The organism is Kitasatospora sp. NPDC050543 (genome assembly GCF_044457565.1).
In the GTDB taxonomy this organism is placed as follows: Bacteria; Actinomycetota; Actinomycetes; order Streptomycetales; family Streptomycetaceae; genus Kitasatospora.
Genome location: NZ_JBITGZ010000015.1, coordinates 114,308 through 170,796 on the forward strand (window position 1 = coordinate 114,308; position 56,489 = coordinate 170,796).

Sequence of the window (56,489 nt, forward strand, 5' to 3'; positions counted from 1 at the left end):
CCACCAGCACGGCCCCCGCCTCGGCCTCGCGGGCCCGGCGCAGCGCCTCGCCCAACGGGGTGTCGGCGGTGACCTCGACGGCCCGGCGGGCCAGGTCGCGCACCCGCAGCTGCGGCAGCGCCTCCTTGAGCCGGGCGTTGCGGATGCTGCCGCCGGCCCCGTTCCAGATGATCGCGGCCAGCACCGCCGCAAGCACGGCGTCGATCATGGTCTCGGTCGTGGAGCGGTCCGGGCCGCCGCGGGAGGCACTGTAGAGCGGCAGGCCGATCAGGACCGCGATGGCCAGGGCCCGCCCGACCCAGGCGGCGGCGACGGTGCCGGCCATCGGGCGGCCGGTGATCCCCCAGACGACGGCACGCAGCATCCGCCCGCCGTCCAGCGGCAGGCCGGGCAGCAGGTTGAAGGCGGCCACCACCAGGTTGCTCACCATCAGCCCGGTGAGCAGCACCCCGGGGACGGTCGCCAGCTCCACCAGCCGTACGGCCAGGAAGAACACCCCGCCGAGCACCAGCGACAGCAGCGGGCCGACGAAGGCCAGCCAGAACTCCCGGCCCGGACTCTCGGCCTCCTTCTCGATCTCCGAGACACCACCGAAGAACTGGAGCTGGATGCGGCGCACACCCAGCCGGTAGTGCAGCGCGACCACCGTGTGCGCCAGCTCGTGCACCAGCACGGAGGCGTAGAAGGCGATCGCGAAGGAGAGCGAGACCAGGTAGCGGGTGCCGCCCAGCTCGGGCAGCACCCGGTCCAGCTGCCCGCCGAAGATCCAGGTGATCAGGGCGGCGATGACGAACCAGGACGGGGTGACGTAGACCGGCACGCCGAAGGGGCGGCCCATCAGGATGCCGGAGCGCTGCTCGGGGCCGCCGGGCGTGCGCTTGCCCGGTGGGGCCGCCCCGCCGGACGGCGGCTGCTCGGAGGTCTGCTGCCCCCTGGTGTCGCTCACCGTGATCCCTTCAGGTCGCCGTGCCCGTCGTCTCCTTGCGCCCACTCGCGTCCGGGGCGCTCGCGCCGGGTGCCGACGCTCCTCGCTCCGGTGCTCCCAGGGACGCTCGGTGCGTCTGGTGCGCCTGGTGCGCCCACGCTACGTGATCTCCGTGGAATTGCGCCGCGCGCCCCTCTCACAGCCCTTCATACCCGTTCCGCGCCGTCGCGAGCGGTACCGGTGTCAGTACGTTGGCAGCGGGATGACAGTTCGGGGCAATAGGGTCGGGGTATGCACCAGACCGACAGCGGCCCCGCCGCCGACGCGCCGGCCCGCAGACCCGCGCCGCCGACCGGGCTGTCCCCGTCGCGTGCGGGGGACTTCCTGACCTGTCCGCTGCTCTACCGGCTGCGGGTGATCGACAAGCTGCCCGAGCCGCCGAGCCCCGCCGCCACCCGGGGCACGGTGGTGCACGCCGTCCTGGAGCGGCTCTTCGACAGCCCGGCCGCCGAGCGCACCCACGAGCGGGCGCTGGGCCTGCTGCGCCCGCAGTGGGAGCGGCTGCTCGGCGAACGCCCCGAGCTAGCCGGCCTCTTCCCCGACGATCCGGACGGTGCGGCGCTGACGGGCTGGCTGGCGGACGCCGAGAAGCTGATCGGCCAGTGGTTCCGGCTGGAGGACCCGACCCGGCTGCACCCCGTGGAGCGCGAGCTGTACGTGGAGACGGCGCTGGAGTCCGGACTGCTGCTGCGCGGCTACATCGACCGGGTGGACGTCGCGCCCAGCGGTGAGGTCCGGCTGGTGGACTACAAGACCGGCCGGGCGCCCTCGCGGGACTTCGAGGGCAAGGCGATGTTCCAGATGAAGTTCTACGCGCTGGTGGTGTGGCGCTGGAAGGGCGTGATCCCCAAGCGGCTCCAGCTGGTCTACCTCGGCGGTGGTGGGGACGTGGTCACCTACGACCCGGACGAGGCCGACCTGCGGGCGGTGGAGCGCAAGCTGCTGGCGCTCTGGGAGCGGATCTCCCACGCGGTCGCCACCGGCGACTTCCCGGCGACCAGGAACCGGCTCTGCGGCTGGTGCGACCACCAGCGCAGCTGCCCGGAGTTCGGCGGCACGACCCCGCCGTACCCGCTGCCGCTGGCGGTACCACCGGCCCGAACTCCCGAACCCGATCCCCTGGCGGATCAGATGAACAATCAGATGAGCGAGGAGTCCTAGGTGACGATCCGAGTGCTGCTGGTCGATGACCAGCCGCTGCTGCGCACCGGCTTCCGGATGATCCTGGAGGCCGAGTCCGACCTGGTGGTGGTCGGCGAGGCCGGCGACGGGCAGCAGGCGCTGGACCAGGTCCGGGCGCTGCAGCCCGACGTGGTGCTGATGGACATCCGGATGCCCAGAATGGACGGCGTGGAGGCGACCAGAAGGATCGCCGGCCCCGGACGTGACGGCCCGGCCAAGGTCCTGGTGCTGACCACCTTCGACCTGGACGAGTACGTGGTGGAGGCGCTGCGTGCCGGCGCCAGCGGCTTCCTGCTGAAGGACGTGCCGGCCGAGGAGCTGGTCCAGGCGATCCGGGTGGTCGCGGACGGCGCCGCGATGCTCGCCCCGAGCATCACCCGCCGGCTGCTGGACATGTACGCCACTAAGCTGCCGTCCGGGGACGAGGCGCCGCCGCAGGCGCTCACCGCGCTCACCGAGCGTGAGCTGGAGGTGCTGCGGCTGGTGGCGCGCGGCCTGTCCAACGCCGAGATCGCGGCCGAGCTGTTCGTCAGCGAGACGACGGTCAAGACGCACGTCGGCCACGTGCTGACCAAGCTCCAGCTGCGCGACCGGGTACAGGCCGCGGTGTACGCCTACGAGAGCGGGCTGGTGCGCCCCGGGACGCTGTAGTCCCCCCGGCCCGGCGGTGGTCCGGCCCGGTGATGGTCCGGCCGGCCGGCCGGACAGCCCGGTGGCCCGTCCGATCCCCCTGCACCCTCGGGGATCGGACGGGCCACCGGGCTGTTCGGGCCTACTTGTTGCGCCCGATCACGCCGAAGCGGAAGACGCCGGTGGTGTCCACCGTCGACTGCACCCCGGTGATGTACGGGCGCGAGGCGTAGAACGACTTGGTCTGGAAGATCGGGATCAGCGGCACGGCCTCGGCGGCGATGTTCTGCATCTGCGCGAAGACGGACGCGGCCGCGGCGCGGTCGGCCAGCTTCAGGCTGTCCGGCAGCAGCTTCCCGCTGATCCGGGCGTCGTCCCAGCCGGTGTGGTACGCGCCGCCGTCGACGATCAGCGGGGCGACGAAGTTGTCCGGGTCCGGGTAGTCGGCCGTCCAGCCGATCGTGTAGGCCTGGTAGGCGCCGTCCCGCCAGCCCTTCTTGAACTTGTCCCAGTCCGCCTCCTGCTGGACGTTCACCTGGAACAGGCCGCTGGCCTCCAGCTCCTTCTTGATCTCGGCGCCCTCGGTGCCCTCGGCCCGGGTCCGCGACCAGGTGAGGTTCATCTTCACCGGCAGCGGCACCTTGGCGGCCGTCAGCAGCTGCTTGGCCTTGGCCACGTCCGGGTCGCCGTACTTGTCGTAGAAGGCGGTGTTGTGGCCCAGCACGCCGGTCGGGACCAGCGAGTACAGCGGCTGCACGGTGCGGGCGTACACGTCGCGGGCGAGCACCTTGCGGTCCAGCAGCTGGGCCACGGCCTGGCGGACGGCCGGGTTGCCGGTCAGCGGGTCCTTGGTGTTGAAGGCGATGTAGCGGGTCTCGGCGCTGTCACCCTCGGCGATCTGGATGTCGGTCTTGCCGCCCTGCTGGTCGGTCCGCAGCTGCGAGGCGTCACCCGGGTCGAGGCTGTTGTCCGTCAGGTCGATGTCGCCCCGGTCCAGGGCCGCCTTGAGGTCCGCGCCGGTGTTGAAGTAGCGGACGGTGAACTTCTTGTTCTTGACCTGCTCGGTGCCGTTGTACTGGTCGTTCGCGGAGAGCTCGACGGTGCCGGGCTTCTTGTTGTCGCTGCCGAGCGGCGCGATCGAGTCGATCTTGTACGGGCCCGAGCCGACCAGCTTGTCGTTGGCCAGCAGCTTGTCGGCCGGGAAGACCTGGTGGTCGACGATGGCGCCGGCGGCGCTGGCCAGCTTGGCCGGGAGCACCGCGTCCGGCTGGGAGAGGTGGAAGGTCACCTCGGTGTCGCCCTTGGCCTCGACCGTCTTGATCGAGTCGAGCAGCGCGGCCGGGCCGCCCTCGTCGGCGATCTTCTTCATCCGCTCGACGGAGAAGACCACGTCCTGCGCGGTCAGCGAGTGGCCGTTGGAGAACTTCAGGCCGGTGCGCAGCGTGCAGTGGTACGTGGTGGCGTCGTTGCCGGTGAACTCGCAGGACTGCGCGGCGTCGGGGCTGGGCGTGGCGCTGGCCGCGGGGAAGCTCAGCAGCGACTGGAAGGTGTTGTGCAGCAGCAGCCACGAGCCGTTGTCGTAGGCGCCGGCCGGGTCCAGCACGCTGGTGACGCTGGTCGTCCCCATGGCGATCGTCTTGCCGGAGCCCCCGCCGGAGACGGCCTCGGTGACGGAGCCGCAGCCCGCAACCGTGGAGGCGACCAGGGCGGCGCAGCCGAGCGCTGCCAGTCGTGAGGTGGAGGTCATGGGGTTGCGTCCTTCTCCGTGCGGGCCGGCCGGGTGGCCGGTGGCTCGCGCGGCGCGGGCTCCGGGATGGGGAGCCAACGTGCGGGGCCGGGCGACGCACGACCGTGACGACGACGGGTCTGCCCGTCGTCAATGGAGGTGCGCCAGGGGGTCATCGGGCGGTCGCGGCCTGCCTGCCCGGCTTGGGCACGGTCAAGCGGAGCCGCGGTGTGGGGTTCGATCGGATGTAGCGTGCCACATCGGTTCCGCGCCGGAGCGCCCCGTACCGGCCGTGCATCGCGCGCCCGCGAGGGGGTCAGAACGGGACACTCGACAAGTTGTCAGACAATGCCCGATTTCTCCCCGGATGAGGGGGCGCACCCCGCCACCACCACCGCCTTACCGGCCGGTAGCACCACTAGATAGTGAGACGATAATCACACTCGCGTAGCCACGAGCGACCTCAGCAGCTCAAGATCAACCTGCTCCAGCGAGGACAGCACCAGCCGCCCGGGGGCCGGCTCGATCACCGCGACCGACGGCACCGCGATCACCGGGCAGCCGGCCGCCTCCGCCGAGCGCACCCCGGTCGGAGCGTCCTCCACCACCACGCAGCGGGCCGGGTCCGCACCCAGGCGCCGCACGGCCTCCAGGTACGGGTCGGGGTGCGGCTTGGTGCGCGGCACCTCGTCACCGGCGACCGAGAAGGCGAAGTGGTGCGCCCCCAGGGAGCCCAGCACGATGTCGATGATGTGCCGGTGCGAGGCGGACACCAGGGCGGCCGGGATCCCGTGCGCGGCAAGGGTGTTGAGCAGCCGCTCGGCACCCGGCATGAGCGGCACGCCGCCCGCGAGCAGGTCCACGAAGCGCTGGTTGATCAGCGTGGTCAGGTCGCCCGGCGACAGGTCCACGCCGGTGCTGGACAGCAGGTACTCGATCACCCGGCTCATCGGGCCGCCCACCACGTGCGCCCGGTCCCCCTCGTCGAGGGCGTAGCCCAGCTCGGCGAAGAGCGAGGCCTCCGCCTGCCACCAGAAGTCCTCGGTGTCGACCAGGGTCCCGTCCATGTCCAGCAGCACCGCCTGCAGGCCCTGCCCGTCGCCGTGGTCGAGGGCGCGGGCGGCGGTGGAGATGGTCGTCATGGCAGGGCGTCCTTCCGGTCGTGCACCCCCGGACCTGTGCCCGGGGATGGCACAGGCCAGCCCGCTGGTGAGCGGACCGGCCCGTTCAGGATGATCCAGGATACGCCCGCACACCCGAAATGGGGCGAACGCGGCGCAGCCTACGGGTTACCTGGCGTTGAAGTACTTCGCCTCGGGGTGGTGGATGACGATCGCGTCGGTGGACTGCTCGGGGTGCAGCTGGAACTCCTCGGAGAGGACCACCCCGATCCGCTCCGGCTTCAGCAGGTCGGCGATCTTGGCGCGGTCCTCCAGCTCCGGGCAGGCCCCGTAACCGAGCGAGAACCGGGCACCGCGGTACTTCAGCGCGAACATGTCCTTGACGTCCTGCGGGTCCTCGTCCGAGAAGCCCAGCTCGTAGCGGACCCGGGCGTGCCAGAACTCGGCGAGCGCCTCGGCCAGCTGGACGGACAGGCCGTGCAGCTCCAGGTAGTCGCGGTAGGCGTTGGCCTGGAACAGCTCGTTGGCCGCCTCCGAGATCCGGTTGCCCATGGTGACCACCTGGAGGCCCACCACGTCCTTCACCCCGGACTCCTCCGGGCGGAAGAAGTCCGCCAGGCAGAGCCGGCGCCCGCGCCGCTGGCGCGGGAAGGTGAAGCGGGTGCGCTCGCTGCCGTCCTCGTTGAAGACGATCAGGTCGTCACCCTTGGAGTTGGCCGGGTAGTAGCCGTAGACCACGGCGGCCTCCAGCCAGCCCTCGGTCTGCAGCCGGTCCAGCCACATCCGCAGCCGCGGGCGGCCCTCCGTCTCCACCAGCTCCTCGTACGAGGGCCCCTCGCCGGAGCGGGCGGCCTTCAGGCCCCACTGGCCCTTGAACAGCGCGTCCTCGTCCAGCCAGGAGGAGTAGTCCGCGAACGGGACACCCTTGACGATCCGGTCACCCCAGAACGGCGGGGTGGGCACCCGGTTGTCGATCGCCACGTCCGAGCGGACCTGGCCGAGGTTCTCCTCCGGCTCCTGCTCGATCTCCACCCGGGCGTGCCGGCGCTGCTTCAGCTCGGGCAGTGCCGCGCCGGGCACCCCGCGCTTGACCGCGATCAGCGCGTCCATCAGCCGCAGGCCCTCGAAGGCGTCCCGGGCGTAGCGGACCTCGCCCTCGTAGATCTCGTGCAGGTCCTGCTCGACGTAGGCGCGGGTGAGCGCGGCGCCGCCCAGGATGACCGGGTAGTCGGCGGAGAGCCCGCGCTGGTTGAGCTCCTGGAGGTTCTCCTTCATGATCACGGTCGACTTCACCAGCAGGCCGGACATCCCGATGACGTCCGCCTGGTGCTCCTGGGCCGCGTCCAGGATCGCCGAGACGGGCTGCTTGATGCCCAGGTTGACGACCGTGTAGCCGTTGTTGGAGAGGATGATGTCGACCAGGTTCTTGCCGATGTCGTGGACGTCGCCCTTGACGGTGGCGAGCACGATGGTGCCCTTGCCCTCGTCCTCGGACTTCTCCATGTGCGGCTCCAGGTGCGCGACGGCGGTCTTCATGACCTCGGCCGACTGGAGCACGAACGGCAGCTGCATCTGACCCGAGCCGAACAGCTCGCCGACCACCTTCATGCCCGCCAGCAGGGTGGTGTTGACGATGTCCAGCGCCGCGCGGCCGGCCAGTGCCTCGTCGAGATCCGCCTCCAGGCCCTTGCGCTCACCGTCGATGATCCGGCGCTGGAGGCGCTCCTCCAGCGGCAGCGCCGCCAGCTCCTGCGCCTTGGACTCGGCGCTGGAGGCCGCGCTGACGCCCTCGAACAGCTCCAGCAGCCGCTGGAGCGGGTCGTAGCCCTCGCTGCGGCGGTCGTAGACCAGGTCGAGCGCGACCTCGCGCTGCTCGTCGGGGATCCGCGCCATCGGCAGGATCTTCGAGGCGTGCACGATCGCGGAGTCCAGGCCGGCCTCCACGCACTCGTGCAGGAAGACCGAGTTGATCACCTGGCGGGCCGCCGGGCTGAGACCGAAGGAGATGTTCGACAGGCCCAGCGTGGTCTGCACGGCCGGGTGCCGGCGCTTGAGCTCGCGGATCGCCTCGATGGTCTCGATGCCGTCCCGGCGGGACTCCTCCTGGCCGGTGCCCAGTGTGAAGGCCAGGCAGTCGACCAGGATGTCGTGCTCGGCGATGCCGTACTCGCGGCCCAGCTGCTCGATCAGGCGCTCGGCGATCGCGACCTTCTTCTCGGCCGTACGGGCCTGGCCCTCCTCGTCGATGGTCAGCGCGATCAGCGCCGCGCCGTGCTCGGCGGCCAGCGCCGCGACCGTCCCGAAGCGGGTGTCCGGGCCGTCGCCGTCCTCGTAGTTCACCGAGTTCAGCACCGCGCGCCCGCCGAGCATCTCCAGGCCCGCGCGCAGCACCGGCGTCTCGGTGGAGTCCAGCACGATCGGCAGGGTGGAGGCGGTGGCCAGCCGGCCGGCGATCTCCTTCATGTCGGCGACGCCGTCGCGCCCGACGTAGTCGACGCAGAGGTCCAGCAGGTGGGAACCGTCGCGGATCTGCTCGCGGGCGATCTCGACACAGGCCTGCCAGTCCCCCGCCAGCATCGACTCACGGAACTTCTTGGAGCCGTTGGCGTTGGTCCGCTCGCCGATCGCCAGGTAGGAGGTGTCCTGCCGGAAGGGCACCGACTGGTAGAGCGAGGCGGCGGCCGGCTCCGGCTGCGGGTCGCGCGGGGCGACCTCGCGGCCGCGCACCCGCTCCACCACGGCGCGCAGGTGCTCCGGCGTGGTGCCGCAGCAGCCGCCGACCAGCGACAGGCCGTACTCGCGGGTGAAGGTGTCGTGCGCGTCCGCCAGCTCCAGTGGGCTCAGCGGGTAGTGCGCGCCGTCCTTGCCGAGGACGGGCAGACCGGCGTTCGGCATGCAGGAGAGGCCGATCCTGGCGTTCTTCGCCAGGTAGCGCAGGTGCTCGCTCATCTCGGCCGGGCCGGTGGCGCAGTTCAGGCCGATGTAGTCCACGCCCAGCGGCTCCAGCGCCGTCAGCGCCGCGCCGATCTCCGAGCCCAGCAGCATGGTGCCGGTGGTCTCCACCGTGACCTGCACGAACACCGGCAGGTCCAGGCCCGCCTCGGCGAGCGCCCGCTTGGAGCCCAGGATCGCCGCCTTGGTCTGGAGCAGGTCCTGGCTGGTCTCCACCAGCAGCGCGTCCGCACCGCCGGCGATCAGACCGGCGGCGTTCTGCCGGAAGCCCTCGCGCAGCGTCTCGTACGGTGCGTGGCCCAGGGTCGGCAGCTTGGTGCCGGGGCCGATCGAGCCGAGCACCCAGCGCGGACGGTCCGCGGTGGCGTACTCGTCCGCGACCTCGCGGGCGATCCGGGCACCGGCCTCGGCCAGCTCGAAGATCCGCTCGGGGATGTCGTACTCGCTCAGCGCCGCGAAGTTGGTGCCGAAGGTGTTGGTCTCCACGCAGTCGACGCCCACCGCGAAGTACGCGTCGTGGACGGAGCGCACGATGTCGGGGCGGGTGATGTTCAGGATCTCGTTGCAGCCCTCGAGGTCCTGGAAGTCCTCCATGGTCGGGTCCTGCGCCTGGAGCATCGTGCCCATCGCCCCGTCGGCCACCACGACTCGGGTGGCGAGGGCTTCGCGCAAGGCGTTCGCGCGGTCCTGCTGGACGGTGGACGGGGTGGCTGCGATGGCCATGGGGCTTCTCCCTGGGTGCGACGGCTGTCGGCTTTGCGCTCCCCGCTGTCGGGAAGGCACCTCGCCAGGGTATCCGGCCTGGTGCCGAGGCCGGCGGACCATTCCGTATCCTGAGCGTCCGACCGCGACGGGGGGAACAATCATGCGGACATTCGGGACACGGCTGGGCCGTGCGGCGACGACGTTCCGGGGCCGGCTGGGCCGGGCCGCGAGAGCCGGGCGGGCACGCCGGCGAGCCTGGTCCCGCCGGCGCAAAGCCCTGGTGGCGGCGCTGATCGCGCTCGTCGTGCTGCTGCTCCCGGTCGGCGTGGCGGCCGCCGCCCTGCGGCTGGAGTACGCCGGCGAGCCCTCGGCCGAGGCCAGGACGCGCGGGCGCGACGCCCTCTGGCTGGGTCATGCCTGGGTGGACGGCCGGAAGAGTGACGGCGACGTCGCCGCGCTCGCCGCGCAGCTCGCCGGGACGGGCATCCGCGACCTCTACGTCCACACCGGCCCCCTGGAGCACGACGGCAGCCTGCCGGCCACCGCCTACCCCCGGGCCGCCTGGTTCGTGGCGGCCGTCGGGCGCGCGATGCCCGGCGTACGGGTGCAGTCCTGGCTCGGCGACGTGGTGGAGCCCGAGAAGACCGGGCTCGACCTGGACGAACCCGCCGTCCGGGAGCGGATCGCCGCCTCCGCCCAGCAGGTGCTGGACGCCGGCTTCGCCGGGGTCCACTTCGACCTGGAGCCGGTCCGCTCGGGCTCGCCCGGCTGGCTGAGCCTGCTCGACCAGGTGCACGCGGGGACGGCCGCACGCGGGGCACCGCTGTCGGTGGCCGCCCCGCAGATCGACCCACTGCCGGGCCTGCACTCGGCCGGCATCGCGCTCGCCGACCACGGCAAGTGGTGGTCGCAGGCGTACTTCGCGGAGACGGCCCGCCGGGTCGAGCAGATCGCCGTGATGTCCTACGACACCTCGATGCCGCTGGAGTCGCTGTACGGCGGGTACGTCGCCCAGCAGACCACCCTGGCGCTGGAGGTGACCCCACCGGCCGTCGACCTGCTGATGGGGCTGCCCGCGTACTGGGACGACACCCCGGGCCACCGCGGCTCGGCCGAGACGGTCCGGGCCGCCGTCCGGGGCGCCCGGCTGGCACTCGGCCGCGAGGCGCCCGCCCGCCAGACCTTCGGGCTGGCGCTGTACGTGGACTTCACCGCCACGCCGGAGCACTGGTCGGCGTACCGGCGCGGCTGGTGCGCCTGAGTGACGCGGGCGTCCGTGCGGGGGCCGGTCGCGCGGGGCCGTTCGTGCGGGGCATGCCCCGCTCCGGCCGGGGTCGGCCGCTCTGCTCAGGCCACTGCCCGGTGCAGGGCGATCAGCAGCCGCCAGACCCCGGCCGCGACGGCGTCCGGGGTGGCGTCGATCCGCTCGTGCAGCCAGTCGGCGAGGACACCGGTGAAGGCGGCCGCCACCGCGGAGCCCACCAGGTCCGCGTGCGACGCCTTTGCCAACTCCCGTTCGGTGCGGCTTCGTTCGCGTAGCCGGTCGTGGAGCAGCTCACCCAGGGGGCCGCTGCCGCCCGGGCGCAGCAGACCCCGGTAGAGCGGGGCGTGGCCGGCGGTCTCGGTGAAGAAGGCGGTGAGGGCGGGCGGCGGGGCCGCCGGGTCCGGGATGCCGCGCCAGGCGTGCAGGGCGTCCACGGCGCGGTCGACGACCTCCGCGCAGGCATCCACCGCGAGGGCCTGGAGGTCCTCGTAGTGAAGGTAGAAGGTGGCGCGGCCGAGGGCCGCGCGGCGGACCACGGCCGAGACGGTGAGCTCGTCAAGCGGCCGGTCGGCGCACTCGGCGAGCAGGGCGTCGCGCAGCCTGGCCCGGGTGCGCTCGGCGCGCGGGTCGCCCGCCCGCCGGCCGCCGCCCTCGTCCGCCACACTCACCCGGCGACCAGGACCGCGGTGAGGGCCAGGGCGCCGGGCAGGGCCTGGGCGAAGAGGATGCGCCGGTTGGCGGTGGCCGCGCCGTACAGACCGGCGATCACCACGCAGCTGAGGAAGAACACCTGGACACGGTAGCCGGTGGGGTCGGCCGCGATCAGCCCCCAGACCAGGCCTGCCGCGAGGAAGCCGTTGTAGAGGCCCTGGTTGGCGGCGAGCGGGGCGCTGGCGCGGGCCATCTCCGCGTCGAAGCCGGAGAGTTCACGCCCCGGGCGGCGCTCCCAGAGGAACATCTCCAGCACCATGATGTACGCGTGCAGCGCGGCCACCAGGCCCACCAGCACGTTCGCGACGGTCTGCACGACCGCTCACCCGCTCTCTCGGCAACACTTCCTGGACAGGTGACCAGAGTTTATGGACACCTGTCCAGGAATGCCAAATCGCCAGGGCGCGGCGCATCGCGGCCGGCGTCGCCGGAACACCCAAGTAGCGCCGATTCCCCGGGTGCTGGCGGGACCAGCTCCCGCCCGCGCACCCCCTCAGCCGTTCCGACTACCGCCCAGGTGGGCCGCCAGCGCCCCGAGGTGGCGGTCGATGGTCGCCGCCTGCCCCCGCACATAGCGCGACACAAAGCGGTAGACCGGCCGGTAGATCTCCCCCCGCTCCGTCACCGTGACCGTGCATCCGCCCTCCGCCGGGTCGATGGCATAGGTCCAGGTGCCGCCGAACGGCAGGCCGCGATCGTCGGCGATGCGGGTGACCAGCCTGCTCGGCTCCACGCTCTCCACCACCTCGTACGTCATCGCGCCGTGCCGCTCGTACTCGCGCCACCGGATGCGCCCGCCCTCGACCGGCAGCCGCTCGATGTGCGTGAGGCCCGGGCGCCAGGCCGGGTAGAGGTCGATGTCAGACAGCACCTCCCACACCGCGTGCGGGGCCTGCGCCACCCGCAGCGACCGCTCCACCAGGTGCTCCACCGGGAGCCGGCGGCCGGCCTCGTACACGCCCACTCCGACGGCGGCCACCGCGGCCACCGCCGTACCCGCGCCGATCAGCAGCCCTCTGGTCATCCGCCCGGCTCCTCACACACCGCCCACACCGCCTGCCCCCGGCTTCCATCATCACGCCGGGCCGCCGGCGCGCGCGAGGCATCGGGAGGGCGGCGCAGCCGGGCGCGGGCACGCCGCCGCGCCGCCGCACCGCGGACCGACGATGAGTTACGGACTGGCTACTATGCGTGAGCAACGGGCCGCGATCTCCCTGCGCGGCCGCCGGACGACCTCGGAGAACCCCCGTGCCGCGTCACAGAGTCCTCACCGCCCTGGCCGCCCTCCCGCTCCTCGCCCTCGGGGCCGCGCCCGCCCACGCGGACACCACGCTGCGGTACGCCGCGCTCGGCGACTCGTACGCGGCCGGGGTCGCCGCCGGCGCCTACGACGGCGCCAGCGGCGAGTGCCACCGCAGCACCCGCGCGTACCCCGAGCTCTGGAGCGCCCAGCACGCTCCGGCCGAACTGCGGCACCTGGCCTGCAACGGGGCCACCGTCGCGGACGTGCTGCGCGACCAGGTCCCCGGCGTCAGCGCGGACACCTCTCTGGTCACCCTCACCGCCGGCGGCAACGACCTCGGCTTCTCCGACGCGGCGGTGGCCTGCCTCCAGCCGCTCACCACCGACGCCCGCTGCAACCAGACCCTGGACGAGTCGGAGCGGCGGCTGCGCGAGGACCTGCCCGCCCGGCTGGACACGCTCTACCGGGCTGTCGCCGCCGCGGCCGCGCCCACCGCCCGGGTGGTGGTGACGGGCTATCCGCATCTGCTGAGGACCGGCACCACCTGCCTGATCGGCACCGATCCGCGCCGGCAGCGCTTCAACCACGTCACCGACCTGCTGGACGAGGAGATCCGGCGTCAGGCGGCCGCGCACGGCTTCGCCTTCGCGGATGTCCGGACGGCTTTCGAGGGTCACGGGGTGTGCTCCGGGCCCGGCCAGGAGTGGATCACCGGGATCGTCATCCCCCGGCTGTGGGAGTCCTTCCACCCCACCGCGGACGGCCAGGCGCGCGGCTACCTGCCCGCCGTCGGCGACGCCGTCGCCGCTGCCGTCACCGCCGTGGCCGCCGGCCGCGCCTGAGGCCTGCGGCCTCCGGGGGCTCGGCTCTCCTACCGGCGCGCGCCCCGCCCGCCGGGGCGGCGGCGAAACCCGCTGGATCGAGCGGGCCGTGCTGGCGCAGACTGTCCCGATGCGCCCTGCCGTCCCCCGGCCACGGCGCGCATCAAAGCCCGTAGGCTGGGCAGGTAGGGACCATGGGGCGAGCGGCTCCATGGAGTGAGAGGTTCGAACAGTCGGCAGCCGGCATCGGCGTCCTTGCAGGCCCTGGAGGGCGGGGCGCGGCCGTCGGCCGACCGGAGGGAGACGCTGGGTGATCGAGCTGGAAGATGTTCCCGAGTTGATCGACCCGGTGATGGTCTGCGCCTTCGAGGGCTGGAACGACGCGGGCGACGCCGCCTCGGCCGCCGTGGCGCACCTCGACGAGACCTGGGGCGGCAAGGTGTTCGCCGCCCTGGACGCGGAGGACTACTACGACTTCCAGGTCAACCGGCCCACCGTCTGGCTGGACGGCGGGGTCCGCAGGATCACCTGGCCGACCACCCGGCTCTCGGTGATCCGGCTGACCGAGCCCAAGCCCAGGGACATCGTGCTGGTGCGCGGCATCGAGCCCAGCATGCGCTGGCGCTCGTACTGCAACGAACTGCTCGGCTTCGCCCACGAGCTGGGCGTGGAGCTGGTCGTCATCCTCGGCGCGCTGCTCGGCGACACCCCGCACAGCCGGCCGGTCCCGGTCAGCGGCGTCACCTCGGACGCCGAGCTGGCCCGCACCCTGGACCTGGAGGAGAGCCGGTACGAGGGCCCGACCGGCATCGTCGGGGTGCTCCAGGAGGCGTGCTCGCACGCCGGGGTGCCGGCCGTGACGCTGTGGGCGGCGGTGCCGCACTATGTGGCGCAGCCGCCGAACCCCAAGGCCACCCTCGCGCTGATCAACAAGCTGGAGGATCTGCTGGACCTGCGGATCCCGCCGGGCGAGCTCGGCGAGGACTCCCGCGCCTGGCAGCTCGGGGTGGACCAACTCGCCGCCGAGGACAGTGAGGTGGCCGAGTACGTCCAGCAGCTGGAGGAGGCGCAGGACACCGCGGAGCTCCCGGAGGCCTCCGGCGACGCCATCGCCCGCGAGTTCGAGCGCTACCTGCGCCGCCGGGAGAACCTCGGCCCGACGGGCGAGAAGCCGGTGGCGGGCCACGCCACCGCGGAGAAGGCCGGCGAGCCGGAGCCACCCGGCCCCAAGGACACCAAGACCGGCGAGGACGCCTCCGAGCCGGGGGACGGCGAGTAGCCGCAGCGCTGCCAACAGCACGAAGAAGGGGTGTCAGGAGGATTCCTGGCACCCCTTCTTCGTGCTGCGCGTGGCACGAGCCTCAGAGCACGAACCTCAGAGCGCGACACCCAGCAGGGCGTCCACCGTCCGCGAGACCAGCCCGGGTGCGCCGATGTCGTCGCCGCCGGCCTCGGCCTGCAGGGCGGCCCAGCGGTCCACGGCCGCCAGCGCCGCTGGCGCGTCCAGGTCGTTCGCCAGCGCCGCCCGGACCTCGCCGAGCAGGCCATCGGCCGACGGGCCGTCAGGACGGGAGACGGCCGCACGCCAGCGGGCGAGTCGCTCGACGGCCTCCTCCAGCGTGGCGTTCGTCCACTCCCAGTCGCTGCGGTAGTGGTGCGCCAGCAGCGCCAGGCGGATCGCCGCCGGGTCGACGCCCTCGCGGCGCACCGCCGAGACGAAGACCAGGTTGCCGCGGGACTTGGACATCTTGTGCCCGTCCAGGGCGACCATGCCGGCGTGCACGTACGCCTGGGCGTACGGGTGGGCGCCGGTGGCGACCTGGGCGTGGGCGGCACCCATCTCGTGGTGCGGGAAGGAGAGGTCGCTGCCACCGCCCTGGATGTCGAAGGACATCCCGAGGTACTTCAGGGCGATCGCGACGCACTCGATGTGCCAGCCGGGGCGGCCGTGGCCGAGCTCGGTGTCCCAGGCGGGCTCACCGGGGCGGGCCGAGAGCCAGAGCAGGGCGTCCAGCGGGTGCTTCTTGCCGGGGCGGTCGGGGTCGCCGCCGCGCTCGGCGAAGACCGGGCGCATCGCCTCGCGGCTGAGGCCGGAGACCTCGCCGAAGTGCGGGTCCGACTCGACGGAGAAGTAGACGTCGCCGTCGACGTCGTACGCGGCGCCGCTCGCGAGCAGCTTCTTGACCAGCGGGACGATCCACGGGATGGACTCGACGGCGCCGATGTAGTGCGCCGGGGGCAGCATCCGCAGGGCGGTCATGTCCTCGCGGAACAGGGCGGTCTCACGCTCCGCCAGTACCGTCCAGTCCTGGCCGGTCTCGACCGCGCGGGCCAGCAGCGGGTCGTCGACGTCGGTGACGTTCTGGACGTAGAGGACGTCGTGGCCGGCGTCCTTCCAGACCCGCTGCACCAGGTCGAAGGCGTTGTAGGTGGCGGCGTGGCCCATGTGGGTCGCGTCGTAGGGGGTGATGCCGCAGACGTAGAGCCGGGCGGTGGGGCCCTGCGGCACGACCTCGCGGACACAGCCCGCGGCGGTGTCGTGGATTCGCAGGGGGAGCCCCTGACCGGGCAGGGCGGGAACCTCGGAGGCGGGCCAGGCATGCATGGGAACCAATCTAACCTCGCGATCATTTGAAAGCCTAACCAGTACGCAAGATCGGCTTGATTCGATATGCATGCCGCCCTGGACCGGACCCGATCGTTTGCGATCGGATCGGCCTGCGATCCGGATCGGCTCGACGTTGGCTCCGCCCGGGACCGGCTCGGTTCGGGGCGGACTCGGGGCCGGCTCCGCCTCAGGTCAGATCGGCGGCCAGGGGATGGACGGCCAGTCCTGCGAGGGCAGCGGATGCACGCCGGTGCTCAGCAGCACGTCGATCCGCGCGCGGGTGGCCACAAGCTCGGCCCGGGTCAGGTGTTCGGCCAGGCGGGCACCGAGCCCGCCGTCCAGCTCCCGCGCGAGACCGCCGAGCACCGGGCCGGCCTCCTGCGGCAGCGGCCGCCCGGCCCAGCCCCAGAGCAGCGTGCGCAGCTTGCCGGGCACGGCGAAGGTCACCCCGTGGTCGATGCCGTAGATCCGGCCGTCGGCGGCGCGGATCAGATGGCCGCCCTTGCGGTCGGCGTTGTTGAGCACCGCGTCCAGCACGGCCAGGCGCCGCAGCTGTACGTCGTCGGTGTGCACCAGCAGCGCGGTACGGCCCTCGCCGACGTCGGCCCGCACGATCGGCAGCCAGCCCCTCTCGGGGCCGGCCGGGTCCTGGAGGGCGAGCAGCGGTCCGGCCTGCCGGTCCGGCTCCACCCAGAGCTGGACCATCCCCGGCCCGTGCGGCCCCTCGCGCAGCACCGTGGGCGGGATCAGCGCCCAGCCGGTGGCGGCGGACACCTCGTACGCGGCGGCCTCGCGCCCGGCCAGGGTGCCGTCGGGGAAGTCCCAGAGCGGGCGCTCACCGGCCACCGGCTTGTAGACGCACGGCGCCTGAAGACCCTCCAGGCTCGCGGTGCAGTAGAGCGCGGCGTTGGAGGCGTCGGTGAGCCGGCCGTGGACGGTGATCCGGCCCTCGCGCAGCAGCCGTAGCGCGGTGGGTACGTCGGCGGCCAGCACGGCGGCGGCCACCGGGTCGGCCTCGGGGACGGCCGCCGGGCGGGCGCCGGCGGGCCGGGGGGGCGTGTCCGCGTTCAGCGCCGGTAACCGTTCGCGCGCGGGCACAGATGGCCCTCGGGGTCGAGCGGGAGGTTGCAGAACGGGCAGGGCTTGCGGCCCGCCGCGACCAGGTCGAGGGCGCGCTTGGCGAAGACCCGGGCCATCGCGCCGCTGAGCCGCACCCGGAGCATGTCCGGGCCGTTCTCCTCATCCTCGAAGACCGCTTCGGCCTCCTCCTGCGCGCCCTCCTCGCCCTCGATCACGGCCTGGGCCTCGACGACCAGGCAGGAGTCGGTGCTGTCCCAGGCCAGCGCCATGGTGCCGACCCGGAACTCCTGCTCCAGCGGGAGGTCGAGCGGGGCGCTGTCGATCAGGTCGAGCGGCGCGGTGGCGGGGATGGCCGCGTCGCCGCCGCTGCGCCGCAGCGCCTCGTCGAGGACCTCCTCGATGCGCTCGGCGAGCGCCGCGACCTGGGTCTTCTCCAGCAGCACGCTGGTGATCCGGCCCCGGGCGCTGGCCTGCAGGTAGAACGCCCGGGCGCCGGGCTGGCCGACGGTACCGGCCACGAACCGTTCGGGCTGGTCGTAGAAGTGGACCTGACGGGGCACGCTCTCGCTCCGGATCGTTCTGGCGTGGTCAACGGCTTCTCGGTACCCGGGTGCTCGGCACCCGGGCGACGGTGTACGGGCGTTGGTGCACGGGCGCTCGCGTACACACGGGCTCACCTGTCACCCTACGGCCTGTCGGCCGGGCCGGGGACGGGAGGTGTCAGCCCGCCCCGGTGGCGCCGCCCACCACGGCGTCACCGGCCGGGGTGCCGTGGCCACCGGGGCCGGGCGCGAGCGAGGAGAGGTCGCCGGTGTCCCCCATCCGCAGGACGAACGGGCGCTGCGGGGTGTAGCGGATGGCGGTCACCGAGCATGGGTCGACGTTGATCCGCTGGAAGTGGTCGAGGTGCAGACCGAGCGCGTCGGCGACCACCGCCTTGATCACGTCGCCGTGCGAACAGGCGACCCAGACGGCGTCCTCGCCGTGCTCGACGGCGATCTTCTCGTCCCATTCGCGGACGGCCGTCACGGTGCGGTGGCTCAGCTCGCGCAGCGACTCCCCGGCGGGGAAGGCGGCGGCCGCCGCGTGGTCCTGGACGGTGCGCCACAGCGGCTCGCCGGCCAGCTCGGCGAGCGGACGGCCGGTCCAGTCGCCGTAGCGGCACTCCCCCAGCCGCTCGTCCAGCGCCGGGTCGCCGAGCTCGGGGCGGGTGGCGAGCAGCGGCTCCAGGGTCTGCCGGCAGCGTTCCAGCGGGCTGCTGACGGCCCTGGCCAACGGGATCGCGGCCAGGCGCCCGGCGAGGGCCGCGGCCTGGTCCCGCCCGGTGTCGTCGAGGTCGACACCCGGGGTCCAACCGGCCAGGATTCCGGCGGTGTTCGCGGTGGAACGGCCGTGTCGCACGAGCAGCAGGGTCGGCATGGGGCCCAGCGTACGTCCCGGCGCGGCGCGGCCGACGGGGGCACCCCCGGCCGAAGGCTCGGCGGACAGTGCGCGGGCGGTGTCCGGGCGGTGCGGACCGGGTGCCGCTTTCGGCCCTGGAGTGCGCTTTCAGCGGATTTGATGCCGGGAGCGCCGGGCAGGCAGCACAATGTCCCGCATGATCGTCGATTGCGCCATCTACCGCGACGGCCACCGCATCGAGGGGCCCGAGGACTACTCCGACGCCCTGGCGGCCGCCCGGGCGGCGGGTGACACCTTCCTCTGGATAGGGCTGGCCGAGCCGACGACGGCTGAGCTCGACCTGGTCAGCGAGGAGTTCGGCCTGCACCCGCTGGCCGTCGAGGACGCGGTGAACGCCCACCAGCGGCCCAAGCTGGAGTCGTACCCGGACTCGCTGTTCATGGTGCTCAAGACGCTCGGCTACCACTCCGAGGGCCATCTGGTGACCAGCGGCGAGGTGATGCTCTTCCTTGGCGACAGTTATGTGATGACGGTCCGCCACGGCAGCGACAGTCCGCTGGCGGCGCTGCGGGCACAGCTGGAGAAGCAGCCGGACCTCCTGCGGTACGGGCCGAGCGCCGTCCTGCACTCGGTCTGCGACACGATCGTGGACGGGTACCTGGAGGCCGCGGACGGCCTCCAGGCCGACCTTGACGAGGTGGAGGCGGACGTCTTCGCGCCGGGCCGGCCGGTGCGCGGCACGGCGGAACGGATCTACGGCTTCAAGCGGCAGCTGGTGGCGGCCCGGCGGGCCACCGGCCCGCTGCTGGAGCCGATGCTGCGGCTGGCCAGGGGCGGCGAGCCGTTCGTCGAAGCCGAGGCGCAGCCCTACCTGCGGGACGTGGCGGACCACCTGGCGCGGGCGAATGAGCAGGTCGAGGGCATGGACCGGCTGCTCACGGACATCCTCAGCGCCAATCTGGCGCAAGTGAGCGTGCAGCAGAACAACGACATGCGGCAGATCTCGGCCTGGGCGGCGCTCGCCGCGGTGCCGACGATGATCGCGGGCATCTACGGGATGAACTTCGACTTCATGCCCGAGCTGCGCCAGCCCTGGGGGTATCCGGCCGCGCTGCTGCTGATGACGGTGGTCTGCGTGGGGCTGCACCGGGTGTTCAAGCGCAGCGGCTGGCTGTAGCGCACGCCGAGGCCCTCGCCCCCCGCGCGGCGCGGGGGGCGAGGGGCGGGGGGCGAGGGCCTCGGCGAAGGCCTCGGCGGGGTGCGCTACTCGGCCAGGCCCGCGCGCTCCAGCGCCTCGACGCCGGTGCGCAGCGCCTGGAGCCGCTCGTCGAGGCTGAATCCGGCCGGGGCCAGGGTCAGGGTGGTGACACCGGCGTCGGCGTAGGCCTGCATCCGGTCGGCGATCCGGGCGGTGTCGCCGAGCAGCGAGGTGGCGTCGATCAGGTCGTGCGGGACGGCGGCGGCGGCACCGGCGTAGTCCTTGGCGAGATAGCGCTCCTGGATCTCGTCGGCGGCCTGCTCGTAGCCCATCCGGCGGGTGAGCTGGTTGTAGAAGTTCTTGTCCTTGCTGCCCATGCCGCCGATGTAGAGGGCGGCGTACGAGCGCTGGGCGTCGGCGGCGGCCTTGATGTCGTCGCTGACCGAGATGGTCACCGTCGGGCAGAGGTCGAAGCCCTCCAGGGTCTTGCCCGCCTTGGCCCGGCCGGCCGCGAGGGGGTCGATGGAGAGCGCGGCGTGCTCGGGGGCGAAGAAGATGCCGAGCCAGCCGTCGGCGATCTCGCCGGTCTGCTCCAGGTTCTTCGGGCCGATGGCGGCGATGTACAGCGGGATGTGCTCGCGGACGGGGTGGACGGTCAGCTTGATCGGCTTGCCGGGGCCGCCGGGCAGCGGCAGCGTCCAGTTGGCGCCCTCGTGGACCAGCCGCTCGCGGGACATCGCCTTGCGGATGATCTCGACGTACTCGCGGGTGCGGGCCAGCGGCTTGTCGAACTTCACGCCGTACCAGCCCTCGGAGACCTGCGGGCCCGAGACGCCCAGGCCGAGGCGGAAACGGCCGCCGGAGAGGGTGTCCAGGGTGGCGGCGGTCATCGCGGTCATGGCCGGGGTGCGGGCCGGGATCTGGAAGATCGCCGAGCCGACGTCGATCCGCTCGGTCTTGGCGGCGACGAAGCTGAGGACGGTCGCGGCGTCGGAGCCGTAGGCCTCGGCGGCCCAGCAGACCGAGTAGCCCAGGCGGTCGGCCTCCTGGGCGACCGCGATGTTGTCGGCGTCCATGCCGAGTCCCCAGTAGCCGAGGTTGATGCCGAGTCGCATGTGGGTGCCAAGCCTTCCAGTCGGTTTCCGCCGACACTAGCCGCGCGGCAGAGCCTCATGCTACTGGCCGGTAGCTGTGGGCTGTGTCACAACGGCAGGTTACGGCCCACTGATCGTTCTGCGGGTCTGCACATCTGCCCGGGCACCGGCCGCTACGCTCAGCCGACGTGGAGAAGCCTCACCCCACCTGCATGTTTACCAGTTAGCGGAGGGCCTGCCCGATGGAAATGCGTCACCTCGGCCGTACCGGGCTGCGGGTCTCCAGGCTCGGCCTCGGCACCATGACGTGGGGCCGCGACACCGACGAACACGAGGCCGGCGAGCAGCTCAAGGAGTTCGTGGACGCCGGCGGCAACCTGGTGGACACCGCCGACGTCTACGCCGACGGCGGCGCGGAGTACCTGCTCTCCCGCCTGACGGACAGTCTGATCCCGCGCTCGGAGCTGGTCATCGCCACCAAGGCCGGCAGCGTCCCCGACTCCGACCGCCGCTTCGACGCCTCGCGCGGACACCTGCTGACCGCCCTGGACGCCTCGCTGCGCCGGCTCGGCACCGACTACGTGGACCTCTGGCAGGTGCACGCCTTCGACCCGGGCACCCCCACCGAGGAGACCCTGCGCGCCCTCGACCTCGCCGTCTCCTCCGGCCGCGCCCGATACGTCGGCGTCTGCGACTTCAGCGGCTGGCAGCTCGCCAAGGCCGCCACCTGGCAGCACGCCGACCCGGCACGGACCCCGCTCGCCGGCAGCCAGACCGAGTACTCGCTGCTCCAGCGGGGCATCGAACGCGAGGTGCTGCCCGCCGCACTCGACGCCGGGATCGGCCTGCTCGCCTCCTCCCCGCTCGGCCGCGGCGTGCTCACGGGCAAGTACCGGCACGCCGTGCCCCAGGACTCGCGCGGCGCCTCCCCGTACCTCTCCGGCTTCGTCCAGCCCTACCTCGGCGAGCGCTCGCGGCGGATCGTCGACGCCGTCGCCACCGCCGCCGACGGCCTGGCCAGCAGCCCGCTCGCGGTGGCCCTCGCCTGGGTGCGGGACCGGCCCGGCGTGGCCAGTGCGCTGGTCGGGGCGCGGACGGCGGCGCAGCTGCAGTCCGCACTGTCGGTGGAGGCGCTTACGCTTCCGGGTGAGATCCGCGGTGCGCTCGACGACATCTCGGCGCCGGTCCACCGCTACCCCGACCACGAGTGGAACGAGCTGTAGGCCCGCGGGCCGGGCTCCTCCCCTCGCCGACTCTGTACGAGACGCGGCTTCGGCCGCACTGCCCGGCAGTGGCGTAATCCTTTGGAGCGAACAGCGAATGGTGAGCGACGCAGAGAACAGCGCTCCGGGCGGCCGGCCGGCCGGCCAGGCGGACGCGGTCGCGGCACTGGCGGAGGCGATCAGGCTGGTCGGGCAGCAGACCCCGCCCGGCTCCGCCCCGGACACCTCCACCCCGCAGGCGGGTACGCCCGCGCCGGCCGCAGCTCACCCGGACGAGCAGCGGGCACAGGCCCTGCGCGCCACGGCTCAGGTGCTGACCGCGGGCGGCGCCCCGGCGGACTTCGCAGCCGCGGCGCTGGCCGAGTTCGGTGAGGGCGCACCCGGGCTGCTCCGCGCCGACCCCTGGGCCGTCCTCGCGCTGCCCGGCGTACGCCCCGAACACGCGGACGGCTTCGCGCGCGGGCTGCTCGGGCCGGCCGCCGGGCCCGGTGATCCCCGCCGGGCGCGGGCGCTGGTGCCGTGGCTGCTGGAGCAGGCCGCGCTGCGCGGACACTCGGCGATGGAGATCGGCGAGGTCGCCGCGGGCCTGGAGCGCCTGGGCCTGCCGGATCCGGCCGCGGCCCTCCAGGAGGTCGTGGTGGACGGCCGGGTGATGGCCTTCCAGGAGGAGCTGACCGGCCCCGAGGCGCGCACGGCCGGGTCCGCCGACGAGGAGGACGAGCCGCCGACCCGGACGCTGCTCGCGCTGGAGCGGCTCGCCCTGGCGGAGGAGAGCCTCGCGGACGGTCTGGTCCGGGTGATCTCCACCTTCGTCCCGGCCGAGGACCACGACGAGGCCAAGGACCAGGGCCAGGACCTGGGCGGGGATCAGGCCGGGGATCAGGACGGCGACGGGCTCGGCAACGAGGCCGACGAGGCCGAGGCTCCCGAGGAGCCGGCGGCGGGCCGGGCCGAGGACGCGCCCGGTGCGGCCGCCGGCGGGGAGCGGGAGGCCGAGGCCGACCCGGAGGGTACGGAGGCCGCGGACCTGCCCACGGCCGGCACCGCCGACGCGGCCGAGCACCACGGCCCGGCCCAGCCGGGCCCGTTGGCCTGGGAGGCCGCGGCCACGGCGGCGCCCTCCTCCTCCGCGGCGGCGCTGATCAGGGCCGTGTCGGCTGCCGCACTGGTGACGCACACCGGCGGCGAGGCCTCCCGGGCGGAGCTGGCCGCCCTGCTGCACGCCGCGCGCGGGCTCGGCCTGCGCGCCTGGGCTGCCGCATGGACCGACCAGGCCCGGGACAGCTTCACCGGCCTGCTACCCCCCGGCGCCGCACCCGACGTGGCCGCCCTCGCGGACCTGCTGTCCGGCGCCGCCGGCCCCGGCCGTGCCCCGGACGGCTCGCTAGCCCTGGACGTCCTGATCGTGCTGGACGCGCCGCTGCTCGACGTCGAGCTGGCCGCCACCCTGCTCGAGTCCCTGGCCGACGGCACCCGGCTGGTGCTCAGCGGGGATCCGGGCCAGCTCTGGTCGGCCGGTCCTGGCCGGTTCTTCGCCGACCTGATCGCCGCCAAGGCCTGCCCGGCCGTCGCCTCCCGGACGCCCGACTTCGGGCCGATCGGCGAGCTGGTCTCCGGCATCGGGATCGGCGAGCTGCTGCCGGTGGACGCGCCGGACAAGGAGGTGGTCATCCTGACCGCCAAGGACGGCGCCGAGGCCGTCCACCGCGCCATCCAGCTGCTCGGCGACTCGATCCCGCGCGCCCTGGGCATCCCGGCCGAGCGGGTCGTGCTGCTCACCCCCGGCCACGGCGGTACCGCCGGCACCCGGGCCCTGAACGCCGCCGCCAAGGCCCGGCTCAACCCCGGCCCCGGCCGGTTCGCCGGGTTCGACCCGGGCGACCGGGTGGTGTACTCCCCCACCCCCGGGATCACCCACCCCGGCCGGGTGCTGGACGGCGACGCCACCGGCCTGCACCTTGAACTCACCGACGGCACGCGGCTGACCGTCGCCCCCGCCGAGGCCGGCCGGCTCCGGCACGGCTGGGCACTGACCGTGCACCAGGCGGTCGGCCGCCGCTGGCCCGGTGCGGTCGTCGTCCTGCCGGACGACGCGGTTGCCGGGCTGACCAGGCAGTGGGTCTACACCGCGTTCGGCCGGGCGGAGCGGCACCTGTCGGTCGTACACGCGGCCGGGCCGGCGCTGTCGCAGGCCGTCACCGAGCGGCCCGCCCAGCCGCGCACCACCCGGCTGCGCGCCATCCTGGCCGAGCACGCCGAGCAGTCGTACTGACGCCTGCCGACCGGCACCACGACGACGGGCGGTGCCGGAGCCCGCGCTCCGGCACCGCCCGCCCCCGGGTGCTCCCCGTGGTCCGACCCGGGCTCGTCAGTCCTCGGGTTCCTCGTCGTCATAGACCTCGCTGACATCGAACCGGCAGATCAGCAGCTGCGGGTCGGCGTTCTCGAACGGCTCCGGCAGCCACTCGCCGGGTTCGGTCGGCTCCGCGGCCGCGACCCAGAGCGTGGAGTCGCCCTCCTCCAGGCCGAACTCCTCGCTGCGGGCGGCGATCTCGTCGGGCTCGTACTCACCGAACACCACGCCGATCGCCGCGTTCACCCCGCCGCCCGGGCCACCGCCCGGGGTGAGCGAGCTGTCCAGCCGTTCGGCCTGGCCGCGCAGGCGCTTGGGATCGGTGATCAGGTAGTCGCGACGGATCAGCACGCTGATCGCCTCGGGCTGCTCGGGGCCGTGGTAGCCGCCCGCCCCCTCGTCCCCGGGGACCTCGAAGGGGGTCACCTCGTCGTAGGCCTCGTAGAGGAGCTGGTCGTAGGTGATGGCCGCCGCCGCGAGCTGCTCGTAGGCGGAGAACACGGCGGGATCGTCGGTGGTGGAGGGGCTGGACACCGCTTCGAGATGACGGTCGATGGCGGTCTTGACCGCCTCGGCGGCGGCGCGTACCTCGGCAATGGTGGGCTGCGCGGCATCAGACATGGTGCTGACGCTATCTCCCCCCGGTGCCAGGACGCACAGCGGTTGTCACCTACGCCCGCGATTTCACCGCAACTTCCCCCCTGATGTCCGATCCGGGTGGTTCTGTGACGCAGCTCGCAACCACCTCGCACCCACCTCTCGTACGCTCGGGCACGCTTGGGGGCATGCTCGCGGCGCGCCGGGCGGGCGGGCCAGGCGGGGCGCGGGTGGGGCCAAAGTCGCTTTCGGCATCCCGAGATCGGGGTATCCCGTTCGGCAGGAGAGGCGGAACTGATGCACTGCCAGCGGCCTGGGCGGCGGATCCTCCCGTCACGGCGGGCGACGGCGTGCGGTGCGGCCGAAAATGCCGGGCCCGGTTGTCGGAGGCAGGCCTTAGTCTTGCCTGAAGGTGTCCCCCAGGAGGAGCGTCTTGAGCCCACCGAAGCTGATCCGGCAGCCGGAGTACGAGTACCAGTCCCTGCGTATGCCGCGCGGCACGAGCCGCAACGCGGCACGGCAGCTGCTCACCGAGCACGCCGAGTACGGGCACTGGGAACTGGACAGGCTGCGGCTCTTCCCCGACGGCAGCCGCACCGTACTGCTGCGCCGACGGATCATCCGGCAGGTCAGGAGCTGGTGACACGAAGTACCTGGCCGGCGAGCGCCTGGCCGTAGCGCTCCCCGGACGGCGATCGCCCGCCCGGGCCTGAGCAGCGCAGCGGGCCCGCGTCCGCGGCCGGTGGATTCCGGCCGCGGACGCGGGCCCGACCGCCTTGCGGGCGGTCCCCGAGCAGATCGCGCTCAGACCTCAGCGCTCAACGCTCGGTACTCAGCGCGCCCCGGCCCGGGCCCGGCGGTAGAGCACGCCGCCGCCGAGGAGCGTGGCGAGCCCGGCCGCACCGAGCATCTCGACACCGCCGCTACCCGTCGAGGCGAGCTGGGTCGCGGTGGGCTGCTCGGCCGGGGCGCTCTTCACGACCGGGGCCGACCCGACCGGCTGGGGCGCGGCACTCGGCGCGGTCTGCGGCACCGAGGCCGGCACCGGCGCCGTGACGGGCACGGTCTCCGGCGGGATACCGGTACGGGGCACGCCGGGGGTGACGGGGTGCTCCTTCGCCGGCGGGGTCTGGGTCTCCGGCGGGCAGTCGTCCTTCGAGGGTGCCGGCGGCGTCACGACGGCGGGGCCCGCGTTGGCGCAGGAGTGCCCGAACGCGGGGTGTCCGCCGATGACGGCCGAGTTCCCGCAGGCGTTGACCGGGATGTGCACCGGAGCCTTGACGGAGTTGCCCGAGGCCGTACCGGGCGACCCCACGGTCTCACCGGAGGCCGTGGCCCCGCCCTGGCTGCGCGCCTCGTCCGAGCCCTGGGCAGGGTCACCGGAGCCGCCGCCGTCGGCGTTCGCACACGTGTTGCCGAAGGCCGGGTTGAGCGATCCGCCGATGTCGACGGTGTTGCCGCAGGCGTTGACCGGGATGTCCACGGGGACCTGCACGGAGTTCCCGGAGCCGGCCCCCGGCGAGTTGGCCGCGCCGCCATGGGCCTCGGCGCTCGCGTAGGCGTAGCCGGCGGTCGAGGCCAGCACGCTGCCGGTGGCCATGGCCGTGAGGAGCCCCTTCTTGGCTACATTCCTCATTGTTTCCCCTGACGTGTTGAGAAGACGAGCTGAAAGTCGGAATTACCGAAAGTCCGAATGCCAGACGAAACCCTCGGCTGCACAGGACTTAACGACGCACCACGGCAAAAGTTGAGCCGAACGGAGCCTCTTCACCCGATCGGGCGAAATGCTCCCGGACCGGGACAGAAAGACGTGCCCCCGGGCGGCTACTGGGCAGCCCGGGGGCACGTTGATCAAAGGACCGGCATCAGCTGCCGGGTATCGATATCGCTCAGACGTTCGCGCAGCTGTTGCCGAACGCCGGGCTGAGCGCACCGCTCAGGCTGACGGTGTTGCCGCAGAGGTTGAGCGGGATGTGCACCGGAGCCTGGACGGAGTTGCCCGAGGCCGTACCGGGCGACCCGGCGGTCACACCGTGGGCGCTGGCGCCACCGTGGGCAGCGGCGGCACCCGCACCGGCAAGGATCAGACCACCGGTGGCGGCGGCAACGGCAGCGATCTTCTTGACCTTCATCATTCCTCCTGTTTGCTGGTGCAGCCCGTTCGGCGGGCTGCATAGGAGTGAACGAGGGTGTGGCAAATGGGGTACGGCGCGGCGGCGCCATTCACCCGCAACGGTGACGCCTCGCACACATGCTCACTGCTGATTCCTTGAGCAGAATCGTTTCTGTTGATCTCTTTCGGACTGTCCCAAATCATTAGCTCGGACAATGGGCGCGGCCCGCCCCCGGACTTCCGGGAACGGGCCGCGTGCCGTGGATCTCGACCGGTCAGCAGGCGTCGAGGAAGCGGTCCAGCACCCGGACACCGAACTTCAGCCCGTCCACCGGGACCCGCTCGTCCACGCCGTGGAACATCCCCGCGAAGTCCAGGTCCGGCGGCAGCTGGAGCGGCGCGAAGCCGAAGCAGCGGATGCCGAGGTCCTGGAAGGACTTGGCATCCGTCCCGCCCGAGAGGCAGTACGGCACCGCCCGGGCGATCGGGTCCTCGGCCCTGAGCGCGGACTGCATGGCCTCCACCAGGGCCCCGTCGAAGGTGGTCTCGATCGCCTTGTCCGAATGCAGGCTCTCGCGCTTGACGCGCGGGCCGAGCACCCGGTCCAGGTCGGCCAGGAACTCCTCCTCGTAGCCGGGCAGGAAGCGCCCGTCCACGTGCGCCGTCGCCTGACCGGGGATCACGTTCACCTTGTAGCCGGCGCCGAGCATGGTCGGCTGGGCGGTGTTGCGCAGCGTGGTGCCGATCATCTTGGCGATGCCGCCGAGCACCCGCAGCGTCTCGTCCATGTTCTCCGGGTCGAGCTCGACGCCGAGCGCGTCGGAGAGCTCGTCAAGGAAGGCGCGCACGGTCTTGGTGATCCGCAGCGGGAACTTGTGCCGGCCGAGCCGGGCCACCGCCTCGCAGAGCTCGGTGATGGCGTTGTCGTCGTTCTCCATCGATCCGTGCCCGGCCCGGCCCTCGACCGTGAGCCGCATCCAGTGCATGCCCTTCTCGGCCGTCTCGACCAGGTACAGCCGGACCTGGTCGTTGACCGTGAAGGAGAAGCCGCCGACCTCGCCGATCGCCTCCGTCACACCCTCGAAGAGACCCGGGTGCCTGTCCACCAGGTATCGCGCGCCGTACGTGCCGCCCGCCTCCTCGTCGGCGACGAATGCCAGCACCAGGTCACGCGGGGGCTTGCGGCCGGTGCGCAGCCGGTCCCGGACGACCGCCAGGGTCATCGCGTCCATGTCCTTCATGTCCACCGCGCCGCGTCCCCAGACGCAGCCGTCGGCGATCTCCCCGGCGAAGGGGTCGTAGGTCCAGTCGGCGGCGTTGGCCGGCACCACGTCGGTGTGGCCGTGGATCAGCAGCCCGGGCCGGGAGCGGTCCTCGCCCTCGATCCGCACCACGGTGGAGGCGCGGCCCTTCGCCGACTCGATGATCTGCGGTTCGAGGCCGAACTCGGCGAGTTGCTCGGCGACGTACTCGGCGGCCTTGCGCTCCCCCGGCCCCGAGCCGTCGCCGTAGTTGCTGGTGTCGATCCGGATCAGGTCGCGGCAGATCTCGGCGACCTCCGACTCAGCCGTCGCCCTGGGGGCGCCCGCCGGCTCGGCCTTCGACTCGCTCACGGTCACTCCTCGTCTCTGGCCCGCCCGGCGCACCTCCACGCCACCCCTGCGCCTGAGCCCGGGGTTCTGCGAGCACGGTCGGGGCCCATCCTCTCCCAGCGGCCCGGCCGCGCCCAAGGCCATCCGGGCGTCCGGCGGCCCGCCGATCCGCCTCGCCTGCGCCTCCCGTCCGTCCCCGCTCCCCCTGTCGAAACCCCCGCCGAACTGCGGCCAAACCCCCTCACCGGGTGGTTTTGGGACCTGAAGCCGATCTTTGCTACAGTTATGCATGTCAGCGCGGCAGTGAGCCACGAGGACAGACACCCGGTCCGGGTGGCGGAATGGCAGACGCGCTAGCTTGAGGTGCTAGTGCCCTTTATCGGGCGTGGGGGTTCAAGTCCCCCCTCGGACACAGTGGCAGCGGGTCGGGAGAAATCCCGGCCCGCTTCTTGCTTTTGCCGCACGGTTCCTTGCCCGCGCGTCCCGGTCAGGACAGCAGCTTGGCCTTGGCCCGCTGGTACTCCTCCTCGGTGAGGTCGCCACGGTTCTTGAGCTCGGCCAGTCTTGTCAGTTCGTCGGCGTGACTGCTCGTCCCCGCGCTCTCGCGCACGTACGCGCGGAACTGTTCCTCCTGCTCCTGGGCCCGTTTCAGTGAGCGCTCGCCCATGCCGCGGCCCCGCGCGATCAGGTACACGAAGATGCCGAGGAACGGGACGATGATGACGAAGATCGTCCAGGCCGCCTTCGTTCCGCCGCCCAGGGTGTCGTCGGTGAAGATGTCGCCGATGACGCGGAAGAGCAGCATGAACCACAGGACCCAGAGGAAGATCTCCGCGATGGTCCAGAACAGGTTCAGCAGCGGATAGTCGGATGCCAGCAGCGCTGGGTGCATGGTCTCTCCTGCCTTCGTACGTTCGCGCGTCGTACCTGCGCGTGTCCTCGGGCGCGGTGCTCGCCCGCCGGGCAGCTGCGACGACCGCCCTGCCTCCACCCTGCGCCGGCTCGCGCCCCGCACGCCTCACCCGCTAGGGGTGACGGTGACTCATCCGGCGCCCGCGCCGGCCTCGGGCCAGGCCGTGGCCGGTTCGCGCCGGATGAGGCGGGAAGCGGCGGGCGGGCTCGGCCTCCACCTGGCCGAGCCGGGCGGTGAGCAGCTCCTGCCGGCAGCGGGCGGAAGGATCCGGCCGGCTGGTGTTCGGCCGGGTCTCCAGGATGTGCGCCGCCCGGACGGGCACCCATCACCCGGGCCGGGTGACGGCAACTGGCGGCGGCCGCCCGGCGGCGGTTCAGTGGAAGGTGGCACACGGCACCGAGCCGTCCGGCCGTCCCTGCCCTCCTCGACAGACCCGCCCGCAGACCCGTCCCGCCGACCCCGGTGAGCCCATGCCGAACCCCGCAGTAGCAGGCTCCCCCGCAACGCCGGGCGGACGCGCACTGGCGCCGTCCGGCGACCCGCTGCTCACCGCCAGGTTCGCCGTCCCGGCGCCGCCGAAGATCCTCGTGCACCGCCCGGCCCTGCTCACCCAGCTGAGCGCCGGCGCGCGGGGCCCGCTCACGCTGGTCAACGGCCCGGCCGGGGCGGGCAAGACGGTACTGACATCGCACTGGATCGCCGAGGGTCGCGGGCCGCGCGCCACCGCCTGGCTGACCGTCGAGGCCACCGACACTCCCGGCACCTTCTGGGCGTACGTCCTGGAGTCGCTGCGGCGCGCCGGCGTCCGGATGCCGGCCGAGGTGGGCAGCCCGGCGCGCGCCGAGGGGGTGGACCGGCGGCTGCTGACGCGCCTCGCCGCCGCCCTGTCGGAGGCGCCCGGGCCGGTCGTCCTGGTGCTCGACGAGTTCGACGCCCTCCCGTCCCCCGAGGTCGCGGACGGGCTCGCGTTCCTACTGCGGCACGCCGCGCCCGGTCTGCGCCTGGTGCTGACCGGCCGCACCGAGCCGTTGCTGCCGCTGCACCGCTACCGGGCGGCCGGCGAGGTCACCGAGATCCGCAACGCCGACCTGCGCTTCACCACCGCGGACGCGGCGCAGCTGCTCGGCGGGCACGGCCTCGCGCTGTCCGAGGAGGGCGTGCGGACGCTCGTCGAACGGACCGAGGGCTGGGCGGCGGGGCTACGGCTGGGCGCGCTGGCCATGCAGCGGGCCGGTGATCCCGAGGCGTTCGTCCGCGGCTTCGAGGCCGACCGCGCCAGCATCGCCGACTACCTGCTCAACGAGGTGCTGGAGGCGTACCCCGCGCCCACCCAGGACCTGTTGCTGCGCGCCAGCGTGACCGAGCGCATCCACCCCGCGCTGGCGGACGCGCTGACCGGCCGCCGGGACGCCGAGTGGACGCTGGCGATGCTCGCCCGCGCCAACGCCTTCCTGGAGCCGGTCGACGGCTCCGCCTGGTACCGGCTGCACCCGCTGTTCGCCGAGGTGCTGCACGCCCACCTGCGCCACCGCCGCCCCGGCCTGGAGCCCCGGCTGCGGCGCCGGGCGGCCCGGTGGCTCGCCGACGCGGGCCGGCTCACCGAGGCCGAGGCGCAGGCGGCCGCCGCCGGGGACTGGCGGTTCGCCGCGGAGCAGCTGGTCGGCCAACTGGCCATCGTGCGACTGCTCACCGGTCTGGACGCGGACCGGCTGAGCCGGCTGTTCGCCCCCATGCCCACCGGCCTGCCCGGCCCGGCCACCGCCCTGGTCGAAGCGGCCCTGCGGCTGGGCGACCACGACGCGGCCGGCTGCACCGCCGCGCTCCGGCGGGCCGATTCGCAGCTGGGCGAGGGCAAGGAGCACGGGGAGCGGGACCAGGCCGGCGGGGAGGAACAGGCCGGGGACGACGGCTCACCCGTGGGCGCGGGCCAGGCCAGCGCCAGGCCCGGCGGCGAGGACCGGCGGAGCGCGGCGGTGCAGCCGGCCACCGACCGACCGGGCCGGCCGCCGGCCGCCGACGGCGGCGGGGGCAGCGACAGCGCCCCGCTCGCACGCGGAGACGAGCGCGCCGCCCGGCTCTGCTCGGCCGTGCTGGCGGTCCTCGCCGCGCAGGCGGCCGGTGATCCGTGCGCGGCGGCGGACGCGGCCGCGCGGGCCGAGCGGCTGATGCGCGAGGTGCCGCAGGCGCTGCTCGGCCGGCATCCCGAGCTCCGGGCGCTGGTGCTGGCCGGTGCCGGCGCGGCCGAGCTCGGGGCCGGCCGTCTCGGGCCCGCCGAGCGCTGCCTCACGGCCGCCGTCGCGGCGTGCGGGGCGCCCGGCACGGAGTGTCCGCACTGCGACAGCCTGGGCTCTCTCGCCCTGGTCGAGCTGCTCGGCGGACGGCTGCGGCCGGCGCAGGCGCATGCGCGGGCCTTGCTCGACCTCGCCGAGCGATCCGCGCTCCCGCCGGAGGGCCCGGCCCGGCTGGCCCACCTCGTCCTGGCGGGGGTCGCGATCGAGCGTGACGACCTGGCCACCGCCACCGCGCAGCTCGACCTCGCGACGACGGCGACCACGGCGGCCGGGGCAACCGGGGCGGGCAGCGAGCCGGTCGCCGCGGTGCAGGCCGCGGTGATCGGGGCCAGGCTGGCGCGGGCCCGCAGCGACTGGCCGACGGCGCTCGCCCTGCTGCGCGCTGCGGAGGCCGACCTGCGGGGTGCGGCGCCGTGGACGGCGGACGAGCTGGCCATCGCCGAGTCCGCCGTCCGGCTGGCGCAGGGCGACCCGGACGCGGCGCTCGCGGCGCTGGACGGCGTCGCGTCCGCCCGCCCCGAACACACCGTGGCCCGCGCCCGCGCACTGTTGGCGGCGGGCCGCCCGGACGGCGCGGGCGCCGCCGCGGAGGCGCTCGCGGGCCTCACGCCCGGCGCGCCCGGGTGGGCGTTCTCCTCGGTCTCCAGCGTGTCGGTCACGACCCGGGTGCAGATCCACCTGGTCGGGGCGCAGGCGGCCGAGGCCGCCGGTGACGAGACGGCGGCGCTCATGCTGCTGGGTCAGGCGCTCGCGCTGGCCCGGCCGGAGGAGCTTCGCCGGCTGTTCGTCGAGTCCGGGGCGTGGGTACGACGGCTGCTCGCGCGGGACCGACAGCTGGCCCAGGCGCACGGCTGGCTGCCGCTACCACTGCCCGGCCGTGCGCGCGCCGACGCCGGCGACCGGCTGCCCGCGCTGATCGAGCCGCTCAGCGGCCGGGAGCGGGACGTCCTGCGCCAGGCCGCGCAGATGCTGTCCACCGACGAGATCGCCGCCGAGCTGCACGTCTCCGCCAACACGGTCAAGACGCATCTCAAGAGCGTCTTCCGCAAGCTCGGCGTCACCCGGCGCAGCGAGGCCGTCCGCCGGGCCAGGGCCCTCGGCCTGCTCTGAGCCCTGACCCGCGCGGCGGCGGCGGTCACCCGGGCGGCGCCGGTCTCCCCACTGCGGTACCGGTCCGGTGTCCCGGTCCGATCTCCCGGGTCCGACTCGCCCTGGTCCGATCTCCCCCGATCCGGGCGATGCCTGCCGGCGGCCGAGCACCGACGATAATGGGAAGCAACCGCAGCAGCCTCCGGCCTCGAATGAAGTGCTCCCATGCGCTACGAATTCCGCGTCGCCGGCGTCGTCTCCGAGGCGCTCGCCGAGACCTTCCCCGAACTCGATCGCGCCCCCGTACGCGAGCAGACCTGCTTCCTCGGGCCGGTGACCGACGAGGCTCAGCTCTACGGCCTGTTGGTGCGCTTCCAGTCCCTGGGGCTGACGGTGCTGGAGATGCGACAGCTGCCGGAGTGACCCGCCGGGCTCACCCGCGGCGGGTGAGCCCGGCGGGGGAGGAGATGGAGGAGGAGACATGGCTACGAACCTTCACCCACCCGCGGCGACCGGGACCTGGGCACCGCGGTGGCGGCCGTCGACGAAGCGTACAGCCGGCTGGTGGCCGCGCCGCGAACCGACCCCGAGCTGAAGCACGACCTGCTGCACGAGCTCCAGCACCGCGCCCACGAACTGGCCGAGGCGACCGCTGAGCAGCCTGCCGGGGCGCCGCACGGCCGCCGGGTACGGGTCCGGTGCCGGTGTGTCGGCGCGGAACGCGGTGCCCGCTGGATCGAGCAGCACGTCCGGTGAGCCTGAACGCGTGAACGGCTCGCGCCGCATCGGCCTGCCGTCGGGCGGTCCGGGCTGACGGACCGCCAGGGCCACTGCGGCCGAAATCCGCCCGGACCACCGCCCGGACCAGGGCCGGGGCCACCACCCCGACCACCGCCCGGCCGTGCCCCTCGCGCGGGCGGGCGGCGTGCGTGCCAGGCTGGGCGAAGGGGTGCCACCAACCGTGCCAGGAGGCCGCCATGGCGACTGCTCAACCCGTCAAGCCCGTCCCCGACGAGTACCCGACCGTCACGCCGTACCTGTCCGTGTCCGACGCCGCCGCCGCGATCGAGTTCTACACCGCGGTCCTCGGGGCCGTGGAGCGCGTACGGATGGGCGCGCCCGGCGGCAGGATCGGGCACGCCGAGATCACGATCGGAAGTTCGCTGGTCATGCTCGCCGACGAGTTCCCCGAGATGGGCGCGCGCAGCCCGAAGGCCCTCGGCGGCACGCCCGTCACGCTGCACGTGTACGTGGAGGACGTCGATGCCGTCCACGCCCGCGCGCTCGCCGCCGGTGCGACCGAGCTGGAGCCCGTCGCCGACCGGTTCTACGGTGACCGCAGCGGGCAGTTCGCCGACCCGTTCGGGCACCGCTGGAGCATCGCCAGCCACGTCGAGGACGTGCCGCCGGAGGAGATGCGCAGGCGGGCCGCGGCGCAGTTCGGCACTTCCTGAGCCTGAACCTGAACCGAACCTGAACCTGAACCGACTGAGCCAGAACCGACCGGACCGACGGGACCGCCCCTCACTGCTCGCGCAGCTCCCAGGGCGGCCCGTACGCTCCCACCAGGTCGAGGAAGGGCTTCGGCGGGAGGGCCTCCGGCCCGAGCACCCCCGCGCCCGCCCACTGGCCGGCCGCGATCAGCTCCAGTGCGATCACCGGGTTGATCGCGGTCTGCCAGACCACCGCCTGCGAGCCGTACTCCCTCATCGACCAGTCGTTGTCGACGACGTGGTACAGGTACACCTCGCGCGGCCGGCCGTCCTTCGTCCCGCGCACCCAGGTGCCGGCGCAGGTCCTGCCGTGCATCCGGTCGCCGAGGGTGGCCGGGTCGGGCAGGCAGGCGGCCACCACGTCGCGCGGGGAGACCGCCGCCGGGCGGCCGCCGGCGTCGACGGTCACCGGGTCGGTGCGGTCCAGGCCGAGCTGGTGCAGCGTCCGCAGCACCTGGATGAACTCCTCGCCGAGGCCGTACTTGAAGGTGACCCGGTCGGCCTGGACCCACCGCGGGACCAGCAGGACCTCCTCGTGCTCGACGTTGACGCACTCCACCGGGCCGATCCCGGCGGGGAAGTCGAACACCTCGGGCTCGCTGAACGGCGCGGTGGTGTACCAGCCCCGGTCGGCCTGGTAGATCACCGGCGGGTTGAGGCACTCCTCGATGGTCGTCCAGATGCTGAACGAGGGTGCGAAGTCGTAGCCGTCCACGGTGAGGTCCGCGCCGTCGCGGACGCCGATCTCCTCGATCCGGTCGAACAGCTCGTCCGCGGCGTAGCGCGCGAAGACGTCGGACAGGCCCGGCTCCACGCCTATGCCGCAGAGCGCGAGCAGGCCGGCGGCCTCCCACTCCCCCGCCAGCTCGAACTGGCCGTCGCCGAGCTTGACGCCGCACTCCTCGTACGGGCGCTCGGGGTGCGGCCGGGACAGCGACATCGCCATGTCCAGGTAGCCGGCCCGGCCGGCCAGGGCGGCCCTGAAGAGCGGCATCACGAAGCGCGGGTCGGTGGCGTTGAGCAGGACGTCGCAGCGGTGCTCGGCGAGCAGGGCGGCCACCGCCCGCTCGTCGGACGCGTCGACGCGGGCCGCCACGAACCGGGGGTCGCCCGCTCCACCGCCGAGCGCGTCCACCGCGGCCTGCGCCCTGCTCAGCACGTAGTCGCTGACCACGAAGTGGTCGAAGAAGCCGCGCCTGGCCGCGATCCGGGCGGCCGCCGTACCGACGCCGCCGGCGCCGATCATGAGAATCCGCATCGCGGAGCCGTCCTTTCAGCACGGCCGGCAGTGCCGCGGACGAGCCGGGCGCCGGCCCGGGACGCCCGGGAGGCCGGCCCCAGGGTGCGTGTCAGGCTGTGTCTCGGGGTGCGTCTCAGGGTGCGTCGGCGGGATTCGCCGCGCTCCTGGGGACGTCCGGGTGCCGGAACCAGGAGCCCTGGACGGCCCACTGGATCAGCATCAGCACCACGCCCAGCACCAGCGCGCCGATGCCGATGACGGTGACACCGCCGGTGTCACCGAAGATCGGCAGGTCGATCGAGGTCGAGCCGTACTCCGGGTCGGCGTAGACGCTGAAGGCGCCGTAGCAGAAGAAGTACAGCAGCAGCAGGCCGCCGAGCAGGGGCATCAGGCCCTTGAAGATGAAGTCGCGGGCACTGCGGGTGAGGACATGGCGGTAGTACCAGACGCAGGCGAAGCCAGTGAGGCCGTAGTAGAACGCGATCCCCAGGCCCACCGAGGCGATCGAGTCGGCCAGCACGTTGCCGCTGATGATCGTCAGCAGTACGTAGAAGGCGATCGAGGCCAGGCCCATGCCGATGGTGGACCACGTCGGGGTGAGGTGCCGGGGGTGCACCTGGGCGAACTGCCGGGGGATGGCGCGGTGTGCGGCCATCGAGAAGGAGGTCCTGGCGGTGGGCAGGATGGTGGTCTGGGTGGAGGCCGCCGAGGAGGTCAGCACCATGAAGATCAGCAGCTTGGTCAGGAACCAGCCGACGCCGGTGTCGCCGAAGATGGCGCCGCCGAGGCCGGACAGCACATCGCCCTCGTTGTCGGGGTTGGCCAGGCCGATGCCCTCCTCGCCGACCCCGGCGAAGGCCTGGGCGGAGGTGGAGACCAGCGCGTAGATCAGCAGCAGCAGGACGGTGGAGATCACCGCGGCCCGGCCCGGGGTCCGGGAGCTGTCGGCGGTCTCCTCGTTGACCGAGACGGCCGTGTCCCAGCCCCAGTAGATGAAGACGGCGGCGAGGATGCCCTGGGTCAGCGCGGACGCCGAGGCCACATTGAACGGGTTGAACCAGGACCAGGAGATGTCGATCGCGGTGGGCGGCGGGCTGCTGCCGTACACCTTGACCAGGGCATAGACCGACATCAGCACCAGCACACCGACCTCGATCATCAGCAGCCAGCGCTGGAGCGCGGCGGAGATCTCGATGCCGATGTAGCAGATCGCCGTCATCACCATGATCCACACCACCCCGGCCAGGGTGGTCCAGACGGTGCTGTCGGCGAGTGAGTCCAGGCCGAACAGCCGGAAGCCGTAGATGCCGGCGATCTGCGCGAGGTTCGCCATCACGATGATGTCGGCGACGATGATGCCCCAGCCGCCCATCCAGCCCGTACGCGGGCCGAAGGCACGGGCACCCCAGACGAACGTGGTGCCGCAGTCGGGGTCGGAGGCGTTGAGCTCCTTGTACGCGTAGGCGATCAGGAGCATCGGGATGAACGCCAGCATCGTGATGATCGGTGCCTGGAGGCCGACCCCGGCGACGATGATGCCGAGGGTCGCCGCCAGGCTGTACGCCGGTGCGGTGGAGGCCAGTCCGATGGCCACCGAGGAGAAGAGGCCGAGCGCTCCGGTCTTGAGGCCCTTCTCGCCGGCACCGGACCCGACGACCGCTGGAGCGGCCGGCGGGGAGGGACGGCCGGACGGGTTCGACACAACCCCACCCCGCTCTCTTGGTCGGGCAGGACGCCACGGTGCTAAGGGGAATCGCGTCTCTCATATTACTGCTGAAGGCCTTCGCGCTCCGGTCGAGCAAGGCCGGGGGCGCGTGCCAAGGCCCGGGCGCGGGGCGTGCGCAGGGCCTTGAGCGCGGCGGAGGCCGGGCGGGGCCAGGGCGGGGCCGGGTCCGGTCCCCGCTCCACCCCCCGCTCGGCCGCACCGGGCATTCGGGCTAACGGGCGGCGCCGGCGGCCCGCAGCACGGCGTGCAGGTCCTGCGGGCCGATCAGGCCCACGGCCTGACCGTCGTGCAGCACGACGGCCGTCTCCACACCCCGCTCCGTCAGCTCCGCGAGCGCCGCCACCGCGGGCTGGCCGGCGCCGAACTGGGGCAGCGGCGCACCCAGGTGATCCCCCACCGGATCGCCCGGCGCGATCTGGCCGAGCTCGACCGCGCGCGTCAGCGTGTCCAGCGCGAGCGAACCGCTCAGCTCGGGGGCGGTCGGCCTGCGCTCGCCCCCCGTCGGGCAGGGGCCGGCCGGGAGTACGGGCTCGGCGCCGCCGGCCCGCCGGGCGCGCAGCAGCGCGAGCGCCTCACCGACGGTGGCCCGCCGGTTCACGTATGGCAGGGGCTGCGCCCGCACGGCCGCGGGCAGTGCGTCGCCGACCCGGGCGGCGCTCCCGTCACCGTCCAGGAAGCCCAGCCGCAGCAGCCAGCCGTCGTCGAAGTACTTGGAGAGGTACTGCCGTCCGGAGTCCGGCAGGATGACCACCACCAGGTCGTCCGGGCCGAGACCGGCCGCCACCCGCTCGGCGGCGGCCACCGCGGTCCCGGCCGAGCCGCCGACCAGCAGGCCCTGCTCGCGGGCCAGGCGTCGGACGGTCAGCAGCGAGTCCCGGTCGGTGACCGGCAGCACGTCGTCCACGACGTCCTGGTGGTAGGACTGCGGCCAGACGTCCTCGACCGTCTCCGGATGCCGGAAGTGGCCGGCCGCCTCGACGAAGTACGGCCGGCCGTCGCCGCCGGAGTAGACGGAGGAGGCCGGGTCGGCGCCGATCACCCTGACCGTGCCTCCGCTGGCCTCCTTGAGGTAGCGGCCGGTGCCGCTGATCGTGCCGCCGGTGCCGATGCAGGAGACCAGATGGGTGATCCGGCCGTCGGTCTGCCGCCAGATCTCGGGCCCGGTGGTCAGGTAGTGCGCGCCCGGGTTGGCCGGGTTGTCGTACTGGCCGGCCAGCCAGGCGCCCGGTGTCTGCTCGGCGATCCGCGCCGCCACGTTCAACGGGTGCTCCGGGTCCTCGGCCGGAAGGCCGGCGGGCCGTACCTCCACCTCGGCGCCGAAGGCCCGCAGGGTGGCGATCTTCTCCGCGCTGGTCCTGTCCGGGAGGACCAGCACCGCGCGGTACCCCTTCGCGGCCGCCACCAGGGCGAGCCCGGCACCGGTGTTGCCGGAGGTGGCCTCGATCACCGTGCCGCCGGGGCGCAGCAGCCCGTCCCGCTCCGCCTGCTCGATCATGCCGAGGGCGATCCGGTCCTTGATGCTGCCGCCGACGCTCAGGTACTCCAGCTTGGCGTAGACCGGGGCCGAGCGGCCGTCGTCCGGGGTTCGCAGGCGCACCAGCGGTGTGCGGCCGATGAGTTCGAGAGCAGACTCGTGGACGTCCATTCCCGACACGTTAACGAACCGGGGGCCGTCCGCGGGCGCGCAGGACGCGGGATCCGCCCTGACAGATGTCAGGTACCGGGCGTCGGGGCGCGGTGATTCTCTTGTCGAGGCGGGGCCGCCGGAGACGGACCGGCGGCACCCGGCCACCCAACGCAGCAGGACCACCACCAGCAGAAGGAGAACCCCATGTTCGGTGTGCGCAGGCTGGCCCTGGCCGGCACGGCGGCGATGCTCTCGATCGGCGCCCTCGGTCTCACCGCGACCACCGCCGACGCGGCGAGCGGGTGCTACGGCATCGGCGGCGGCAAGTACAACTGCCACGTGTGGAAGGACGCGACCAGCTACTTCGCGGGCGACCGCCCGGCCGGTGTGCTGCACGCCGGCACCAACTACTTCTACTGCCAGGCCGTCGGCACCGAGCGGGTCGACGGGCCGTACCGCAACAAGTGGTACGCCAAGACGGACGACGACAGCGGCAACCGCGGGGTCTGGGTCAACGTCATCTACCTGTCGGGCGGCGGCAACGACGAGCCCGTGCCCGGGCTGCCCTACTGCTGATCGGGCCCGGTGGCCGGCGGCCCGCTGACGGGGGAGCGGGCCACCGGCCGCGGCCGGGGGATCCTCAGCCGGTGTACTGCGCCAGGTAGCGCAGGACCGCGTCCACGTGCGGCCGCACCCGCTCGGGGACGCCACCGGCGGCCGCCACCGTCTTGTCGCTGGTGCGGTAGCCCGCCGCGATCAGGGCCGGCAGGTCGGCGGTGATGCCGCGGTGCTTGAACTGCTGGTCCAGCCAGCAGGCGTAACTGCCCATCGTGATGATGGCGTCGGGTGGGGACATGTAGTCCTTGCGGCCGTCGTTGTCGCCGTCCTGGGCCCAGGCGTTGAAGACGGCGGGCGTCCACATCGCGATGCCGTACTCCTGCGACTGCGGCCGGGCCGCGTCCGGGTCGAAGCCGCTCTCCGCCTTGAGCATCGCCGCCAGCAGGGCCGGGGTCACCTCGGGCTCGGGGCACCGGCGGGCGGCCCGGTCGATCGGCTCCAGCAGTGCGGCGGGGACGTCGGAGCCGGCCACGATCGCCCCGCGCAGCACGCCGGACGGCGGCGCGGACGGGGACGGGGACGGACCGGTGGCGGCCCCGGCGGGGGCCGACGCCGTCGCGGCGGGCGGCGCCGGCGGGCGGGGGTGCGCGCCGGTGGCGTCCGGCCACCCCGCCCAGAACGCCGCGCAGAGCGCCACCGCCGCGGCCACCGCCAGGCCGGCGCCGGCCAACACGAGGCCGCGGTGGGGCCGGTGGCCGCACCGGGCGGGCCGCGCGGGCGGCCCACCTGCGGCGCGGACCCGCGAGAGCAGCCCGGTCGCGTCCAGGGCGGCCCGCTCGGCACGGTCCGCAGCCAGGCACACGGAGATCAGCGCCCGCCACCCCCCGGGCAACCGCTCGTCGAGCCGCAGCGGCGCGGCGCCGCGGGCGTACGCCTGGGCGGCCAGCGACCTGGCCCGGGCCGTGGCCCCGAGGAAGGGGTGCAGGCCGCCGGTGAGCACCTGGTGCGCGAGCACGCCGAACGCCCAGATGTCGGCGCTCGGCCGCAGTTGCACGCCCCGCGCGCCGGCCCGCTGCGACCACCACTCGGGCGGCACGTGGTCGAGCGAGCCGAGCGGCGGGGCGTAGGCGTGGGTGCCCTCCAGCTCGGCGGTCAGCCCGAAGTCGGCCAGCCGGACGGCGCCGCCGGGCATCAGCAGGATGTTCGCCGGCTTCAGGTCGCCGTGCACCCAGCCGGTGCCGTGCATGTGGGCCAGGCCGGCGCAGACCTCGGCGAGGATCCGGGCGGCCTCGGGCACGGGGGTGCCGGCCTCGCCCTCCTCCAGCAGCTGCTGGAGGCTGCGCTCGGCGCGCTCCATCACCAGGGCCACCGCGCCGTCGAGCCGGGGCCGCTCGGGATCGCACACGGTGACGGCGGCGAGGGTGCGGATCAGCTGGGGGTGATCCGCCTGCCGGCTGAAGTCCAGCTCGCGGCGGACGAGTTCGGCCATCGTACGGCGCTGGCCCGGGGTGAGCAGGCCCGGGCGGAGGAACTTGACGGCGACCGGGGCGCCGCCGTCCACATCCTCGGCCGCGTAGACACTGCCCCAGCCGCCGGATCCGATCAGCCCGGTGATCCGGCGGCCGGCGACCAGGTAGCCGGTCGGGACGTCGAGCGGCGGCCTCCCGGCGGCCTCCGGCACGGGAACGTCGTCCGGCGCGGGAACGCCCGGCACGGGAACGTCGTCCGGCGCGGGAGCGCCGCGCCGTGGGTGCGTGCCGTGCTCTGCGCCCGCGTGCTGCTCTGCGCCGGTGCCGCGCCCCGCACCCGCGCCGTGCCGTACAACTGCTCTGCGCCGTACGCCCGCTGCTTCCCCCGTCCCCGTGTCGTCCATGGTCCGTGACGCCTCCGCCTCAGCCGGTGCGCAGCGGCGGGAGCAGGGCGAGATGGCCCTCGCGGACCAGGTCGAAGCGCAGCGCCAGCGCGACGAGTTCCTCACGCTTGTGGCCGGTGCGGCCACCGCCACCGCCACCCGGCTCCCGGCCCTCCTCCCCGCGCAGGCGGAGTTTGCTGCCGGCCAGGTAGTCGATGTGGTAGTTCACGGCGGAGCGGGTCAGCTCCCCGCAGGCGGGCAGTGAACGCAGGCGCTCCAGCACGTCGTTGACGCCGGGTACGGCGGCGGCGGAGGCGTCGCGCAGACGGGGCTCGCACAGGGCCAGCAGGACGAGGAAGTACTTGGACGTCGGGTCCAGCGCGAACGGGCTCACCGTGTGCTCGCCCGCGCCGGGCCCGGCGCCGTCCGCCCCCAGGTGGTCGGGGTCCGCGTCGAGGTAGGCGTGCTGCGGCGCGAAGACCTTGAAGTGGGTGGCGCCGCCGAACGAGGGCAGCACCACCCGCGAGAACTCGAACGGCACCGGCGCCCCGAGCCGCCCGGGAGCCACCTTGACGTGCTCGCCGGCGCCTTCGAGGTTCTCCACGACGTACGTGGCGCAGCCGCTGAAGTTGGACAGCCGCCAGTAGTCCTCGGCGGCCGTCACCTCACCGGCCTGACGGGAGACGCCCTGGTCCTCCAGCGGGATGGCGGCCGGCCGGCCGGGAGCGCCGCGACCGAAGTCGGCGCTCTCCCCCGGCCCCATCCGCAGCAGTCGCGGCCGCTCGGGCGGGGCGCCGGGCCGGGCCGCCGCTCGCTCGGGCAGCTGCACGATCACCGTGTCCAACGAGCCCCCTCCGGCACTGAAGCGCGAGACGCACACGAAGCATTGTACGCGCTTAGCAAGCGGACGGTCACCCTCGGTCATCGGCGCGGGCTCGGCGCGGTTCTCCGAGCGGGTACGCGGGGGCGGGGTGGGGGACCGTACCTCGCCCGGTACTCCCACACCCGCCGAGCACGGGAAGGCCCGCCGGGCCGGACAGGTCGAGGACCTCGGTCCGGCCCGGCGGGCCACGTGCCTCCCCGCCGTGCGCGCACCCCGTGCGCCAACCCGCCGCCGGCGAGCCTCCACCGCCTGCGGCGACGGCCGGGCGCCGTCACTCGAAGCGCAGCCCGTCCGGGCGGGAGAGCCGCAGGAGGGCGGGCAGGGTGAGGGCGGTGACGACGAGGACCGCCGCCGCACCGGCGCCGGCCGCCGCGAGCACGCCCGCCGTGTCGATGTGTGCGGGCATCCGGGCCAGGCGCAGCAGCGCCGTCCCCATCCCCACGCCGATGGCGCTCGCGAGCAGCAGGCCGAGCACCATGGGGAACGCCGTCTGCCAGAGCACCGACCAGGCGAGGGTCCGGCGCCGGGTGCCGAAGGCGACCTGGCAGGCCAGCGCCCTGCGACGCTCTCGCAGTTGCTCCAGGGCGCCGACCAGCATGCCGCCGGAAAGGAGCACCAGTGCGACGGTCACCGCGGCGCTCAGCGCCCTTTCCACGGCGAGCAGTGGGCGATCCTCGTCCCGGACAGTCTCGTCCTGGAAGGTCGGTGCGAGGCCCGGTCCGATCCGGGCGACGGCGTTGCGCAGCTGGTCCTTGGCGTCCGGGACGGCGGAGTCGAGGCGGAACTCGACGGTGGCGAGCTCGGGGCCGAGCACCTGCGCCGGGACGACCGAGGGGGTGACGAGCAACACCGTTCCGTGGGCGGGATAGAACACGCCGGGCATCGCCGGGACGCTGGGCACGGCCGATGGAAGCTGCCAGTGCGGGGCGCCGTGGCCGGTCGTCATCTCCGCCCCTGGCCACGACGTGGTGTCGGCCTGGCCGTAGCCGACGCTGCGGATCACGAAGGCGTCGCCGTCGGAGCAGGACGGCAGGGCGGCGAAGGAGCTCAGCGTCCGGCAGTCCGCCGCCCTGACATCCACCGTGCCCCGGCCGTCCGGCATGCGCGCGTAGAACGCGGTGTACCCGATGACGGACCGGGTGCCCGGGGTGTCACGCAGCCGTACCGTGTAGTCGCCGGCCCGGTCGCCCTGCTGACGGATGTTCAGGTGGCCGTCGGGCTCGTCCATCCGGACTCCGGTCTCGGCGACATCCTGGGCGAACTGCCTGTCCCGCAGACCGGTGACGCCGCCGAACAGACTCTGCAGGGCGATCCCCGCGGCGACGGCGGCGACCACGGCGGAGGTCGTGCGGGCGGCCGAGCCGCCGTCGAGCCTGAGCCGGCCGACGGCCAGCTGCCAGGAGGGCGGGCCGCCGCTGATCCGCCGGGTGACGTGTTCGAGCACCGCGGGAAGCATGGCGGCGACCCCGGTCAGCAGCAGGATCATGCCGACCACCAGCACCACCATGCCCTGGTCGGTCGAGAGGCGCGCGAGGCCGCAGGTGGACGCCGTGGAGAGCAGGGCGCCGCCGGCCGCCAGCAGGGCGAGCCGCCACCACAGGCGCCGGCGCACCCGCCCGTCGCCCCGGGACACGGCGAGCGGCTCGACGACGACCCGGCGCATCGCGACCAGGGTGGTCAGCACGGCGAGGGCGGGCACCGCGGCCATCGCGGCGGCGGCGAGCACCGGCTCGGGGTCGACGTCCTCGGCGAAGACGCTCATGCCGGCGATCGTCACGTACTCGCCGAGGCGGCCGCAGAGCAGGAAGAACAGCCAGCCGAGGACGAGCCCGAGGCCGGCGCCGGCCAGCGCCTCCCCCGCGGCGATCACGGCCGTCATCGAGCGGTCGGCTCCGACCAGGCGCAGGGCCGCCAGCCGGCGGTCGCGCCCCTCGCCGCCGAAGCGGGCGGCTGCGGCGACGAAGACGACGACCGGGGTGAGGACGACCACGATGCCCACGACGCTGAGCAGGACCAGGTAGGGGTCGAGCGGCCGCGGCGGGTACACGTCGCCGAAGGAGTCGAGTCGCATCGCGCCGGTGTCGGTACCGAGGCTGTCGCTGCCGAGGAAGAAGGTGAAGTCCCCCGGTCCGACGAGGCCGGCCTCGCCGACCCGGCCGGTGACGGGGTGGTCGAGCCGTTCGCGCAGCAGGGCGGAGCCGGGTTCGCGCAGCAGCTCGGCGAGTGCGGGCGAGACGCTCAGCTCGCCGGGCCGGGGGTAGTGGTCCAGGCCCGGCGGGAGCGGGGTGGCGGGGCCCTCCGGCTGGACGATCCGACCGCGGATCCGTATGTCGTGGAAGCGGGTGCTCGCGTCGACCAGCAGCAGGGTCCGGTCGGAGCGGGGCATGTCGCGGTCGCCGTGCATGGTGTCGACGATCGCGTGGATCCGGTCGTCGCGATGGTCCTTCATCGCGGGGAAGGACGAGGCCAGGAGCAGCATCGCGACGCCGATGCCGATGCCGAGGGCGGTGAGCACCGTCCGGGCGAGGCTGTTGCGGCCGCCCGTGACGGCGAGCCGCACACCCATGCCCAGCTGGCTCAGCCGGCGCGGCTGTACCGTCGGCAGGGCGGTGGCGGCGCGGCCGACGCCGGGGCCTCGGCCGGGACCGGCGGTGGGACCGCCGCTGGGGCTCGGGCTGGGGCTGGGGCTGCTCACAGTCCGGCCCCCAGGCTGACGGTCCGGCCGTCGCGGACGATGACCTCGCGGTCGGCGTAGGCCGCGACCCGGGCCTCGTGGGTGACCAGGATGACGGCGGCGCCGGACTCCTGGGCGGCGGCGCGCAGCAGTCGCATTACCCGCTCGCCGTTGAGCGAGTCGAGCGCGCCGGTGGGCTCGTCGGCGAAGACCACCCTCGGCCCGGTGACGAGTGCACGGGCCGCGGCGACGCGCTGGCCCTGTCCGCCGGATATCTCGCCGGGCCGCTGGGCGGCGGCGTCGGCCACCTCCAGCCGCTCCAGCCAGTCGTAGGCCCGGTCCTCGGCGGCCCGGCGGCGGTGGCCGGCCAGCCGCAACGGCAGCGCGACGTTCTCCAGGCAGGAGAGTTCGGGGACGAGCTGGCCGAACTGGAAGAGGAATCCGAAGTCTCCGCGCCGCAGGGCGCTGCGCCGGGCGTCGGAGAGCTCGTTGAGGTTGCGGCCCTGGTAGCTGACGGCGCCGGCATCCGGACGGACGATGCCGGCCAGGCAGTGCAGCAGGGTGGACTTGCCGGAGCCGGAGGGGCCCATCAGGGCGACGAGCTCGCCCGGGGCGACGGACAGGGAGGCGTCCTCCAGGGCGGTGGTGCGGCCGAAGGCCTTGGTCAGGCCGGTGGCGGCGAGCAGGCTGCCCGCCGGGGCGGCGGCCCTGGCGGCGGCGGCCCTGGCGGCGGTGGCCTTGGCCGCGGACGCGCTGTCGGACGCGCTGTCGGACGCGCTGTCGGACGCGGCGCCGGATTCGAGGGGGGAGATGGCCATCAGCTGCGTACCTGCCTGGTGAGTTCGTCGAGCCGTGCGGCGGTGAGTTCGAGCCAGCGCAGATCCGCCTCCAGGTGGAACAGCGCGTGGTCGCAGACCAGCTGGTCGATGAGGTCGCCGTCGGACTTGCGCCGGGTCAGCTCGCGCATCTGGCGCAGGTGTTCGGCCCGTTGGACGTCGAGCACGTCCTGCGGCCGGCGGCCGGTCAGGACCGCGAGGACGACCTTGGTGTAGAGGGTGTTCTGCAGGTAGGGCTCGGGGCTCTCCGCTCTGCCCAGCCACTCGGTGACGTCGGTGACGCCCGCCTCGGTGATGGTGTACCGCTTGCGGTCCGGCCCGTCGCCGGCCTCGACGCCCTCGACGTCGACCAGGCCGTTCTTCAGCAACCGGGAGAGCGTCGAGTAGACCTGGCCGTAGTGCAGCGAGCGGGTGCGTCCGAAGCGCTCGTCGTAGGCGCGTTTCAGGTCGTAACCATGACGCGGCTGGGACTCCAGGAGTCCGAGGATGGTGTGTCCGAGTGACATGTCAGGGACTATACACACGAGGTATACACCGAGTGCATAGTGGGGTGGGATGACACTCTGACGGTGCGTCGGCAAGCGAAGGGGGGCGCGGGCCGCAGCGCCCGCGCCCCCCGATGGAGCGTCAGAGCGCCAGGTCGATGCCCGGGTAGAGCGGGAAGCCGGCCAGCAGGTCGGCGGCACGCTTGGCGGTGCCCTCGCGCAAGGCCTCGTCCAGCACGTACTGGGCCTTGGACGGCACGCCGGCCGAGCCGGCGGCAGGAGTGGTGGCGCGCAGCACGGAGTCGATCAGGCCCGCGATCTCGTCCATCTCGGCCGCCCCGAGGCCGCGGGTGGTCAGCGCCGGGGTGCCCAGCCGGACGCCAGAGGTGTACCAGGCGCCGTTCGGGTCCTGCGGGACGGCGTTGCGGTTGGTGACGATACCGGCGTCGAGGAGCGCCGCCTCCGCCTGGCGGCCGGTCAGACCGTAGCCGGAGACGTCGGCGAGGACCAGGTGGTTGTCCGTCCCGCCGGTGACCAGATTCGCGCCACGCCGCAGCAGGCCCTCGGCCAGGGCGGCGGCGTTGTCGACGACCCGGCGGGCGTAGTCCTGGAACTCCGGACGGCGGGCCTCCGCGAAGGCCACCGCCTTCGCGGCCATCACGTGGGAGAGCGGACCGCCGAGCACCATCGGGCAGCCCCGGTCGACGTGCTCCGCCAGTTCGCCGTCACAGAGCACCATGCCGCCGCGCGGGCCGCGCAGCGACTTGTGCGTGGTGGTGGTGACGATCTGGGCGTGCGGCACCGGGTCGAAGTCGCCGGTCAGGACCTTGCCCGCGACCAGCCCCGCGAAGTGCGCCATGTCGACCATCAGCGTGGCGCCCACCTCGTCGGCGATCTCCCGCATCAGCCGGAAGTTCACCAGCCTGGGGTACGCCGAGTAGCCGGCCACCAGGATCAGCGGGCGGAACTCCCGGGCGGTCGCCCGCAGCGCGTCGTAGTCGATCAGGCCGGTGGCCGGGTCGGTGCCGTAGCTGCGCTGCTCGAACATCTTGCCCGAGATGTTGGGCCGGAAGCCGTGGGTGAGGTGGCCACCGGTGTCCAGGGACATGCCGAGCATCCGCTGGTTGCCCAACTCCCCGCGCAGCTGCGCCCAGTCCTGCTCGCTGAGGTCGTTGACCTGACGCACCTGCGCGTGCCGCAGCGCCGGGCTCTCCACCCGCTGGGAGAGCACCGCCCAGAAGGCGACCAGGTTGGCGTCGATGCCCGAGTGCGGCTGGACGTAGGCGTGCTCGGCGCCGAACAGCGCGCGGGCGTGCTCGGCGGCGAGCGACTCGACGGTGTCGACGTTGCGGCAGCCGGCGTAGAAGCGGCGGCCGACGGTGCCCTCGGCGTACTTGTCGCTGAGCCAGTTGCCCATCGCCAGCAGGACGGCCGGGGAGGCGTAGTTCTCACTGGCGATCAGCTTGAGCGAGGCACGCTGATCCTCGATCTCGGCGCCGATCGCGTCCGCGACGCGCGGCTCGACCTGGCGTACGACGTCCAGGGCGCTGCGGAACGCGGCACTGGCGGCGCCGGTGGTGTCGGCGGTGTGGTGGGCGCTGGGCGCGCCGGAGGGTGCTGCCTGGGCGGACAAGGATGTCTCCTCGCTCGATTCGGACGGCCCAGGCGCACGGCAACAGCGTGAGTTCACGGAGCCGCTCCCCGATGGTTGATTCCATCCCTGCGCGCCAGTCGCGGCTCACCGCCGATCCTACCCATCCGGCCGCGGACGCGACGGAGGTCTCAGCATGCGGGCACCGCGGAGCGCCGGGCCTCGCCTCGGCACCCCGGGCCCCCTGGGCGATCCGCGACGCCGGGCAGCGACCCGGCGGCCCCGTGCGCCGCAGGCGGCCGCCCACCGCCGGCCAACGACCTTTCCGTTCACGGGTATTGATGACGTGGTGAATCACTGCTTCACTTCTTGGCATGGTCTACCGAACGACCCCCGCCGTCCGTGCCCGACTTGAGGCCCAGCGCGAGGCGATCGTCACCGCCGCCACCGAGCTGCTCTCCGAACACGGCTACGCCGCCTGCTCGGTGGCGGCCGTCGCGCAGCGGGCGGGGATCGCCACCGGTACGGTGTACCGCTCGTTCCCCAACAAGGCCGAGCTGGTGGCGGAGCTCTTCCGGACCGTCGTCGGGCGCGAGGTGGCCGCGGTACGGGCGGCCGCGGCCTTCGACGGTGACGTGCCCGCGCAGGTCACCTCCGTGATCGGCACCTTCGCGGGCCGCGCGCTCAAGGCGCCCCGGCTGGCCTTCGCGCTCCTCGCCGAGCCGGTCGACGCCGAGGTGGACTCCCAGCGGCTGGTCTTCCGACTGGCCTTCCGGGATCTGATCGCCGGCCTGATCGCCGAGGGGGTGGCGGCCGGACGGCTGCCCGCCCAGGACCCGCGGCTCACCGCCGCCGCACTGGTCGGCGCGGTCGGCGAGGCACTGGTCGGCCCGCTCGCGGACGGCGAGCCCGTCGAGGACCTCGTCCCCCAGCTGTCCGCCTTCGCCCTGCGCGCACTCGGCCACCCCGGCCCCGGCCACCCCGCCCCTGTCCTGCCCCCACCCCCACCGGAGCAGATCGATGAGTGACCCCGCCATATCGGGCATGACCGACACCACCCGGACCGGCTCACTCCGGACCGACGCGGCCCGAGCCGCCGACCGCGAGCAGAACGCGGAGCGGCTGCTGCGCGTCTCCGCCAAGCACTCGCACGACCCGCTCACCGAGATCGACTGGGACGCCCCCATCGACCCCGACCAGTTCGCCCTGCCCGCGCACCGCGTCTCGCTGTACGGCACGCCGCTCTGGGACACCCTGACCCACCGCCAGCAGGCCCGGCTCAGCGTGCACGAGCTGGCCAGCACCACCGCGGCGGGCATCTGGTTCGAGCTGGTCCTGATGGAGGGCCTGGTCCGGCACGTCTACGCCGGCGACCTGACCACCAAGCACGCCCAGTACGCGCTCACCGAGGTCGCCGACGAGTGCCGGCACTCGACCATGTTCGCCCGCTACATCGCGAAGACCGGCTACCCCTCGGCCCGTCCCACCCGGCGGGCGCAGCGTCTCGGCAAGCTGCACTTCCTGCTGAACGACACCTCGATGACCTTCGCCGGCGCGATCTTCGTCGAGGAGTACACCGACGCGATGCAGCGCGAGATGATCAGGGACGAGAGCCTCCAGCCGCTGGCCCGCTCGGTGGCGCGCATCCACGTGATCGAGGAGGCCCGGCACATCGGCTACGCCAAACCGGAGTTGGAGCGCCGCTGGGCCAGGATGACGGCTCCGCGCCGGGCCGTGTTCCGGCAGGCGCTGGCCCTGCTGGCGCAGCAGTCGGTGGCCGAGGTCGTCCACCCCCGGGTGTACGCACTGGCCGGGCTCGACCCCAGGACCGCACAGCGGGTGGCCGCGCAGAACCCGTACTGGCGCGAGGCGAAGGCGGACTGGGCGCGCAAGGCGGTGGTGTTCTTCACCGACCTGGGGATCATCGACCGCCGCTGCGCGCCGATGTGGCGCCGGGCGCACCTGCTGCGCTGAGCCCGCCCAGCCCAGCCCGCCCGCGCCGCTCGCTCGGCCCGCTCGGCCCGTGGTGGCCCGGTCGGCGGGAGTGCTGCCGACCGGGCCCGGGTCACTGCGCCGGGAGCATCCGCTCGACGAGGACCGCGACCAGCGCCTCGGTCTCTCCCTGCGGCACCACACCGGGCAGGGTGAGCTGCTCCAGCATCAGGCCGGTCATCGCGAGGTACAGCAGCGTCACGCCCGTACGGTCACCGGGCAGCCCGGCATCCCGGTGGAAGGCGAGGTCGGCGTCCAGCACCTCGCGGACGGTCCGGGTGAGCTCCGCCCGGAGCTCGGGCCGCCGGGTCGCCTCCAGGCGCAGCTCCAGCATCGCCAGGTACCCGGTGCGTTCGGTGGCCACCCGGCGGTTCACCCAGCTCAGCAGCTCGATGACGAGCTCACGCGAGCGCGGCGCCTGCAGCACCTGCTCGACCTCGGCCGGATCGGGCGCGATCCGCCGGTGGATCTGCCGGCTGACCTGGCGGATCAGTTCGTCACGCCCGGCGAAGTAGTTGGAGGCCGTGCCCTTGGGCACGCCTGCCTCGGCGTCGACCGCGCGGAAGGTCAGCCCCCGGGCACCCTCCCTGGCCAGCACCTCGATCGCCGCGTCCACCAGCGCCGCGCGACGACCCGGATTCTGCACCATTCGATGACCTCCGACGGGTATGGGCTTGCAACCACTACAACCAACGTACTACAAATGGAGTTGTTCGCGGCAGAGCGCCGCGCACGGGGAGGGACAGCACATGCGATTCAGCACCATGGGCACCGCACTGCTCAGCGACGACGTCGCCGCGAGCAGCCGCTTCTACGTCCAGCACTTCGGCTTCAAGCCGGTCGCCGAGCTGGACTGGTACGTCAGCCTGCACCACGACGAGCACCCTCACTACGTCATCGACTTCGTCCAGCGCGGCCACGAGGCCATGCCGGCCGGCTTCCGGGCCCAGGAGACCGGCGGGCTCTGCCTGGCCTTCCTGGTCGAGGACGCCACGGCCGAGGAGGCCAGGATGCGCGCCGAAGGCGTGGAGATCGCCGAGCCGCTGCGCGACGAGCCGTGGGGGCAGCGCCGCTTCAACGTCTGGAGCCCGGAGGGCGTACTGATCGAGATCCTCCAGACGATCGAGCCCGACCCCGAGTGGATGGCACAGCAGCAGCTGTAGGCCGGGCCGGGATCGGCGGCCGGCCCCGGGGGCTTCAGCGCCGCCGTTCGGTGCTGACCACCAGGCAGACCGCCGCCACCACGATGGCCCCACCCAGCAGGGTGGGGCCGGTCAGCGGCTCGGCGAGGACGAGCCAGCCCAGCAGCACCGCGACCACCGGATTGACGTACGCGTAGGTGGACACCAGCGTCAGCGGCGCGGACTGGAGCAGCCACACGTACGCGGTGAAGGCCACCAGCGAACCGAAGACCAGCAGGTACGCCAGCGCCAGCCAGGAGCGGGTGGAGATCTGCGCGAGGTCCAGCCCGTGCTGCTCGCCGCGCGCCAGGGCGATCAGCAGGCTGCCCGCCCCGCCGGCGACCATCTGGTAGCCGCTGGCCGCGAACGGGTTGGGCGGCATCGGGATCCGCCGGGCGCTGAAGGAGCCCGCGGCCCAGGTCAGCGTCGCCACCACGACGGCGATCACACCGGCGGGCGCGATGCTGCCGCCGAGTGCGGGAGCGGACAGCACCGCCAGACCCGCCAGACCGAGCAGCACCCCGCCGAGGGCCGCCGGGCGCGGCCGCTCACCGAAGGCGATCCGCAGCAGCACCATCCACAGCGGCACCGCGGCCACCAGCAGGGCCGCCAGCCCGGAGGGGATGGAGTTCTCGCCGAGCACCACCAGCCCGTTGCCGCCGGTCAGCAGCAGGACGCCGACCAGCGCGGCGGAGCCCAGCTGCCGCCGCGTCACCCGCAGGGCCGCCGGGCCCTTGCGCCAGGCCACCAGGGCGATCATCACCAGGCCCGCGAGCAGCGAGCGGGTGCCGGCCGAGAGGAAGGACGGCATCGTCTCCAGGGTGATCCGGATCGCCAGGTAGGTCGATCCCCAGAGCACGTAGACGATGGCCAGGGCCGCCCAGACCGCCCCGCTCACCCCGCCCACCCGGGCCTTGCCGGTCACCTCCGGCAGTACCGCCGGGGCAGCATCGGCCCGGGCGTCCGCCACGATGGCGTCCTGGAGCCCGGCCGGCGTGTGGTCAGAGGTACTGGCCGAGGCGCCCGAAGGCCTCTGCGGAGCCGGAGCTGACATGGGTGTCTCCCTGGGACGGTGCTGTACTGAACCCCGCTATGACACCGCACCACCGGCCCGCTCCGCCAGTGGGTATCGGGCCGGACCGGACCGCGCTCTACGGTGGAGCGCGCCCGCACCCCCAGGAGGCCCCCGCCGTGCCCGCCGAAACACCCCCGCCGCTCCCCTTCTTCGTCTACGGAACGCTGCGTACCGGCGGCCACAACCACGCCGTGTACCTGGCCGGGCGCTGCACGTCCGTCCGCCCCGCCGTGCTGGAGGGCGCCGCGCTGCACGAGGGTCCCGGCTTCCCGTACGCCGTCCCCGACCCGGCGCGGCAGGTGGTCGGCGAGCTGATCACCGTCGGGCCGGCCGCGTACCCGTCGGTGCTGGCCGCCCTGGACCGGCTGGAGGACTGCCTCCCGGACGACTCGGGCCTGTACGTCCGACGGCGCCTGCCCGTCCGGACGCCAGGCGGCGGGGCGAGCGAGGCCTGGGTCTACCTGGCCGGCCCCGCGGAGGACGCCCGGCTGCGGTCCGCCCCCGCGCTCATCGCGTCCGGCGACTGGTCCCGGCGCTGACCCGCGCGCGCAGCGGCGGGCGCGGACCGGGAACTCTCCCGGTCCGCGCCGCCCTCGCTCGGCCCGCCCTCAGGGCCTGGCGCCGCCTCAGGCCTTGCCGACCCCGGCGGCGATCCGGTCGCCGAGGTCCTTGTCGACGTTGCGCCAGTACTGCACGGCCCGCTCCAGCACCGGGTCGCTCACCCCGCCGAGCAGATGCCCGACGATGTTGGAGACCAGCCGGTCCCGCGCCGCGTCGTCCAGCACCTGGCGGACCATCGTGCCCGCCTGCCCCCAGTCGTCGTCCTCGCGGTGCAGCGAGTACGCCTCGCGGACCATCTCGCCCGCCGTCTGCCAGCCCGCCGCCGGGTCGTCGAACTTCTCGGCGGCCGCGGCGGGCGCGCCCTTGGAGTTCGGGGCGTAGGGCACGACCGTCCGCGCCGGGTCGAAGCGCATCGGCCCGTCCTTGGCGTACGAGTGAACCGGCACGTGCGGCCGGTTCGGCGGCAGCTGCGCGTAGTTGGGGCCGATCCGGTACCGGTGGGTGTCCGGGTAGGAGAAGATCCGGCCGAGCAGCATCTTGTCCGGCGAGACGCTGATGCCCGGCACCAGGTTCGCGGGCTCGAACGCGGCCTGCTCGATGTGGACGAAGAAGTCCTCGGGGTTGCGGTTGAGCGTCATCCGGCCGACCTTGATCAGCGGGTGGTCGCCGTGCGGCCACACCTTGGTCAGGTCGAAGGGGTTGAACCGGTAGTCCGGCGCCTGGTCGAACGGCATCACCTGGACGTACAGCGTCCAGGACGGGTGGTCGCCGCGCTCGATCGCCTCGAACAGGTCCTGGCGGTGCAGGTCAGGGTCGGATCCGGCCAGCCGGTCGGCCTCCTCCTGGGTGAGGAAGTCGATGCCCTGGTCGGTCTTGAAGTGGTACTTGACCCAGAACCGCTCACCGTCGGAGTTGATCCACAGGTAGGTGTGCGAGCCGTACCCGTTCATGTGCCGGTACGACTTCGGGATGCCCCGGTCGCCCATCAGCCAGGTGACCATGTGCGCGGACTCCGGCGACAGCGTCCAGAAGTCCCACTGCATGTCGTGGTCGCGCAGGCCGTTGTCCGGGCGCCGCTTCTGCGAGCGGATGAAGTCCTGGAACTTGATCGTGTCGCGGACGAAGAAGATCGGCGTGTTGTTGCCGACCAGGTCGTAGTTGCCGTCCTCGGTGTAGAACTTCAGCGCGAACCCGCGCGGGTCGCGCCAGGTGTCGGGGCTGCCCTGCTCGCCGGCCACCGTGGAGAAGCGGGCCAGCATCTCGGTCCGCTTGCCGGGCTGGAACATGGTCGCCTTGGTGTAACGGCTCACGTCGTCCGTCACCTCGAAGACGCCGTACGCGCCGGAGCCCTTGGCGTGGACCACCCGCTCGGGTACCCGTTCCCGGTTGAACTGGGCCATCTTCTCGATCAGGTAGTGGTCATGGAGAAGGATCGGGCCGTCCCGTCCAACCGTGAGCGAGTGCTCGTCGCTCGGCACCGGTATGCCGGCGTTGTTGGTGGTGTGCGGGACCGCTGAGTCGGGCATCGTGTCCTCCGTTGCGTGCTCAGGTACCCCCTCTCGAACCTAACCCCGTACCCCGCGCGCTGCCATCGCGCCGCAGCCGACGCCGGCGTGCGGACGGGAGCCCGGACGGAGGCCGATCGGAGCGCCGTCGAACCGCCCGGTAGGCTGCCGCTGCCCCGTCTCACCTGCTTGTTCCGACCCGCACGCGACCCGCCTGCGACCCGCGAGGAGTACCAGTTGGCCGCCGCCCCGCCCCCGCCCCCGGCGGTCCACCCGATCACCGTCGTCGGAATCGGCGCCGACGGCTGGCCGGGTCTGGCCGACACCTCGCGGCAGGCCCTGCGCACGGCCGAGGTCGTGATCGGCGGCCCCCGGCAGCTGGATCTGCTGCCCGCCGAGGTCACCGCCGCGCGGGTGGCCTGGCCCTCCCCGCTGCGCCCCGCCGTCCCCGGCCTGCTCGCCGCGCACGGCGGCCGCCGGATCTGCGTGCTGGCCAGCGGCGACCCGATGTTCTTCGGCATCGGCCGGGCCCTCGCCGAGACGGTCGGCGCCAAGCGCCTGCACGTCCTGCCGCACCCGTCCTCCGTCTCGTACGCCTGCGCCCGGCTCGGCTGGCCGCTGGACGCCGTCGAGGTGATCAGCGTGGTCGGCCGCCCGCTGGAGAGCCTCAACCGCGCGCTGTACCCCGGCCGCCGGCTGCTGGTGCTCAGCGCCGACGCCCGGACCCCGGCCGCCGTCGCCGCGCTGCTCACCGGCCGCGGCCTCGGCGCCAGCCGGCTGCGGGTGCTGGAGCAGCTCGGCGGGCCGGCCGAGGGGCAGCTGGACGGGCGGGCCGACGACTGGGCCCACCCGGCCGGCGACCCGCTCAACCTGATCGCCGTCGACTGCGCGGGCGGCCCGGGCGGTGCCGACAGCGTCGACAGCGCGGGCAGCGCCGGCACGCCGGACAGGACGGGCATCGTCCGCAACTCGCTGGTGCCGGGCCTGCCGGACGCCTCGTACGAGAGCGACGGGCAGCTGACCAAGCGGCATGTGCGTGCCGCGACCCTGGCCACCCTGGCGCCCGCGCCCGGCGAGCTGCTCTGGGATGTCGGCGGCGGCTCCGGCTCGATCGCCGTCGAGTGGATGCGGGCGCACCGCGACTGCCGGGCCGTCAGCGTCGAGCGCGACCCGGTGCGGGCCGGGCGGATCGCCCGTAACGCCGCCGCGCTGGGCGTACCCGCGCTGCGCGTGGTCACCGGCCCGGCGCCCGCCGCGCTGGCGGGCCTGCCCACGCCCGACGCGATCTTCATCGGCGGCGGGCTGACCGCCCCCGGGATGCTGGAGGCCTGCTGGGACGCGCTCCCGCCGGGCGGACGGCTGGTCGCCAACACCGTGACGCTGGAGTCCGAGGCGCTGCTCACCCAGTGGTACCGGCGCTGGGGCGGCGAGCTGCTGCGGCTGGCCGTCGCGCACGCCGTGCCGGTCGGGGGGTTCACCGGCTGGCGCCAGGCGATGCCCGTCACCCAGTGGTCCGCCGTCAAGCCGGCCGCGTCCGAGCCGCTCGGATCCGATCGGCTCGCCGCAGAGCCGGCCGCCGCCGGACCGCCCACCTCCCCCACCGCCGTACAGCCGTAGAGCCGTAGAGCCGTATAGGAGCCCCTCCTCATGACCGTCTTCTTCATCGGGGCCGGCCCCGGCGCCGCCGACCTGATCACCGTGCGCGGGCAGCGGCGGCTGGCGAGCAGTCCGGTCTGCCTGTACGCGGGCAGCCTGGTACCGCGCGAGCTGCTCGCCGAGTGCCCGCCGGACGCCCGGCTGGTCGACACCGCCCAGCTCAACCTGGACGAGATCATCGCGGAGCTGGTCCGCGCCCACGAGGCCGGCCAGGATGTCGCCCGCCTGCACTCCGGCGACCCGTCCGTGTTCAGCGCCGTCGCCGAGCAGATGCGACGCCTGGACGCGGCCGGGGTGCCGTACGAGGTGGTCCCGGGCGTACCGGCCTTCGCGGCGGCCGCGGCGGCGCTCAAGCGCGAACTGACGGTGCCGACCGTCGGCCAGACGGTCATCCTGACCCGGATCGCCAAGCGCGCCACCCCGATGCCCGAGGGCGAGGACCTGGCGACGCTCGGGCGCAGCGGCGCGCTGCTGGTGCTGCACCTGGCCGCCGGGTACGTGGACGACGTGGTCGAGCAGCTGTTGCCGCACTACGGCGCCGACTGCCCGGCGGCCGTGGTCGCGATGGCCAGCCGCCCGGACGAGCTGGTGCTGCGCGGCACGCTCGCGGACATCGCCGGGCAGCTGAAGGCCTCGGGCGTGGTGCGGACGGCCGTCATCCT

The 56,489-nt window shown here is 73.6% G+C and carries 49 protein-coding genes, 1 tRNA gene and 1 riboswitch (2 of these 51 running past the window's edge); of the genes, 21 read left to right on the plus strand and 29 right to left on the minus strand.

From position 1 onward, the window contains the following. Positions 1-952, minus strand: the 5' portion of a protein-coding gene (locus tag ACIBH3_RS20065; protein ID WP_396313420.1) for a site-2 protease family protein. 278 nt of this gene lie to the left of the window's left edge; only the first 952 of its 1,230 coding nucleotides appear in the window; its start codon is at positions 950-952; the stop codon falls past the left edge of the window. A 264-nt stretch (positions 953-1,216) separates the two neighbouring features. On the opposite strand from ACIBH3_RS20065, the gene ACIBH3_RS20070 reads away from it, so the two are divergent. Together ACIBH3_RS20070 and ACIBH3_RS20075 are read left to right on the plus strand one after the other, a co-directional pair. Next, positions 1,217-2,146 (plus strand): RecB family exonuclease, encoded by a 930-nt coding sequence (locus tag ACIBH3_RS20070; protein WP_396313344.1) that lies wholly within the window; start codon positions 1,217-1,219, stop codon positions 2,144-2,146. Further along, the gene (locus ACIBH3_RS20075; protein ID WP_396313345.1) at positions 2,147-2,818 is read left to right on the plus strand and encodes a response regulator; all 672 of its coding nucleotides are present in this window, start codon (positions 2,147-2,149) and stop codon (positions 2,816-2,818) included. Between the two features lie 121 nt (positions 2,819-2,939). On the opposite strand, the gene ACIBH3_RS20080 is transcribed toward ACIBH3_RS20075, so the two are convergent. The 3 genes from ACIBH3_RS20080 to metH all read right to left on the minus strand — a co-directional run bounded on the left by ACIBH3_RS20080 (position 2,940) and on the right by metH (position 9,319). After that, complete coding sequence (locus ACIBH3_RS20080; RefSeq protein ID WP_396313346.1) at positions 2,940-4,544, minus strand: ABC transporter substrate-binding protein; 1,605 nt, start codon at positions 4,542-4,544, stop codon at positions 2,940-2,942. A 416-nt stretch (positions 4,545-4,960) separates the two neighbouring features. Beyond that, positions 4,961-5,665: an HAD family hydrolase gene (locus tag ACIBH3_RS20085; protein WP_396313347.1), complete on the minus strand. Its 705-nt coding sequence runs from the start codon at positions 5,663-5,665 to the stop codon at positions 4,961-4,963. Positions 5,666-5,812: 147 nt separating this feature from the next. Continuing rightward, positions 5,813-9,319, minus strand: coding sequence for a methionine synthase (gene metH / locus ACIBH3_RS20090; RefSeq protein ID WP_396313348.1), 3,507 nt, complete (start codon positions 9,317-9,319; stop codon positions 5,813-5,815). Positions 9,320-9,581: 262 nt separating this feature from the next. Here metH and ACIBH3_RS20095 point away from each other — a divergent pair, with 262 nt between their 5' ends. Next, positions 9,582-10,562: a hypothetical protein gene (locus ACIBH3_RS20095; RefSeq protein ID WP_396313349.1), complete on the plus strand. Its 981-nt coding sequence runs from the start codon at positions 9,582-9,584 to the stop codon at positions 10,560-10,562. Positions 10,563-10,648: 86 nt separating this feature from the next. On the opposite strand, the gene ACIBH3_RS20100 is transcribed toward ACIBH3_RS20095, so the two are convergent. From ACIBH3_RS20100 to ACIBH3_RS20110, 3 genes are all read right to left on the minus strand, one after another. Further along, the gene (locus ACIBH3_RS20100; RefSeq protein WP_396313350.1) at positions 10,649-11,233 is read right to left on the minus strand and encodes a TetR/AcrR family transcriptional regulator; all 585 of its coding nucleotides are present in this window, start codon (positions 11,231-11,233) and stop codon (positions 10,649-10,651) included. Beyond that, the gene (locus ACIBH3_RS20105) at positions 11,230-11,592 is read right to left on the minus strand and encodes a DUF1304 domain-containing protein (RefSeq protein ID WP_396313351.1); all 363 of its coding nucleotides are present in this window, start codon (positions 11,590-11,592) and stop codon (positions 11,230-11,232) included. The genes ACIBH3_RS20100 and ACIBH3_RS20105 overlap by 4 nt, the downstream gene beginning before the upstream one ends. A 177-nt stretch (positions 11,593-11,769) precedes the next feature. Beyond that, entirely contained in the window at positions 11,770-12,300 is a 531-nt protein-coding gene (locus tag ACIBH3_RS20110) for an SRPBCC domain-containing protein (RefSeq protein WP_396313352.1), read from the minus strand. Positions 12,301-12,524: 224 nt separating this feature from the next. Here ACIBH3_RS20110 and ACIBH3_RS20115 point away from each other — a divergent pair, with 224 nt between their 5' ends. Both ACIBH3_RS20115 and ACIBH3_RS20120 read left to right on the plus strand, forming a co-directional pair. Continuing rightward, positions 12,525-13,361, plus strand: coding sequence for an SGNH/GDSL hydrolase family protein (locus ACIBH3_RS20115; protein WP_396313353.1), 837 nt, complete (start codon positions 12,525-12,527; stop codon positions 13,359-13,361). Positions 13,362-13,650: 289 nt separating this feature from the next. Further along, a complete protein-coding gene (locus ACIBH3_RS20120; protein ID WP_396313354.1) occupies positions 13,651-14,619 on the plus strand; it encodes a PAC2 family protein in 969 nt (322 codons plus the stop codon). A 96-nt stretch (positions 14,620-14,715) separates the two neighbouring features. Here ACIBH3_RS20120 and mshC read toward each other — a convergent pair whose 3' ends face one another. The 4 genes from mshC to ACIBH3_RS20140 all read right to left on the minus strand — a co-directional run bounded on the left by mshC (position 14,716) and on the right by ACIBH3_RS20140 (position 18,447). Next, positions 14,716-15,945: a cysteine--1-D-myo-inosityl 2-amino-2-deoxy-alpha-D-glucopyranoside ligase gene (gene mshC, locus ACIBH3_RS20125; RefSeq protein WP_396313355.1), complete on the minus strand. Its 1,230-nt coding sequence runs from the start codon at positions 15,943-15,945 to the stop codon at positions 14,716-14,718. Between the two features lie 195 nt (positions 15,946-16,140). Next, entirely contained in the window at positions 16,141-17,046 is a 906-nt protein-coding gene (locus ACIBH3_RS20130) for an SCO1664 family protein (RefSeq protein WP_396313356.1), read from the minus strand. Continuing rightward, positions 17,016-17,588 (minus strand): DUF3090 domain-containing protein, encoded by a 573-nt coding sequence (locus ACIBH3_RS20135; protein WP_396313357.1) that lies wholly within the window; start codon positions 17,586-17,588, stop codon positions 17,016-17,018. Before ACIBH3_RS20135 ends, ACIBH3_RS20130 begins: the two co-directional genes overlap by 31 nt. 160 nt (positions 17,589-17,748) lie before the next feature. Further along, positions 17,749-18,447, minus strand: a complete 699-nt coding sequence (locus ACIBH3_RS20140) for an MSMEG_4193 family putative phosphomutase (RefSeq protein ID WP_396313358.1) — start codon at positions 18,445-18,447, stop codon at positions 17,749-17,751. Positions 18,448-18,616: 169 nt separating this feature from the next. Between ACIBH3_RS20140 and ACIBH3_RS20145 the strand changes: the two genes are divergently transcribed. Beyond that, on the plus strand, positions 18,617-19,606 hold the full coding sequence (locus ACIBH3_RS20145; protein ID WP_396313359.1) for a magnesium and cobalt transport protein CorA: 990 nt from the start codon (positions 18,617-18,619) through the stop codon (positions 19,604-19,606). 86 nt (positions 19,607-19,692) lie between these two features. On the opposite strand, the gene ACIBH3_RS20150 is transcribed toward ACIBH3_RS20145, so the two are convergent. Further along, entirely contained in the window at positions 19,693-20,742 is a 1,050-nt protein-coding gene (locus ACIBH3_RS20150) for an LLM class F420-dependent oxidoreductase (protein ID WP_396313360.1), read from the minus strand. A gap of 221 nt (positions 20,743-20,963) precedes the next feature. On the opposite strand from ACIBH3_RS20150, the gene ACIBH3_RS20155 reads away from it, so the two are divergent. Together ACIBH3_RS20155 and ACIBH3_RS20160 are read left to right on the plus strand one after the other, a co-directional pair. Further along, positions 20,964-21,944 (plus strand): aldo/keto reductase, encoded by a 981-nt coding sequence (locus tag ACIBH3_RS20155; RefSeq protein WP_396313361.1) that lies wholly within the window; start codon positions 20,964-20,966, stop codon positions 21,942-21,944. Between the two features lie 97 nt (positions 21,945-22,041). Then, positions 22,042-24,216, plus strand: a complete 2,175-nt coding sequence (locus ACIBH3_RS20160) for an ATP-binding domain-containing protein (protein WP_396313362.1) — start codon at positions 22,042-22,044, stop codon at positions 24,214-24,216. Positions 24,217-24,312: 96 nt separating this feature from the next. On the opposite strand, the gene ACIBH3_RS20165 is transcribed toward ACIBH3_RS20160, so the two are convergent. Next, positions 24,313-24,918, minus strand: coding sequence for a hypothetical protein (locus ACIBH3_RS20165; protein ID WP_396313363.1), 606 nt, complete (start codon positions 24,916-24,918; stop codon positions 24,313-24,315). A 409-nt stretch (positions 24,919-25,327) separates the two neighbouring features. On the opposite strand from ACIBH3_RS20165, the gene ACIBH3_RS20170 reads away from it, so the two are divergent. After that, positions 25,328-25,537 carry a DUF5703 family protein gene (locus tag ACIBH3_RS20170; RefSeq protein ID WP_396313364.1) on the plus strand — a complete coding sequence of 70 codons (210 nt, stop codon included), beginning with the start codon at positions 25,328-25,330 and terminating at the stop codon, positions 25,535-25,537. A gap of 189 nt (positions 25,538-25,726) precedes the next feature. Here the strand turns inward: ACIBH3_RS20170 and ACIBH3_RS20175 are convergent, their stop codons facing one another. The 3 genes from ACIBH3_RS20175 to ACIBH3_RS20185 form a co-directional block, all read right to left on the minus strand. Further along, complete coding sequence (locus ACIBH3_RS20175) at positions 25,727-26,530, minus strand: chaplin family protein (protein ID WP_396313365.1); 804 nt, start codon at positions 26,528-26,530, stop codon at positions 25,727-25,729. A gap of 253 nt (positions 26,531-26,783) precedes the next feature. Further along, positions 26,784-27,026, minus strand: coding sequence for a chaplin (locus ACIBH3_RS20180; protein ID WP_396313366.1), 243 nt, complete (start codon positions 27,024-27,026; stop codon positions 26,784-26,786). Positions 27,027-27,282: 256 nt separating this feature from the next. Next, entirely contained in the window at positions 27,283-28,620 is a 1,338-nt protein-coding gene (locus tag ACIBH3_RS20185; protein WP_396313367.1) for a M20/M25/M40 family metallo-hydrolase, read from the minus strand. A 306-nt stretch (positions 28,621-28,926) separates the two neighbouring features. Here ACIBH3_RS20185 and ACIBH3_RS20190 point away from each other — a divergent pair. Further along, positions 28,927-29,011 (plus strand) — tRNA-Leu (locus ACIBH3_RS20190). Positions 29,012-29,086: 75 nt separating this feature from the next. On the opposite strand, the gene ACIBH3_RS20195 is transcribed toward ACIBH3_RS20190, so the two are convergent. Next, positions 29,087-29,491 (minus strand): SHOCT domain-containing protein, encoded by a 405-nt coding sequence (locus tag ACIBH3_RS20195; RefSeq protein WP_396313368.1) that lies wholly within the window; start codon positions 29,489-29,491, stop codon positions 29,087-29,089. A 491-nt stretch (positions 29,492-29,982) separates the two neighbouring features. Between ACIBH3_RS20195 and ACIBH3_RS20200 the strand changes: the two genes are divergently transcribed. From ACIBH3_RS20200 to ACIBH3_RS20215, 4 genes are all read left to right on the plus strand, one after another. Continuing rightward, positions 29,983-32,913 carry a LuxR C-terminal-related transcriptional regulator gene (locus ACIBH3_RS20200; RefSeq protein ID WP_396313369.1) on the plus strand — a complete coding sequence of 977 codons (2,931 nt, stop codon included), beginning with the start codon at positions 29,983-29,985 and terminating at the stop codon, positions 32,911-32,913. Between the two features lie 204 nt (positions 32,914-33,117). Beyond that, positions 33,118-33,315, plus strand: coding sequence for a hypothetical protein (locus tag ACIBH3_RS20205; protein ID WP_396313370.1), 198 nt, complete (start codon positions 33,118-33,120; stop codon positions 33,313-33,315). Between the two features lie 141 nt (positions 33,316-33,456). Continuing rightward, positions 33,457-33,648, plus strand: a complete 192-nt coding sequence (locus tag ACIBH3_RS20210; protein ID WP_396313371.1) for a hypothetical protein — start codon at positions 33,457-33,459, stop codon at positions 33,646-33,648. Between the two features lie 221 nt (positions 33,649-33,869). Next, positions 33,870-34,346: a VOC family protein gene (locus tag ACIBH3_RS20215; RefSeq protein ID WP_396313372.1), complete on the plus strand. Its 477-nt coding sequence runs from the start codon at positions 33,870-33,872 to the stop codon at positions 34,344-34,346. Between the two features lie 70 nt (positions 34,347-34,416). Here ACIBH3_RS20215 and ACIBH3_RS20220 read toward each other — a convergent pair whose 3' ends face one another. The 3 genes from ACIBH3_RS20220 to ACIBH3_RS20230 form a co-directional block, all read right to left on the minus strand. Next, positions 34,417-35,643, minus strand: a complete 1,227-nt coding sequence (locus tag ACIBH3_RS20220; protein WP_396313373.1) for a saccharopine dehydrogenase family protein — start codon at positions 35,641-35,643, stop codon at positions 34,417-34,419. 115 nt (positions 35,644-35,758) lie between these two features. Beyond that, a complete protein-coding gene (locus ACIBH3_RS20225; protein WP_396313374.1) occupies positions 35,759-37,327 on the minus strand; it encodes an APC family permease in 1,569 nt (522 codons plus the stop codon). A gap of 235 nt (positions 37,328-37,562) precedes the next feature. Then, positions 37,563-38,996, minus strand: a complete 1,434-nt coding sequence (locus tag ACIBH3_RS20230) for a pyridoxal-phosphate dependent enzyme (protein WP_396313375.1) — start codon at positions 38,994-38,996, stop codon at positions 37,563-37,565. Between the two features lie 186 nt (positions 38,997-39,182). On the opposite strand from ACIBH3_RS20230, the gene ACIBH3_RS20235 reads away from it, so the two are divergent. Beyond that, positions 39,183-39,554, plus strand: a complete 372-nt coding sequence (locus ACIBH3_RS20235; RefSeq protein ID WP_396313376.1) for a hypothetical protein — start codon at positions 39,183-39,185, stop codon at positions 39,552-39,554. A gap of 64 nt (positions 39,555-39,618) precedes the next feature. Here the strand turns inward: ACIBH3_RS20235 and ACIBH3_RS20240 are convergent, their stop codons facing one another. The 6 genes from ACIBH3_RS20240 to ACIBH3_RS20265 all read right to left on the minus strand — a co-directional run bounded on the left by ACIBH3_RS20240 (position 39,619) and on the right by ACIBH3_RS20265 (position 47,899). Continuing rightward, positions 39,619-41,250: a serine/threonine-protein kinase gene (locus ACIBH3_RS20240; RefSeq protein WP_396313377.1), complete on the minus strand. Its 1,632-nt coding sequence runs from the start codon at positions 41,248-41,250 to the stop codon at positions 39,619-39,621. 178 nt (positions 41,251-41,428) lie between these two features. Then, positions 41,429-42,232, minus strand: coding sequence for a serine/threonine protein kinase (locus ACIBH3_RS20245; RefSeq protein ID WP_396313378.1), 804 nt, complete (start codon positions 42,230-42,232; stop codon positions 41,429-41,431). A gap of 310 nt (positions 42,233-42,542) precedes the next feature. After that, positions 42,543-44,966: an ABC transporter permease gene (locus ACIBH3_RS20250; RefSeq protein WP_396313379.1), complete on the minus strand. Its 2,424-nt coding sequence runs from the start codon at positions 44,964-44,966 to the stop codon at positions 42,543-42,545. Next, positions 44,963-45,763 carry an ABC transporter ATP-binding protein gene (locus tag ACIBH3_RS20255; protein WP_396313380.1) on the minus strand — a complete coding sequence of 267 codons (801 nt, stop codon included), beginning with the start codon at positions 45,761-45,763 and terminating at the stop codon, positions 44,963-44,965. Before ACIBH3_RS20255 ends, ACIBH3_RS20250 begins: the two co-directional genes overlap by 4 nt. Then, positions 45,763-46,287 (minus strand): PadR family transcriptional regulator, encoded by a 525-nt coding sequence (locus ACIBH3_RS20260; RefSeq protein WP_396313381.1) that lies wholly within the window; start codon positions 46,285-46,287, stop codon positions 45,763-45,765. Before ACIBH3_RS20260 ends, ACIBH3_RS20255 begins: the two co-directional genes overlap by 1 nt. A gap of 121 nt (positions 46,288-46,408) precedes the next feature. Then, positions 46,409-47,899, minus strand: coding sequence for a glycine hydroxymethyltransferase (locus ACIBH3_RS20265; protein WP_396313382.1), 1,491 nt, complete (start codon positions 47,897-47,899; stop codon positions 46,409-46,411). A 19-nt stretch (positions 47,900-47,918) separates the two neighbouring features. After that, positions 47,919-48,011, minus strand: a riboswitch (ZMP/ZTP riboswitch). A gap of 220 nt (positions 48,012-48,231) precedes the next feature. Here ACIBH3_RS20265 and ACIBH3_RS20270 point away from each other — a divergent pair. Then, positions 48,232-48,885: a TetR/AcrR family transcriptional regulator gene (locus tag ACIBH3_RS20270; RefSeq protein ID WP_396313383.1), complete on the plus strand. Its 654-nt coding sequence runs from the start codon at positions 48,232-48,234 to the stop codon at positions 48,883-48,885. 16 nt (positions 48,886-48,901) lie between these two features. After that, positions 48,902-49,831 carry a diiron oxygenase gene (locus ACIBH3_RS20275; protein WP_396313384.1) on the plus strand — a complete coding sequence of 310 codons (930 nt, stop codon included), beginning with the start codon at positions 48,902-48,904 and terminating at the stop codon, positions 49,829-49,831. 91 nt (positions 49,832-49,922) lie between these two features. On the opposite strand, the gene ACIBH3_RS20280 is transcribed toward ACIBH3_RS20275, so the two are convergent. Further along, entirely contained in the window at positions 49,923-50,498 is a 576-nt protein-coding gene (locus ACIBH3_RS20280) for a TetR/AcrR family transcriptional regulator (protein WP_396313385.1), read from the minus strand. Between the two features lie 100 nt (positions 50,499-50,598). Here ACIBH3_RS20280 and ACIBH3_RS20285 point away from each other — a divergent pair, with 100 nt between their 5' ends. Next, positions 50,599-51,012: a VOC family protein gene (locus ACIBH3_RS20285; RefSeq protein ID WP_396313386.1), complete on the plus strand. Its 414-nt coding sequence runs from the start codon at positions 50,599-50,601 to the stop codon at positions 51,010-51,012. Positions 51,013-51,046: 34 nt separating this feature from the next. On the opposite strand, the gene ACIBH3_RS20290 is transcribed toward ACIBH3_RS20285, so the two are convergent. After that, on the minus strand, positions 51,047-52,084 hold the full coding sequence (locus ACIBH3_RS20290) for an EamA family transporter (RefSeq protein ID WP_396313387.1): 1,038 nt from the start codon (positions 52,082-52,084) through the stop codon (positions 51,047-51,049). Between the two features lie 137 nt (positions 52,085-52,221). Between ACIBH3_RS20290 and ACIBH3_RS20295 the strand changes: the two genes are divergently transcribed. Then, the gene (locus tag ACIBH3_RS20295; RefSeq protein WP_396313388.1) at positions 52,222-52,644 is read left to right on the plus strand and encodes a gamma-glutamylcyclotransferase family protein; all 423 of its coding nucleotides are present in this window, start codon (positions 52,222-52,224) and stop codon (positions 52,642-52,644) included. Positions 52,645-52,731: 87 nt separating this feature from the next. Here ACIBH3_RS20295 and ACIBH3_RS20300 read toward each other — a convergent pair whose 3' ends face one another. Beyond that, positions 52,732-54,192, minus strand: a complete 1,461-nt coding sequence (locus ACIBH3_RS20300) for a catalase (RefSeq protein ID WP_396313389.1) — start codon at positions 54,190-54,192, stop codon at positions 52,732-52,734. A gap of 216 nt (positions 54,193-54,408) precedes the next feature. Here ACIBH3_RS20300 and cbiE point away from each other — a divergent pair, with 216 nt between their 5' ends. Both cbiE and cobM read left to right on the plus strand, forming a co-directional pair. Continuing rightward, a complete protein-coding gene (gene cbiE / locus ACIBH3_RS20305; RefSeq protein ID WP_396313421.1) occupies positions 54,409-55,788 on the plus strand; it encodes a precorrin-6y C5,15-methyltransferase (decarboxylating) subunit CbiE in 1,380 nt (459 codons plus the stop codon). Positions 55,789-55,818: 30 nt separating this feature from the next. After that, positions 55,819-56,489: the 5' portion of a precorrin-4 C(11)-methyltransferase gene (cobM, locus tag ACIBH3_RS20310; protein WP_396313390.1), read on the plus strand. Its footprint extends 91 nt past the window's final position; the window shows 671 of its 762 coding nt (coding positions 1-671); its start codon is at positions 55,819-55,821; its stop codon lies beyond the right edge, outside the window.

Excerpts from the sequence above, each read along its gene's own strand:
- ACIBH3_RS20110 (WP_396313352.1), bottom strand. The coding sequence starts at position 12,300 with ATGACCAGAGGGCTGCTGATCGGCGCGGGTACGGCGGTGGCCGCGGTG.
- ACIBH3_RS20280 (WP_396313385.1), bottom strand. The coding sequence starts at position 50,498 with ATGGTGCAGAATCCGGGTCGTCGCGCGGCGCTGGTGGACGCGGCGATC.
- ACIBH3_RS20175 (WP_396313365.1), bottom strand. The coding sequence starts at position 26,530 with ATGAGGAATGTAGCCAAGAAGGGGCTCCTCACGGCCATGGCCACCGGC.
- ACIBH3_RS20150 (WP_396313360.1), bottom strand. The coding sequence starts at position 20,742 with ATGCGACTCGGCATCAACCTCGGCTACTGGGGACTCGGCATGGACGCC.
- ACIBH3_RS20140 (WP_396313358.1), bottom strand. The coding sequence starts at position 18,447 with ATGCCGACCCTGCTGCTCGTGCGACACGGCCGTTCCACCGCGAACACC.
- metH (WP_396313348.1), bottom strand. The coding sequence starts at position 9,319 with ATGGCCATCGCAGCCACCCCGTCCACCGTCCAGCAGGACCGCGCGAAC.
- ACIBH3_RS20300 (WP_396313389.1), bottom strand. The coding sequence starts at position 54,192 with ATGCCCGACTCAGCGGTCCCGCACACCACCAACAACGCCGGCATACCG.
- ACIBH3_RS20180 (WP_396313366.1), bottom strand. The coding sequence starts at position 27,026 with ATGAAGGTCAAGAAGATCGCTGCCGTTGCCGCCGCCACCGGTGGTCTG.
- ACIBH3_RS20200 (WP_396313369.1), top strand. The coding sequence starts at position 29,983 with ATGCCGAACCCCGCAGTAGCAGGCTCCCCCGCAACGCCGGGCGGACGC.
- ACIBH3_RS20285 (WP_396313386.1), top strand. The coding sequence starts at position 50,599 with ATGCGATTCAGCACCATGGGCACCGCACTGCTCAGCGACGACGTCGCC.
- ACIBH3_RS20195 (WP_396313368.1), bottom strand. The coding sequence starts at position 29,491 with ATGCACCCAGCGCTGCTGGCATCCGACTATCCGCTGCTGAACCTGTTC.
- ACIBH3_RS20155 (WP_396313361.1), top strand. The coding sequence starts at position 20,964 with ATGGAAATGCGTCACCTCGGCCGTACCGGGCTGCGGGTCTCCAGGCTC.
- ACIBH3_RS20275 (WP_396313384.1), top strand. The coding sequence starts at position 48,902 with ATGACCGACACCACCCGGACCGGCTCACTCCGGACCGACGCGGCCCGA.
- ACIBH3_RS20085 (WP_396313347.1), bottom strand. The coding sequence starts at position 5,665 with ATGACGACCATCTCCACCGCCGCCCGCGCCCTCGACCACGGCGACGGG.
- ACIBH3_RS20255 (WP_396313380.1), bottom strand. The coding sequence starts at position 45,763 with ATGGCCATCTCCCCCCTCGAATCCGGCGCCGCGTCCGACAGCGCGTCC.
- ACIBH3_RS20165 (WP_396313363.1), bottom strand. The coding sequence starts at position 24,918 with ATGTCTGATGCCGCGCAGCCCACCATTGCCGAGGTACGCGCCGCCGCC.
- ACIBH3_RS20160 (WP_396313362.1), top strand. The coding sequence starts at position 22,042 with ATGGTGAGCGACGCAGAGAACAGCGCTCCGGGCGGCCGGCCGGCCGGC.
- ACIBH3_RS20235 (WP_396313376.1), top strand. The coding sequence starts at position 39,183 with ATGTTCGGTGTGCGCAGGCTGGCCCTGGCCGGCACGGCGGCGATGCTC.
- ACIBH3_RS20145 (WP_396313359.1), top strand. The coding sequence starts at position 18,617 with ATGTCCCGCATGATCGTCGATTGCGCCATCTACCGCGACGGCCACCGC.
- mshC (WP_396313355.1), bottom strand. The coding sequence starts at position 15,945 with ATGCATGCCTGGCCCGCCTCCGAGGTTCCCGCCCTGCCCGGTCAGGGG.
- ACIBH3_RS20260 (WP_396313381.1), bottom strand. The coding sequence starts at position 46,287 with ATGTCACTCGGACACACCATCCTCGGACTCCTGGAGTCCCAGCCGCGT.
- ACIBH3_RS20080 (WP_396313346.1), bottom strand. The coding sequence starts at position 4,544 with ATGACCTCCACCTCACGACTGGCAGCGCTCGGCTGCGCCGCCCTGGTC.
- ACIBH3_RS20290 (WP_396313387.1), bottom strand. The coding sequence starts at position 52,084 with ATGTCAGCTCCGGCTCCGCAGAGGCCTTCGGGCGCCTCGGCCAGTACC.
- ACIBH3_RS20230 (WP_396313375.1), bottom strand. The coding sequence starts at position 38,996 with ATGGACGTCCACGAGTCTGCTCTCGAACTCATCGGCCGCACACCGCTG.
- ACIBH3_RS20220 (WP_396313373.1), bottom strand. The coding sequence starts at position 35,643 with ATGCGGATTCTCATGATCGGCGCCGGCGGCGTCGGTACGGCGGCCGCC.
- ACIBH3_RS20215 (WP_396313372.1), top strand. The coding sequence starts at position 33,870 with ATGGCGACTGCTCAACCCGTCAAGCCCGTCCCCGACGAGTACCCGACC.
- ACIBH3_RS20270 (WP_396313383.1), top strand. The coding sequence starts at position 48,232 with ATGGTCTACCGAACGACCCCCGCCGTCCGTGCCCGACTTGAGGCCCAG.
- ACIBH3_RS20205 (WP_396313370.1), top strand. The coding sequence starts at position 33,118 with ATGCGCTACGAATTCCGCGTCGCCGGCGTCGTCTCCGAGGCGCTCGCC.
- ACIBH3_RS20070 (WP_396313344.1), top strand. The coding sequence starts at position 1,217 with ATGCACCAGACCGACAGCGGCCCCGCCGCCGACGCGCCGGCCCGCAGA.